At 35.5% G+C, this 57,671-nt stretch carries 55 protein-coding genes and 2 pseudogenes (1 of these 57 running past the window's edge); 34 read left to right on the top strand and 23 right to left on the bottom strand.

Annotated elements, in window-relative coordinates:
• The 12 genes from DK857_RS12260 to DK857_RS12205 all read left to right on the top strand — a co-directional run.
• Positions 1-1,291, top strand: the 3' portion of a protein-coding gene (locus DK857_RS12260; RefSeq protein ID WP_109402309.1) for a sucrose-6-phosphate hydrolase. It extends 116 nt beyond the left edge of the window; only the last 1,291 of its 1,407 coding nucleotides appear in the window; its start codon lies off the left edge, out of view; its stop codon occupies positions 1,289-1,291.
• 55 nt (positions 1,292-1,346) lie between these two features.
• Positions 1,347-2,357, top strand: coding sequence for a LacI family DNA-binding transcriptional regulator (locus DK857_RS12255; protein WP_109402308.1), 1,011 nt, complete (start codon positions 1,347-1,349; stop codon positions 2,355-2,357).
• Between the two features lie 82 nt (positions 2,358-2,439).
• Positions 2,440-3,294, top strand: a complete 855-nt coding sequence (locus DK857_RS12250) for an AraC family transcriptional regulator (protein ID WP_109402307.1) — start codon at positions 2,440-2,442, stop codon at positions 3,292-3,294.
• Between the two features lie 130 nt (positions 3,295-3,424).
• A complete protein-coding gene (locus DK857_RS12245; RefSeq protein WP_226892290.1) occupies positions 3,425-4,138 on the top strand; it encodes an AzlC family ABC transporter permease in 714 nt (237 codons plus the stop codon).
• Positions 4,135-4,449, top strand: a complete 315-nt coding sequence (locus tag DK857_RS12240) for an AzlD domain-containing protein (protein ID WP_109402306.1) — start codon at positions 4,135-4,137, stop codon at positions 4,447-4,449. The genes DK857_RS12245 and DK857_RS12240 overlap by 4 nt, the downstream gene beginning before the upstream one ends.
• Positions 4,450-4,768: 319 nt before the next feature.
• Positions 4,769-6,013, top strand: a complete 1,245-nt coding sequence (locus tag DK857_RS12235) for a PfkB family carbohydrate kinase (protein WP_098942785.1) — start codon at positions 4,769-4,771, stop codon at positions 6,011-6,013.
• Positions 6,013-6,957: a tripartite tricarboxylate transporter substrate binding protein gene (locus DK857_RS12230; RefSeq protein ID WP_109402305.1), complete on the top strand. Its 945-nt coding sequence runs from the start codon at positions 6,013-6,015 to the stop codon at positions 6,955-6,957. The genes DK857_RS12235 and DK857_RS12230 overlap by 1 nt, the downstream gene beginning before the upstream one ends.
• Positions 6,958-6,988: 31 nt before the next feature.
• Complete coding sequence (locus DK857_RS12225) at positions 6,989-7,426, top strand: tripartite tricarboxylate transporter TctB family protein (RefSeq protein WP_109402304.1); 438 nt, start codon at positions 6,989-6,991, stop codon at positions 7,424-7,426.
• A 15-nt stretch (positions 7,427-7,441) separates the two neighbouring features.
• Complete coding sequence (locus DK857_RS12220) at positions 7,442-8,932, top strand: tripartite tricarboxylate transporter permease (RefSeq protein ID WP_109402303.1); 1,491 nt, start codon at positions 7,442-7,444, stop codon at positions 8,930-8,932.
• A gap of 148 nt (positions 8,933-9,080) precedes the next feature.
• The gene (locus tag DK857_RS12215) at positions 9,081-10,076 is read left to right on the top strand and encodes a dihydroxyacetone kinase subunit DhaK (protein WP_109402302.1); all 996 of its coding nucleotides are present in this window, start codon (positions 9,081-9,083) and stop codon (positions 10,074-10,076) included.
• A 2-nt stretch (positions 10,077-10,078) separates the two neighbouring features.
• Positions 10,079-10,684: a dihydroxyacetone kinase subunit L gene (locus DK857_RS12210; protein WP_227003164.1), complete on the top strand. Its 606-nt coding sequence runs from the start codon at positions 10,079-10,081 to the stop codon at positions 10,682-10,684.
• 18 nt (positions 10,685-10,702) lie between these two features.
• Entirely contained in the window at positions 10,703-11,614 is a 912-nt protein-coding gene (locus DK857_RS12205; RefSeq protein WP_109402301.1) for a dihydrodipicolinate synthase family protein, read from the top strand.
• A gap of 123 nt (positions 11,615-11,737) precedes the next feature.
• Here DK857_RS12205 and DK857_RS12200 read toward each other — a convergent pair whose 3' ends face one another.
• The 4 genes from DK857_RS12200 to DK857_RS12185 all read right to left on the bottom strand — a co-directional run bounded on the left by DK857_RS12200 (position 11,738) and on the right by DK857_RS12185 (position 15,498).
• Positions 11,738-12,706 carry a threo-3-hydroxy-L-aspartate ammonia-lyase gene (locus tag DK857_RS12200; protein WP_109402300.1) on the bottom strand — a complete coding sequence of 323 codons (969 nt, stop codon included), beginning with the start codon at positions 12,704-12,706 and terminating at the stop codon, positions 11,738-11,740.
• Positions 12,699-13,100 (bottom strand): RidA family protein, encoded by a 402-nt coding sequence (locus tag DK857_RS12195; RefSeq protein ID WP_109402299.1) that lies wholly within the window; start codon positions 13,098-13,100, stop codon positions 12,699-12,701. The genes DK857_RS12200 and DK857_RS12195 overlap by 8 nt, the downstream gene beginning before the upstream one ends.
• Positions 13,101-13,176: 76 nt before the next feature.
• On the bottom strand, positions 13,177-13,944 hold the full coding sequence (locus tag DK857_RS12190; protein ID WP_109402298.1) for a hypothetical protein: 768 nt from the start codon (positions 13,942-13,944) through the stop codon (positions 13,177-13,179).
• Positions 13,945-14,082: 138 nt separating this feature from the next.
• Positions 14,083-15,498 (bottom strand): MFS transporter, encoded by a 1,416-nt coding sequence (locus DK857_RS12185; protein ID WP_109402297.1) that lies wholly within the window; start codon positions 15,496-15,498, stop codon positions 14,083-14,085.
• A 92-nt stretch (positions 15,499-15,590) separates the two neighbouring features.
• On the opposite strand from DK857_RS12185, the gene DK857_RS12180 reads away from it, so the two are divergent.
• Positions 15,591-16,241 carry a helix-turn-helix transcriptional regulator gene (locus tag DK857_RS12180; protein ID WP_109402296.1) on the top strand — a complete coding sequence of 217 codons (651 nt, stop codon included), beginning with the start codon at positions 15,591-15,593 and terminating at the stop codon, positions 16,239-16,241.
• Between the two features lie 86 nt (positions 16,242-16,327).
• Here DK857_RS12180 and glgP read toward each other — a convergent pair whose 3' ends face one another.
• The 6 genes from glgP to DK857_RS12150 form a co-directional block, all read right to left on the bottom strand.
• A complete protein-coding gene (gene glgP / locus DK857_RS12175) occupies positions 16,328-18,778 on the bottom strand; it encodes a glycogen/starch/alpha-glucan family phosphorylase (protein WP_109402295.1) in 2,451 nt (816 codons plus the stop codon).
• A 45-nt stretch (positions 18,779-18,823) separates the two neighbouring features.
• Positions 18,824-20,257 carry a glycogen synthase GlgA gene (glgA, locus tag DK857_RS12170; protein ID WP_109402294.1) on the bottom strand — a complete coding sequence of 478 codons (1,434 nt, stop codon included), beginning with the start codon at positions 20,255-20,257 and terminating at the stop codon, positions 18,824-18,826.
• Positions 20,254-21,603 (bottom strand): glucose-1-phosphate adenylyltransferase, encoded by a 1,350-nt coding sequence (gene glgC, locus DK857_RS12165; protein ID WP_109402293.1) that lies wholly within the window; start codon positions 21,601-21,603, stop codon positions 20,254-20,256. Before glgC ends, glgA begins: the two co-directional genes overlap by 4 nt.
• 21 nt (positions 21,604-21,624) lie before the next feature.
• Positions 21,625-23,694, bottom strand: a complete 2,070-nt coding sequence (gene glgX, locus DK857_RS12160; protein WP_109402292.1) for a glycogen debranching protein GlgX — start codon at positions 23,692-23,694, stop codon at positions 21,625-21,627.
• Position 23,695: 1 nt separating this feature from the next.
• A complete protein-coding gene (gene glgB, locus DK857_RS12155) occupies positions 23,696-25,879 on the bottom strand; it encodes a 1,4-alpha-glucan branching protein GlgB (protein WP_109402291.1) in 2,184 nt (727 codons plus the stop codon).
• Between the two features lie 365 nt (positions 25,880-26,244).
• Positions 26,245-27,126 (bottom strand): LysR substrate-binding domain-containing protein, encoded by an 882-nt coding sequence (locus tag DK857_RS12150; RefSeq protein WP_109402290.1) that lies wholly within the window; start codon positions 27,124-27,126, stop codon positions 26,245-26,247.
• Positions 27,127-27,270: 144 nt separating this feature from the next.
• On the opposite strand from DK857_RS12150, the gene DK857_RS12145 reads away from it, so the two are divergent.
• On the top strand, positions 27,271-27,996 hold the full coding sequence (locus DK857_RS12145; RefSeq protein WP_167394841.1) for a sulfite exporter TauE/SafE family protein: 726 nt from the start codon (positions 27,271-27,273) through the stop codon (positions 27,994-27,996).
• A 29-nt stretch (positions 27,997-28,025) separates the two neighbouring features.
• Here the strand turns inward: DK857_RS12145 and DK857_RS12140 are convergent, their stop codons facing one another.
• Entirely contained in the window at positions 28,026-28,643 is a 618-nt protein-coding gene (locus DK857_RS12140) for a TetR/AcrR family transcriptional regulator (protein WP_109402288.1), read from the bottom strand.
• An 85-nt stretch (positions 28,644-28,728) separates the two neighbouring features.
• On the opposite strand from DK857_RS12140, the gene DK857_RS12135 reads away from it, so the two are divergent.
• Both DK857_RS12135 and DK857_RS12130 read left to right on the top strand, forming a co-directional pair.
• Entirely contained in the window at positions 28,729-29,487 is a 759-nt protein-coding gene (locus DK857_RS12135) for a DJ-1/PfpI family protein (protein WP_109402287.1), read from the top strand.
• An 81-nt stretch (positions 29,488-29,568) separates the two neighbouring features.
• Positions 29,569-30,168 (top strand): sugar O-acetyltransferase, encoded by a 600-nt coding sequence (locus DK857_RS12130; protein WP_109402286.1) that lies wholly within the window; start codon positions 29,569-29,571, stop codon positions 30,166-30,168.
• 52 nt (positions 30,169-30,220) lie between these two features.
• Here the strand turns inward: DK857_RS12130 and DK857_RS12125 are convergent, their stop codons facing one another.
• Together DK857_RS12125 and DK857_RS12120 are read right to left on the bottom strand one after the other, a co-directional pair.
• Positions 30,221-30,988 (bottom strand): GNAT family N-acetyltransferase, encoded by a 768-nt coding sequence (locus DK857_RS12125; protein WP_075674316.1) that lies wholly within the window; start codon positions 30,986-30,988, stop codon positions 30,221-30,223.
• Between the two features lie 9 nt (positions 30,989-30,997).
• On the bottom strand, positions 30,998-31,465 hold the full coding sequence (locus DK857_RS12120; RefSeq protein WP_109402285.1) for an FAD-binding oxidoreductase/lyase: 468 nt from the start codon (positions 31,463-31,465) through the stop codon (positions 30,998-31,000).
• A 504-nt stretch (positions 31,466-31,969) separates the two neighbouring features.
• Here DK857_RS12120 and leuE point away from each other — a divergent pair.
• Positions 31,970-32,617, top strand: a complete 648-nt coding sequence (gene leuE, locus DK857_RS12115; protein WP_109393784.1) for a leucine efflux protein LeuE — start codon at positions 31,970-31,972, stop codon at positions 32,615-32,617.
• A gap of 76 nt (positions 32,618-32,693) precedes the next feature.
• On the opposite strand, the gene DK857_RS12110 is transcribed toward leuE, so the two are convergent.
• Positions 32,694-32,930: a hypothetical protein gene (locus DK857_RS12110; protein ID WP_193528600.1), complete on the bottom strand. Its 237-nt coding sequence runs from the start codon at positions 32,928-32,930 to the stop codon at positions 32,694-32,696.
• A gap of 392 nt (positions 32,931-33,322) precedes the next feature.
• Between DK857_RS12110 and DK857_RS12105 the strand changes: the two genes are divergently transcribed.
• The 3 genes from DK857_RS12105 (at position 33,323) to yqfB (ending at position 35,239) form a co-directional block, all read left to right on the top strand.
• Positions 33,323-33,931, top strand: a complete 609-nt coding sequence (locus tag DK857_RS12105; RefSeq protein WP_109393783.1) for a DNA-3-methyladenine glycosylase family protein — start codon at positions 33,323-33,325, stop codon at positions 33,929-33,931.
• A 77-nt stretch (positions 33,932-34,008) separates the two neighbouring features.
• Positions 34,009-34,857, top strand: coding sequence for a bifunctional DNA-binding transcriptional regulator/O6-methylguanine-DNA methyltransferase Ada (ada, locus tag DK857_RS12100; protein ID WP_109402284.1), 849 nt, complete (start codon positions 34,009-34,011; stop codon positions 34,855-34,857).
• 61 nt (positions 34,858-34,918) lie between these two features.
• Positions 34,919-35,239: a N(4)-acetylcytidine aminohydrolase gene (gene yqfB / locus DK857_RS12095; RefSeq protein WP_109393781.1), complete on the top strand. Its 321-nt coding sequence runs from the start codon at positions 34,919-34,921 to the stop codon at positions 35,237-35,239.
• A 58-nt stretch (positions 35,240-35,297) separates the two neighbouring features.
• Here the strand turns inward: yqfB and DK857_RS12090 are convergent, their stop codons facing one another.
• The 3 genes from DK857_RS12090 to DK857_RS12080 form a co-directional block, all read right to left on the bottom strand.
• Positions 35,298-37,046 carry an ABC-F family ATP-binding cassette domain-containing protein gene (locus DK857_RS12090; protein ID WP_109402283.1) on the bottom strand — a complete coding sequence of 583 codons (1,749 nt, stop codon included), beginning with the start codon at positions 37,044-37,046 and terminating at the stop codon, positions 35,298-35,300.
• 372 nt (positions 37,047-37,418) lie between these two features.
• Positions 37,419-38,594 carry an MFS transporter gene (locus DK857_RS12085; RefSeq protein ID WP_109402282.1) on the bottom strand — a complete coding sequence of 392 codons (1,176 nt, stop codon included), beginning with the start codon at positions 38,592-38,594 and terminating at the stop codon, positions 37,419-37,421.
• A gap of 134 nt (positions 38,595-38,728) precedes the next feature.
• On the bottom strand, positions 38,729-39,157 hold the full coding sequence (locus DK857_RS12080) for a MerR family transcriptional regulator (RefSeq protein ID WP_109402281.1): 429 nt from the start codon (positions 39,155-39,157) through the stop codon (positions 38,729-38,731).
• Between the two features lie 202 nt (positions 39,158-39,359).
• Between DK857_RS12080 and ddlA the strand changes: the two genes are divergently transcribed.
• Both ddlA and DK857_RS12070 read left to right on the top strand, forming a co-directional pair.
• Entirely contained in the window at positions 39,360-40,460 is a 1,101-nt protein-coding gene (gene ddlA / locus DK857_RS12075; RefSeq protein ID WP_109402280.1) for a D-alanine--D-alanine ligase, read from the top strand.
• Between the two features lie 25 nt (positions 40,461-40,485).
• Positions 40,486-40,872 carry a VOC family protein gene (locus tag DK857_RS12070; RefSeq protein ID WP_109402279.1) on the top strand — a complete coding sequence of 129 codons (387 nt, stop codon included), beginning with the start codon at positions 40,486-40,488 and terminating at the stop codon, positions 40,870-40,872.
• 55 nt (positions 40,873-40,927) lie between these two features.
• Here the strand turns inward: DK857_RS12070 and DK857_RS12065 are convergent, their stop codons facing one another.
• Positions 40,928-41,803, bottom strand: a complete 876-nt coding sequence (locus DK857_RS12065; RefSeq protein WP_196714543.1) for a DMT family transporter — start codon at positions 41,801-41,803, stop codon at positions 40,928-40,930.
• Between the two features lie 181 nt (positions 41,804-41,984).
• Here DK857_RS12065 and DK857_RS12060 point away from each other — a divergent pair, with 181 nt between their 5' ends.
• Positions 41,985-43,319 (top strand): aminotransferase-like domain-containing protein, encoded by a 1,335-nt coding sequence (locus DK857_RS12060; RefSeq protein ID WP_109393774.1) that lies wholly within the window; start codon positions 41,985-41,987, stop codon positions 43,317-43,319.
• 67 nt (positions 43,320-43,386) lie between these two features.
• On the opposite strand, the gene DK857_RS12055 is transcribed toward DK857_RS12060, so the two are convergent.
• Entirely contained in the window at positions 43,387-44,475 is a 1,089-nt protein-coding gene (locus tag DK857_RS12055; protein ID WP_157957607.1) for an alpha/beta hydrolase family protein, read from the bottom strand.
• Positions 44,476-45,021: 546 nt separating this feature from the next.
• Here DK857_RS12055 and DK857_RS12050 point away from each other — a divergent pair.
• From DK857_RS12050 to DK857_RS12035, 4 genes are all read left to right on the top strand, one after another.
• Positions 45,022-45,399: a lysozyme inhibitor LprI family protein gene (locus tag DK857_RS12050; RefSeq protein ID WP_227003163.1), complete on the top strand. Its 378-nt coding sequence runs from the start codon at positions 45,022-45,024 to the stop codon at positions 45,397-45,399.
• Positions 45,400-45,605: 206 nt separating this feature from the next.
• Positions 45,606-46,139, top strand: a complete 534-nt coding sequence (locus DK857_RS12045) for a carbapenem self-resistance protein CarG family protein (RefSeq protein ID WP_109393771.1) — start codon at positions 45,606-45,608, stop codon at positions 46,137-46,139.
• A gap of 217 nt (positions 46,140-46,356) precedes the next feature.
• Positions 46,357-47,157, top strand: coding sequence for a MetQ/NlpA family lipoprotein (locus DK857_RS12040; protein ID WP_109393770.1), 801 nt, complete (start codon positions 46,357-46,359; stop codon positions 47,155-47,157).
• 281 nt (positions 47,158-47,438) lie between these two features.
• A complete protein-coding gene (locus tag DK857_RS12035; protein WP_109402276.1) occupies positions 47,439-48,722 on the top strand; it encodes a cystathionine gamma-synthase family protein in 1,284 nt (427 codons plus the stop codon).
• Positions 48,723-48,788: 66 nt separating this feature from the next.
• Here DK857_RS12035 and DK857_RS12030 read toward each other — a convergent pair whose 3' ends face one another.
• Positions 48,789-49,346 carry a GNAT family N-acetyltransferase gene (locus DK857_RS12030; protein ID WP_109402275.1) on the bottom strand — a complete coding sequence of 186 codons (558 nt, stop codon included), beginning with the start codon at positions 49,344-49,346 and terminating at the stop codon, positions 48,789-48,791.
• Positions 49,347-49,567: 221 nt separating this feature from the next.
• Here DK857_RS12030 and DK857_RS12025 point away from each other — a divergent pair, with 221 nt between their 5' ends.
• Complete coding sequence (locus DK857_RS12025) at positions 49,568-50,413, top strand: helix-turn-helix domain-containing protein (RefSeq protein ID WP_109393767.1); 846 nt, start codon at positions 49,568-49,570, stop codon at positions 50,411-50,413.
• A 132-nt stretch (positions 50,414-50,545) separates the two neighbouring features.
• On the top strand, positions 50,546-51,082 hold the full coding sequence (locus DK857_RS12020; RefSeq protein WP_109393766.1) for a metallophosphoesterase: 537 nt from the start codon (positions 50,546-50,548) through the stop codon (positions 51,080-51,082).
• Positions 51,083-51,179: 97 nt separating this feature from the next.
• Here DK857_RS12020 and ydeE read toward each other — a convergent pair.
• Positions 51,180-52,368, bottom strand: a pseudogene (gene ydeE, locus DK857_RS12015) (efflux MFS transporter YdeE).
• A 302-nt stretch (positions 52,369-52,670) separates the two neighbouring features.
• On the opposite strand from ydeE, the pseudogene DK857_RS12010 reads away from it, so the two are divergent.
• Both DK857_RS12010 and DK857_RS12005 read left to right on the top strand, forming a co-directional pair.
• Positions 52,671-53,216: pseudogene (locus tag DK857_RS12010) on the top strand (carboxyl transferase domain-containing protein); the annotation flags it as partial.
• On the top strand, positions 53,179-53,367 hold the full coding sequence (locus DK857_RS12005) for a type 2 periplasmic-binding domain-containing protein (protein WP_227003170.1): 189 nt from the start codon (positions 53,179-53,181) through the stop codon (positions 53,365-53,367). The pseudogene DK857_RS12010 and the gene DK857_RS12005, both read left to right, overlap by 38 nt.
• Positions 53,368-53,370: 3 nt before the next feature.
• Here the strand turns inward: DK857_RS12005 and DK857_RS12000 are convergent, their stop codons facing one another.
• Complete coding sequence (locus tag DK857_RS12000; RefSeq protein ID WP_109393763.1) at positions 53,371-54,873, bottom strand: MFS transporter; 1,503 nt, start codon at positions 54,871-54,873, stop codon at positions 53,371-53,373.
• 152 nt (positions 54,874-55,025) lie between these two features.
• Between DK857_RS12000 and DK857_RS11995 the strand changes: the two genes are divergently transcribed.
• Positions 55,026-55,622, top strand: coding sequence for a TetR/AcrR family transcriptional regulator (locus tag DK857_RS11995; protein ID WP_109402274.1), 597 nt, complete (start codon positions 55,026-55,028; stop codon positions 55,620-55,622).
• Between the two features lie 344 nt (positions 55,623-55,966).
• Here DK857_RS11995 and DK857_RS11990 read toward each other — a convergent pair whose 3' ends face one another.
• The gene (locus DK857_RS11990; protein WP_227003167.1) at positions 55,967-56,293 is read right to left on the bottom strand and encodes an iron chelate uptake ABC transporter family permease subunit; all 327 of its coding nucleotides are present in this window, start codon (positions 56,291-56,293) and stop codon (positions 55,967-55,969) included.
• 335 nt (positions 56,294-56,628) lie between these two features.
• Between DK857_RS11990 and DK857_RS11980 the strand changes: the two genes are divergently transcribed.
• Both DK857_RS11980 and DK857_RS11975 read left to right on the top strand, forming a co-directional pair.
• Positions 56,629-56,865: a hypothetical protein gene (locus tag DK857_RS11980; RefSeq protein WP_109402272.1), complete on the top strand. Its 237-nt coding sequence runs from the start codon at positions 56,629-56,631 to the stop codon at positions 56,863-56,865.
• 133 nt (positions 56,866-56,998) lie between these two features.
• On the top strand, positions 56,999-57,295 hold the full coding sequence (locus DK857_RS11975; protein WP_109402271.1) for a hypothetical protein: 297 nt from the start codon (positions 56,999-57,001) through the stop codon (positions 57,293-57,295).
• Positions 57,296-57,671 lie beyond the last annotated feature (376 nt).

Raw genomic sequence — 57,671 nt, 5'->3', positions numbered from 1 at the left:
AAATGATCCCAATGGGTTTTGTTTTGATGGCGAATATTATCATCTATTTTATCAATGGAACCCTTTGTCTTGTGAGCACAAACATAAATGTTGGGGTCATTGGCGCTCAAATGATTTGATTACTTGGCAGCATCAACCTATTGCTTTATTGCCTGATGAATTTTACGACAAAGATGGCTGTTATTCCGGTAGTGCCGTGATCCACCAAGGGCAATTAACCCTTTGTTATACTGGTAATGTCAAATTTGAGGATGGCTCTCGTACGGCATGGCAATGTTTAGCTATTGAAAATAAGCAGGGAGGGTTTGATAAGTTAGGGCCTGTATTAGGGCTTCCTGAAGGTTATAGTGGTCATGTCCGTGATCCGAAGATATGGCAATATAATGATGTCTGGTACATGGTATTAGGCGCACAAAATTTAGATAAACAAGGAAAAGTTTTACTCTATCGTGCATCTCACTTATATCAATGGCAATTAGTCGGCGAGTTAGCGGGAAGTTATTTAGGCGGGTTAGCTGATGCGGGTTATATGTGGGAATGCCCAGATCTCTTTGAATTAGATGATCATTTTATTTTATTAACATGTCCCCAAGGTATAAAAAAAGAGCAACAGCGATTTTTAAATTCGCATTCTAGTGCCTATTTAATAGGAGATTTTGATTATTCAACATTGCAATTTCAGCATGGTGATTTAATCGAACTAGATGCAGGTTTTGAGTTTTACGCACCTCAAACAACATTAGCGAATGGTAGACGTTTATTATTTGGTTGGATGGGAGTTCCTGATGGTGAAGAGATGTATCAACCGACCATTGCTAATGGTTGGATACACCAAATGACTTGCCCTCGCGAATTACATATAAAAGAAGGGAAGCTTTATCAACAACCCGTAAAGGAGTTACAGCAACTCAGACAAAAGCCAGCATATTGGCAGGGTATTGCTGATGATGCGCCAGATATTAGCGGATTTTTATTTGAACTTGAAGTAGAACTATTCGGCTCTCTTACTATTCATTTTTCTGATACTCTTGTTTTACTTATTGAGAATAATCAAGCCGTACTAAAACGCCGTAGTGTTAAAAACGGGGAATGGCAATCACGTTTCTGGTCTGGTGAGATAAAAGATCTTCAAATATTATGTGATAGCTCAAGTGTAGAGATTTTCTTTAATGGTGGTGCTGGCGTAATGAGTAGTCGTTTTTTTCCTTCAGAAAAACGGACTATTTGTTTTTTGGGAAAAGACACCATAAATCTTACAACTTGGCAATTAAAGAATATATTACTTAGCTAAATAAGATTATATACACAGTTTAAATTTAGCGAACGTGACATTAAGTAGAATAACAGTGAAAAAACAAAAACGTATCACGATCACCGACATTGCAAAATTAGCCGGTGTTTCAAAAACAACGGCAAGCTTGGTGTTAAATGGCCGAGGTAAAGAGATGCGCGTTTCGGATGATACCATCGCGCGTATTACGACTATTGCTGAACAATATCAGTATAAGCCTAATATTCATGCTCGCTCTTTACGTGATAATCGTAGTTATGCGTTGGGATTAGTTATTCCTGATATTACTAACTATGGTTTTGCTTCCATGGCTTATGAGCTAGAAATATTATGCAGAGATGCGGGTATCCAGTTACTTATTTCCTGTACTGATGAAAACGCGGCTCAAGAAACGCTAGCAATAGAACATCTGTTATCACGACAAATTGACGGTTTAATTGTGGCTTCTTGTTTACAAAGTGATTTTGAATATCAACGTTTAAGTAAACAAATACCTGTTGTGTTATTTGACCGATATTTTGAAGGAACAACATTGCCTTTTGTTGTCACCGATTCAATAACGGCAACACAACAGCTTATTGCAGAAATTGCTTCGACAAAAGGTATTGATGAATTTTATTTTCTAGGTGGGCAGTCAACACTTTCACCGACTAAGGATCGTCTTTTAGGTTTTACGCAAGGGCTTTCACAAGCACAAATCAATCTAAAATCAGAATGGGTTATTCATGGACATTATCACCCAAGTTCGGGTTATGAAATGTTTGGCTCTTTGTGTGCATCGCTAGGGCGAGCGCCTAAGTTTGTTTTTACTTCTGCTTGTGGCTTATTAGATGGAGTGTTGCGCTATCTAAGTCAAAATAAACAGATGCAAAATGAAGTCTATTTGACAGGTTTTGATGATCACTATCTTTATGATTCATTATCAATACCCATAGATACAATTGCTCAAAATAACCCTGAGTTAGCTTCACACTGTTTCCGACTGATTATGGGATTAATTAACCAGACAAATTTAGGATCTCATCAAATTTTTGTTCCAGCAAAAATTCATCAACGACATGAGTAAGACTGAGCAATTTTATGCAATCATCAGTATAGTGTTTATGATACAAGCTGATGATTTTTACTGTTGATGGAGTCAATATTCAATGCGACAAGAGCAGGCTAAACTTATTCACCTTCCTGAGCTTAATAGCCTTGCTTATCTGCAAGCTGAATATTTATATCAAACTTTCTCTCGCCATACCCATGAAGGCTTCTGTATTGGTGTAATTGATGATGGCGCACAACAGTTTTATCGCACAGGAAGTGAACATATAGCCCCTAAAGGCGATATCATTATTGTTAATGCAGATGAAGTTCATACTGGCTCCTCTGCGGTTGAATCTGGTTGGGCGTATCAAGCTATTTATCCCACACCAGAATATCTGCAAACATTAACGCGTGATTTACAGCAAGAGCGTGGTTCAACGCCATGGTTTCCTGATGCCGTCATTCACGATCCGGGTTTAAGTCAGCAGCTTTTATTGCTTTTTTCATTATTAGAACAACCCAATAATTTTCTACTTAAAGAGTCTCTGTTACTTTCAACAATGGCAATGTTGATATTGCGTTATAGCAAAACACGAATTCAAGAAAAGCCGTTGAGTGCAATAGGTCAACGCTTGCAATGGGTAAGTGAATTAATGAATGACACACCTGAAAATGAATTTTCACTTAATACCTTAGCCGAGATGGTAAATTTAAGCCCTTGGCATTTTTTACGTCAATTTAAAAAAGAAATTGGCATGACTCCCCACGCTTGGCTTATTCAAGCGCGAATTCGCAAAGCAAGACAATTACTTTCTTTAGGTCATACGCTTTCTGATGTTACACAACTTTGTGGTTTTTCAGATCAAAGCCATTTTCATCGCCATTTTAAAAATGCCATTGGTGTCACGCCGGGTAATTATTTAAAAGGGCTTCGATTGTCATCCTCTTTAAAATCCCCTTTATTGTCATAAAAAATAAATGATAGTAAAAAAGTACAGCGTAATAAAAAAACAAAATAGCAATTTTATACAATCCCATTTATCTTTACTGACTGATAATCATTCTCCATAGAATGGATGTATTAGAAGTGAAGACGGGTAAATGGAAAAAATCAAAAATAATAATGAAGATAGGCAAGTAATGCGTGCTTTCGGCCTTGGTGCCTTGCATGTTTTGCCTTTATGCCTTGCGGTTATTCCTTGGGGAATATTAGCGGGATCAATGGCAGTTGATGCAGGGTTAACCTTTGCTCAAAGTGTCGGAATGTCTGCAATTATATTTGCAGGAGCAGCACAATTAGTCACACTAGGATTGGTAGTTTCTGGTGCGGGAATGCTGACCATTATTGTTTCTGTCTTTTTTATTACAGCACAACATCTTTTATACGGATTGACCTTACGTCCACATGTCGCCCATTTAAAATGGTATCAACGTATTACGATAGGATTTTTATTAACGGATGAGCTTTTTGCCGTTTCAGCACAACCAAAAGTAAAACTCACACCCGCTTATATGATAGGTGCGGGATTATGTTTTTATTTAGCGTGGGTGGCTGTCAGTATTGTTGGCATTATTATGGCAAGTCAAGTTTCTGATTTATCTCGTTATCATCTTGATTTTTCTATTGTTGCTACTTTATTAGCGATTGTTATTCCGTTAATAAAAACATTTAGTACGTTAGTCGGCGTTATTGTCTCTTTTTGTCTCTCGATTATTTTTAGTTGGTTGAATATAGAAGGTGGCGTAGTTATTGGTGGATTAACAGGCATGTTTATTGCTGTTTGTGTCGCTAGAGCAAGAGGAGAACAAAAATGACATGGTCGTTATTATTAATTTTGGCACTGGTCATTTTCATGTTGCGTTATTTCTTTCTTGAACCGGCGATCCCCGTCAAATTACCGTCAGTGATCAGACAAGCATTAGGATATTCTGCACCTTGTTTATTAACAGCAATCTGTGCGCCAATCGTGCTGTTAGAAAAAGGAGAATTTAAAGGTTTTTTAGATAATCCTTATCTTTGGGGAACCTTATTATGTGTAGGATTGGCGCTTAAAATACGTAATACCTTAGTGGTGGTTTTACTCACATTAGTGGGTTTTTATTTGCTTAATGCCTTGTTAAATTAAATATCAAGGTGATTTTATCTAACATAATATTTACATTTTAGAATTATCATTTCTGTAATAATATAAGTCGTTATTTTATCAGCCGTCTTTGAACGGCTGATTCTACCTCTCTTTTCTTAATCACCATTCTTTATTCGACTCGTTTCACCTCTCACTTTTAACGTATACCAATTGATATTGTGTTAAAGAAATGTGATCTAAATTGCTTCGGTTTGGTTTTGCTTTTGCTTTTGCTTTTGGTTTTTTGTTTTGAATACCATCGCAGAATCACTGACCTAATCTCCTTATTCTCGTTATCAATGATACGGAGGCACTTTATATGTTTTCAGAAGAACGGCGGCAGGAAATTTACACCATCATCAGGGAACAAAAGAAAGTTAAAGTGGCTCAGCTTGCGGAAAGATTCAGTGTCACATTAGAAACTATCCGCAGTGATTTGAAATACCTTGAAGGAGAAGGGTTGATCAAACGTTGTCATGGTGGCGCCATACTAGGGAAACAAGAAATTAAAAAAATAAGTAAATTTAGTGATAGTTTTGATATTTCATGTTTATTGCACGATTTATTAATCGTGAGAGAACGTAAAGATAGAAAGCCTGAAGGCAAAGTCTGTGTGCTTGGGTCGTTTGTGGTAGATATTATTGCCAATGTCGATTCTTTTCCAAAAGTTGGTGAGTTAATTAACTCTAAAAGTAATTCGATAGGCCCTGGTGGAAAAGGAACAAATCAAGCAATGGCTGCCAGTTTTTCTGATGCGAAAGTGCACTTAATAACGAAAGTGGGTGAAGATCATTTTAGTAAATACGCTTATAAATATTTACAAGAAAGTGGGATTGATTCTTTTACTATTTTTCAAACAGAAATAGAACCAACAGGTAGTTCAATTAGTTATTTAGCTGATAAAACACAAAATAATATTACAGCGACTTATTTAGGGGCGAACAATACGTTTTCAGATCAAGAAATTGATATTTCTTTGCCCTATGTAAGTGAAGCGGATGTGTTATTGCTCCAAGGTGAAATTAATATAGAAGCCAATATTAAAGCCGCACTGTTTGCAAAATCGGTTAATAAAACAGTTGTACTTAATGTTGCACCTTATAACGAAAACCTAAAGCAACTTTATTCAAATCTTGATTTTATTACCTTAAATGCGAATCAAGCATCACATTGGGCTGACATTGAAATAAACGATATTAATGACGCTAAACAGGCTATTGACGTTATTTCAGGTGATGAAAACAAGAAAGTCATTATCTATATGGATGAGCTTGGTGTGGTTTATTTTGATGGACGAGCCACATTTCATATACCCCCAATGCCATCGTTGCGAGTGGATACGATGGCAGCCACGGATGCTTTTAATGGCGCATTTGCTTCAAAAATAGCGGCGGGAGGCACAATGCATGAGAGTGTATTATTTGCCAGTGCTTTCCTCTCTGCATTTATAGAACAAAAAGGCGTAACAGCAATGCCTGTGCTTTCTCAAGTTCAGGCTCGCCTTAAATCAAGGCTCGAAGATATTCGACCACACATAATCTGCAATGAGAAAAGGTGCATATAATGAAAAAAACACTTCTGGCATTTACCCTATGCAGTTCCATTTTTACACTTCCGGCTTTTGCTCAATACCCTGAAAAGCCGATTACTATTGTTGTTCCTTGGGCTGCTGGAGGTAATACTGATACAGTTGCACGCCTAGCAGCTAAAGGGCTACAAGAAGAATTGGGCGTGACTGTTAATGTGGTAAATAAAACTGGCGGTAGTGGAGTTGTAGGTCACGATGCGATTAAAAATGCAAAGCCCGATGGTTACACGCTGGGGATTGCAACAGTTGAAATTACCATGATGCATCATCAGGGAATGACGAATTTAACTTATCAAGATTACACACCGATTACACGCCTTGCCGTTATTTATGGTGGATTACAAGTTGGAAAATCTTCGCCATTTAAAAATGCACAGGAAATTATTGATTACGCGAAAACAAATCCGGGCAAGTTAAAAGCATCGGGTAGCGGCTTAAATTCAATCTGGCATCTCAATACGATTGGTATGTTGCGTGCCGCAGGGTTACCTGATAACGCCATTCGCTTTATTCCATCACAAGGTGCAAGTGCTGCATTACAAGAGCTTGCTTCTGGTGGTGTTGATATTGTGACTTCTTCATTAGGTGAAGCGGACAGCATGGTAAAAGCTGGATTAGTGAAACATATGGCAGTTATGTCAAATGAGAAATCGGCTTTTTATCCTGATGTACCGTTATTCAAAGAAGCCACACCTTATAATTGGGATCTGCAAGCGTGGAATATGCTAGTTGCGCCAAAAGGGCTAGATAAAGAAGTACAAGATAAACTCACTGCGGCAATGAAAAAAGTGTATGCCTCTGGTGAATTAGCCGAGTTTGCAAATAAACAAGGTTTTGAAGTTATCGAATTATATGGCGATGATGCCACTCAATTTATGGCCAATGAAGATAAAAAGTTTGGTGAAATTATAAAGAAATAACTGAGGAAACGGCTGAACAACAGCCGTTTTTATGCCTATGCTAAATCGTCATATTATATCGCTAATATTTTGTTGCTTTGGTTTATTTCTTATTGTTTATAGTGCGTATTCATTAGGTGATTTTAGTGAATATGGTGCCGCATTTATGCCTTCCATTATTGGCGGTGGCATAATTATATTTTCATTAATCGATATATTTTCACGTGATCAAGAAAGTGATATTCCATTAGTTTCATGGCATGAAATCAAATTTGTTTTATTAATTATTGGCATTATTCTTTTTTATGTTTTTGCATCAGATTATCTAGGTTTTATTTTAACAGGTTTAATTATTACAGCACCGCTAATGATGAAGTATGCAATAACAAAACCTATATACAGTTTTATTATTTCAGCCAGTGTGGTGTTAGGTGTGTATTACTTATTTACCGCTGTACTGTTAGTACCGCTACCTCAGCTATTTTCATAAATAGAGAACAACAGTATGGATATATTAATTAGCGCCCTTGCTTATATTGATTACACAACAATACTTGTCATTATTGGTGCTTGTTTATTTGGCTTATTTGTTGGTGCAATTCCTGGGTTAACATCAACAATGGCCATCGCATTAATGGTGCCATTTACTTTTTTCCTCGATCCCATACCTGCATTAGCCTTAATGATTTCTGTCGGAGCCTCTTCTATATTTGCAGGCGATATTCCTGGTGCCTTATTAAATATTCCGGGTACGCCAGCATCGGCAGCCTATACCAATGATGCGCACTCTTTAGTTAAAGAGGGCAAAACAAACCGCGTACTGGGCATGTCATTAACAAGCTCTGTCATTGGTGGCGTTATCGGTACGATTATATTAGCGTCCACAGCACCAATTTTAGCTGAGTTTGCTTTAAAATTTAGCTCTTATGAATATATGTGGCTCTCTTTAATTGGGCTTAGCTGCGCAACCATAGTTTCAGGTTCACATATTCGAAAAAGCCTATTAGCGCTGTTCTTTGGTATCGCACTAGCCACTATTGGTTACGATGAGTTTACCGGACAAGCTCGCTTTACTTTTGGTGAAGTCTCTTTAATGCAAGGAGTAAGCTTTATTCCAGCAATGATAGGATTATTTGCAATTTCGGGTGCAATTAAATATTACGTTGAACGTTGGAAAAAAAAGCAAATTACGCTAAACGAAGCGAATGCCGAAAATAACTCTTACAATATTTTTAAAGGGGTTGGTGGCGTTGTTCGCCAACGTAAAGGCGGTATTTTCCGTAGCGGAATAATAGGAACATTAATTGGTGCTTTACCGGGTGCTGGCGCCGATATTGCGGCATGGATCTCGTATGCTGTTTCAAAGAAGCTCTCTAAAAAACCAGAGAAATATGGTCATGGCTCTGAGGAAGGTATTGTTGATGCTTCAGCGAGCAATAATGCAAGCTTAGCAGGAAGTTGGATACCTTCTTTAGTCTTTGGTATTCCGGGCGATTCTGCGGCTGCAATTATTATTGGTGTATTGTATATGAAAGATATGCAACCAGGGCCAACACTGTTTTTATTCAATCCTGATAAGTTATATGCCGTTTTTATTATTTTCTTTATCGCTAACCTAATTTTATTACCGATTGCTTTTATTGTTGTCAATTTATTGAAAAAGATTGTTGCTATTGATAATGCGATTATCTATCCAGCAATTATCTTATTTAGTCTTGTCGGCTCTTATGCAATCACAAATACGATGTCTTCTATTGTTGTTATGTTGGTAATGGGCGTTATCGGCTATTTCCTTCAAGAACGAAAATTCCCAATATCACCGATTATTTTGGGCATGATCTTAGGGCCAATGTTAGAAAAGAATTTACTCTCATCATTAATGAAATCTGATGGTGACTTAATTAATTTCGTTAACAGACCTATTTCGATGGTATTAGCAAGTGTATTTCTACTCATTGTAGTAATGCAAATTAGAGGTGCATTTAAAGCTAAATAAAATAACCTATTTAATACTCATATTTATTATTAAACATTTAATCATAGAGAGATACTTTTTTAAGTATCAGGGAAAACTCACCTTAAATAAAGTCAGTTTATTTAAGGTGTCAGAAATCAGCAGATAAATAAAAATATCGGGTGATCACATGAAAAAAATATTAAATAAGCCAGAAAATTATGTCAATGAAACATTAGCAGGTTTATGCCTTGCTCATAGTGATATTTATCGCCAACCACAGTCAAGATTGATTACTCGTTCGAAAAAAACAGATAAGCCCAAAGTGGGGATTGTAACTGGCGGTGGTTCAGGTCACTTACCTGTATTTACCGGATATGTCGGTGAAGGGTTACTCGATGCTGCCGCTGTAGGTGATGTTTTTGCTTCGCCTTCAGCAGATTTAATGGCCGATGCCATTCGTGAAGCCAACAATGGCTTAGGTGTATTGCTACTTTATGGTAATTACGGTGGCGATATTATGAATTTTGATATGGCGACTGAAACGGTTGATTTTGAAGATGATATTCGTTGTACAACTGTTTTAGCCGCTGATGATGTGGCTTCAGCAAAACCAGAAGAAGCGCACAAACGCCGTGGTGTTGCTGGGATGATCTATGGTTTTAAAATGGCAGGAGCAAAAGCAGAAGAAGGTGCAACGCTTGATGAAGTTACGCGTATTGCTCAAAAAACCATGGAAAACACCCGAACTATTGGCTGTGCGTTGACATCTTGTACCTTACCCGCAGTAGGCCATCCTACTTTTGAAATTGGTGAAGATGAAATGGAAATGGGGATGGGCATTCACGGTGAGCCAGGAATTTGGCGTGATAAATTACGTAGTGCAGATGATATTGCACAAGAGATGTTTGAACGTCTACAAACGGAATTATCATTAAAAGCAGGGGATAAAGTCTCTGTATTAGTTAACTCTTTAGGCGCAACGCCATTAGAAGAGCTTTATATTCTGTACAATAAAATTGCACAACTGATCAATAAAACAGGTGCAACCATTGTGCACCCATTGGTCGGCCGTTATGCCACATCTATGGAAATGACAGGTGCAAGCTTAACATTGTGCAAGTTAGATGAGGAGCTAGAAGCCTTGATGAATGCACCGGCTCATTGTGCATTCTGGAGGGTATAACGATGAATATTACACTTGAAATGCTCAAACAAGCGGTTGTGCGTATCGCCATCGCTTGTGAGCAATCTCAACCAATGCTTTGTGAAGCAGATAGCCGCCTAGGTGATGGGGATTTGGGGATCACCATGCAAAAAGGCTGGCGACAAATTGCCGACGATTCACAAGATTGGCCTGATGATCTCAGCAAAGCATTTTTTCAATGCAGTAAATCATTACAAAAAGCCTGTGCTTCTTCTTTTGGTACATTGCAAGCAACGGCTTTTATGGCAATGGCAAAATATTGCAAAGAAAACCAGCTTCAAGAAATATCGCCTTCCGACATTTCACCGCTATTAACCGTTGCCTATCAAAGCATGATGGCGAGAGGAAAAGGGGAATTAGGGCAAAAATCTGTACTCGATATTCTTTACCATTTATCTGAAGCGTTAAAACCCATTTTAGCTATCGATAATCTAAAAGCAGTAGCCTTACAAAGCGTCGATAGTACGCTTAATGAATACCGCCAAAAACCTAATTTATTAGGTCGAGCTCGTATGTTCCCAGAAAAATCTATTGGTTTAGATGATCCGGGTATGTTGGCAATTAAAGTTATTGTTGAAGCAATCTGATTTAATAAAGGTCTTTATATGAAAAAATTATTTGGCGTTACAGTGGCAATGGTTACTCCGTTTGATTTGAACGATCAAGTGGATATTAAAGCGTTATCTGCATTAACTGAAATGTTAGTAACCAAGGGCGTTGATTGCCTTTATCCTTGTGGTACAACAGGCGAAATGTTGCGTTTATCCGCGTTAGAACGTAAAAATGTTGCGAAAACCGTTGTCGATACAGCGAATAAACGTTTACCTGTCTTTATTCATGTTGGTGCAATGACATTAAATGAAACCATTGAATTAGCCAAACATGCCGTTGAAGTTGGTGCTGATGGTATTGGTGTGGTGACACCACAATTTTTTGGTGCAACGGACAGAGAATTAGAAAACTATTTTGTAACAGTAGCAAACAGCGTACCAGATAATTTCCCTGTTTATCTGTATAACATACCACAATGTGCCGCAAATAATATCAAACCTGAATTAGTGGCAAAAGTACAACAACAGTGTAAAAATGTAATTGGTATTAAATACAGTTTTGCTGATAACAATACAACATTAAGTTATCTTGCGGTTGCAGAAGGTTTTTCAGTTCTTCACGGCTACGACAAATTATTCTTAGGGTTATTAGATGCAGGTTGTGATGGTACAGTTTCAGGTTGTGCTTGTGTGTTCCCTGAGCCATTTGTGAATATGTATAAAGCCTATATTGCAGGTAACTATCAAGAAGCGAAACATTGGCAACAATTTTGTGTGAAATTTAGTGATGCACTTAAGTCTGGTGCGAATATGGCAATATTTAAATCAGCATTAACTATGCGTGGTTTAGATGGTGGTCATATGCGTTTGCCACAACTGGATTTATTGTCTGATGAAAATCAACAACTAAAAGAAAATCTAACTCAATTATGTAAAGAAGCAGGTATCACTTTTTCACTTAATTAAACAGTGATCAAATAAACGCCCCCGTTATTTTAATTGATTGGGGTTGTATGTTGATCCTTTCAAGCAGTATAGGCTTTTCTATACTGCTTTTTTAATATTAGGACATACATAAGGGGCAATGGTTTATTGTGCTAAAAAGTGACCATATTGCGCGATATCGACATTACCGCCACTGATAATAATACCGATTTTTTTACCTTTAAATTTATCACCAAATTGACGCGCTGCGGCTAAACTTAAACAACCCGTTGGCTCTACAATTATTTTCATTCGCTGGGCGTAAAACTGCATAGCCGAAATTAACTCTTCATCTGTTGCAGTTAAAATATCGTCCACATTATTACGAATAATCTCAAAAGTATAATTGCCTAGATGCTGAGTTTGCGCGCCATCTGCAATTGTTTTCGGGGTATCAATATGAATGATTTCGCCTTTGCGTAATGATTGTTGTCCGTCATTTCCAGCTAAAGGCTCAACACCGTATATTTTACATTGCGGTGAGAGGGCTTTGGTTGATAATAAAGAGCCAGAAAGTAATCCACCACCACCTAATGGAACAAATAGCATATCTAATTCACCCACTTCATCGAATAGCTCTTTGGCAGCAGTACCTTGCCCCGCAATAATATGAGGGTGATCGTAAGGTGGAATTAATGTTAAGCCTTCTTTTTGTGCTAATTGTTGCCCAATTTCTTCGCGATCTTCTGTATAACGATTATAAGTGATCACACGACCACCATAGCCTTTTGTTGCTTCCATTTTTGCCTTTGGTGCATCTTCAGGCATGATAATTGTTGCAGGAATACCTAATAGCTTTGCCGATAAGGCAATTGCCTGAGCATGATTACCTGATGAAAAAGTCACAACACCATTTTTACATTGTTGATCATTAAATTGAGATAACGCATTCATCGCACCACGGAATTTAAATGCTCCCATTCGTTGAAAGTTTTCACACTTAAAATAAAACTGTGCTCCTGTTAGCTCATTAATCGTGCGAGAGGTTAAAACAGGTGTTTTATTAAGATAAGGCAGAATGCGTTGATGGGCTTCTGCAACATCTTTATAGGTAGGAATAGACAACTTATTCATAAGATTGCTCCTTGATCACCACGGCTTCAATTTCAATTTTGCTTCCAAAATGTAATTCTTTTACGCCAGCGACTAATCTTGCGGGTCTATGTTCGCCAATCCATTTTGCATATAACTCATTAACAACGGGCCATTCATTAATATCAGTCACATAGACTTTTACTTGAGCAATATCGGTTTTCTTTGCATTTATTCCGAGAAGACAAGCATTTAAATTTTCAAGTACTTGTGTGATTTGAGCTTCAACCGGCTTGTTTGCCAATGGATTACCTTGTTTATCTAAGGGTAATAACCCAGAAATAAACGACATATTGTTTGCAGTCACAACATGAGAGTAATGCCCACCAGGGGATGAGAGGGCATCAATATTTTGTAGTGTAAGATGTGAGGTCATTGCGGTTTCTTATTTCACTTAAGTTAGATAAAATGTATATCTATTTATACGCAATGTCTAAAACTAGATCAATAGTTTAATTTTTACAGAAAGCGAGTGTAAATACAGGATAAAAAGAAAAACCACCTAATTCACTTTTAGGAACACCGAATTTTCGTTGCGCTATTTCTTTAATTGCTTCTTTTATTTCAGAAAAATTAACTTTATTTTCATTTCCTGATAAAAAATTGTAGATATTTCCAGCCAATAAACAATAGACTTCATATTTTAAATATGAGTTATCAGAAATTCCCAAATCATCTATTGCTTTTACTACTTCAGGAATATCTTGTAATTGCTGGATCAGTGTACTTTGAGCAACGTTACTATCTAGTTCTAGATTAAATTCATGAGATATTAAAGAAAATAAACATTGCTTAGTCTCTTTATCCACAATAATCTTTTCATTACGATATAAATTGTCAATTGTCCGATTAATTATTGAAGAAGGGAGAACTTTCTTTTCATTTATCCACCAATCTAAAATATTGTCATCTACTTTTTTATAGGCTTTATTTAATAAATTTGTTGATTTTTCTGGATTTTTTATATCGACCCTGTAAGAGGATATTTCTTCTGGTGTATATAGATCTCGTATTTTTGATATTAATTTTTTACTGAGATCCGCAATGTCTACAGTGATCTCTTTTCTTTTATTATTATCACATATGGAGATATCTAAATAGGTGTTTTTAATATTTTTTATATTATTTAAAAAATTCCCATAATTATTTAATGGTTCTTTGTTAAAAACAACATTAGAATTATTATTTAAAATTGCAGGTTTTGAAAAAATATTTGTCATAAAAACTCCTTTTATCGTTAAAAGGTATTTTGACAGAATAAAAAATAGGATCTTTCATAAATAAAACCAATGTTTTAATAAAAAAGAGGCGAAAATATATCACCTCTTTTGTGTTTTATATGACATTAAAAATAAGGATTAATAAGAACAACGCGTTATTTTCCATGCCGTATAAATCGCCATTAATGGTGCTAATGCTAAAAATAAGAACAAGGCAGAAGCAGAAGAAGAGAGGCCTTCAGGTGTGTCACTATTAAAACCATTCAAGTTAACTATCATACCTGCAAATGCAGAGCCTAACGCGGTTGCAAATAGTTGTACAGTTGTGATAGAGGCACCTGCAATATCTTTATCTTGCGTGGAAGCCGCTTGTAATATACGTGTTAATAGGTGAGGCCAACCAAAACCAATGCCATAACCCACTAAGAACAAAGCAAATAAAATAATAAAAAGACTAACCACGTTTTCCGATTGCAGTAATGGGTTTGGAATAACAAAAGCCAACACAAGCAAACCGATAAAAACAATAATAGGGCCGCTTAAAATACTAAAACGCATTTTAGTACCTTGCCAACTTGCGCTAATTACTTCAGCAACTGTCCAGCCTAATGCCATTAATGCACTCATATAACCTGAAGCTAAAGGCGTTTGCATATGTAAGCTTTGTAGATAATAAGGGACAAAGATCTCACAAGTCATACCAATGGCTAATAACGAAATAGTTAAATACAAAAGGGCATGTAAAGAGAGACCTTTAAACGTATTAGTGGGTAGCAACCGAACAGTAAGGCGTTTCTCACAAAATATAAGCACACCAATTAAACCAAACACAACCACGATACTCAGTAAATTAATGGTAAGTGAGGAAGAAAGACTACCAGATGAAATAAGCAAAACGGCGGTCGTTAAAATTATTAACTGAAGATAAGGCAAGCTTTGTGATGTTGATTTTGGAGCGTCATTGTCATTCTTGGGTAAGATAAACCACAGATAAATTCCATAAAAAAGCATGATAGGTAGCATAATACCAAAGGCATAACGCCAAGCATCTAATTGAGCAAAAATACCGCCAATAGCAGGGCCAATTAATGTAGCAACACCCCACATACCTGAAATTAATGCCATTGCTCTTGGCCATAATGCTTGATCGTAAACGATATTTACCATGGCGTAAGAAAGGGCAAATAAAAGCCCACCACCAAGGCCCTGAACAAATCGACCAATTAGCATCACTTCCATTTTAGGTGCAACTGCACACAACAAACTACCAATAAAAAATAATACTGTACTGGCTAAATAGGCACCTTTAGCGCCCAACAAATTGAGCAAACGAGCAGATAATACTGAGCCAATAATTGAAGCTGCTACAAATAGCGTGGTATTCCATGCATATAATCCCATTCCACCAATATCAGTTACAACAGAAGGCAAAATAGTGGTTGCCATTAAAATATTAATCGCGTGGATCACGACACCAAAAGAGAGGGCAAAGGAAATTGCACCATTCCGCCCTGAAAAGAGATCACGCCATTGGCTATTATTATTTGGGTGCATTAAAAAAATATCCTTCTTTTATTGCTATTACGACATAGCTTCGTTAAATTACCAAGGTAAAACTTGGATAAATAAATACTGAGACGCTTAATATGTCAAGAAAAAACTTGGAATATAATTATCCTGCTCAACGTACTGTTGGCGATAAAATTCTATTTTTAATTAAAAAACATGGGCCTATGCAAGCAAATGAGATTGGGCAACGTCTTGGTACAAGTGGTGAAGCCGCAAGACAACAATTTGTAAAACTTGCTAATGCAGGACTTGTTGAAGCGATAACTGAACCAAAAGGTGTTGGAAGACCTATTCAATATTGGCATTTAACCGAATTAGGACAGAAACAATTTCCTGATACACATGCTGAATTAACCGCTCAGATTTTACTGACTATTCGTGAAGAATTGGGTGAAAGTGCTATCGAAAAAATTATTTTAGCACGAAAGAAACAGAGTTATCAGCGCTACACACAAGCAATAAAAGATTCAGATGAACTCACAGACCGTTTAGATATTTTAGCCACACTGCGTAGCCAAGAGGGCTATATGGCACACTGGGAGCAAGTAAAAGATAACGAGTATCTTTTTATTGAAGATCATTGCCCAATTTGTGCAGCAGCTAAAGTGTGCCAAGGTTTTTGTAATACAGAGAAAGAGCTATTTTCTGAAACACTAGGGGTAGAACTACAACGTGTTGAATATATCTTAGAAGGCGCAAGACGTTGTGCCTACCGTATTAAAATCTAATTTTATTAAACCGCTTAACCAATAAAAGCAAAAACCGCGCAATAAAGCGCGGTTACTGTTCTGTCCTTAGAAATTTAGCTTAATTTTTACAATGTAATCGCAGAAGCTTTCCAAATTCGTTGCATATATTCTGTCACCGCACGATCCGCAGAAAAATAGCCCATTTGGCAGATATTTAACGCAGATTTTTTCAACCAAGCATCTTCATCTTGATAAAGCACATCAACATTATCTTGCGTATCGATATAGCTACGATAATCGGCTAATACCTGATAATGATCACCAAATTCAATTAAGCTATCGAAAATTGATTTGTATTTATCAGGGCAAGTTGGATTAAAGAACCCATTAGCGATTTGATTAAGCGCAGTGTGTAATTCGATATCTTCATCGTAATAACGACGAGGGGAATAACGTTGCCTTAACTCTGCCACTTCTTGTGCATTGTGACCAAAGATAAACATATTATCAAAACCAACATGCTCACCAATTTCAATATTAGCACCATCAAGCGTACCGATGGTTAATGCACCATTTAGGGCAAATTTCATATTCCCTGTACCAGAAGCTTCTGTTCCTGCTAATGATATTTGCTCTGATAAATCTGCTGCGGGGATAATATGTTGCGCTAAACTTACGCCGTAGTTAGGAATAAAGATCACTTTTAGTTTATCTTTAATACGCTCGTCATTATTAATCTTATTGGCAATATCGTTGATAAGATTGATAATTTTCTTCGCATTATAATAAGCTGATGCAGCCTTACCTCCAAAAATAAATACGCGAGGTACCCAGTTTTTCTCGGGATTTTCTAAAATGCGATTATAGCGAGTGATAATGCCTAACACATTGAGAAGTTGGCGTTTATATTCATGAATACGCTTGATTTGTACATCAAACAGCGCATTAGGGTTAATATCAATATTTAAATCTTCCTTAATGATCTGCGCAAGATTTTGTTTATTGATACGTTTTGAATCTTTTAATTGGCGCAAGAAATTTTTATCTTTCACCAATGGCATTAATTCACCCAACTGCTCTAAATTGGTTCGCCAATTAGTACCAATATGGCTATCAATTGCTTGAGAGAGAGATGGATTTGCTAATGCCAGCCAACGACGTGGTGTGATCCCATTGGTAATATTGCAGAATTTCTTAGGATAGATCATCGCAAAATCAGCAAATAAAGATTGCACCATTAATTGGCTATGAAGCTCAGAAACACCATTAACCTGATGACTAATAATAACCGCTAACCATGCCATACGAACATTACGGCCATTTTCTTCATCAATAATAGAAACACGACGTAATAAGTCGTTATCGTTAGGGAATTGCTCTCTAACTTGTTTCAAAAATTTATCATTGATTTGGAAAATGATTTGTAAATGACGAGGAAGCGAACGACCAAGCATATCAACAGGCCAAGTCTCTAATGCTTCACCCATTAATGTATGGTTGGTGTATGAGAATATATGAATAGTTTGTTCCCATGCTTCATCCCAACTAAATCCATGATTATCAATTAGCTGACGCATTAGTTCAGGAATAGCAAGAACAGGGTGAGTGTCATTAAGATGAATTGCAATAAAATCTTTTAGATTATCAAAGCGTTGATGCAGATGATAATGACGTTGCAAAATATCTTGAACAGAAGCACTTACTAAGAAATATTCTTGTTGTAAACGCAATATTTTACCTGATGTTGTTGAATCATCAGGATAAAGAATACGAGAAATATTTTCAGAGCGATCTTTAGCCTCTGTTGCCTCTAAATATTCACCTTTATTAAATTTACCTAAGTTAAACGCCACATTTGATTTAGCTGACCATAAACGAATGGTATCTGTCGCTTGTGTGTTATAACCCGGAACAATAGAGTCATAAGGTTGTGCCATTACGTTGAAAGTATTAACCCAATAATTTTTCTCACCTTCTTGCTGTAAACGTCCGCCAAAATCCACTTCAAATTGCAGATCATGACGAGGGAATTCCCAAGGGTTACCTTTTTCAAGCCAGTTATCCGCAACTTCATGTTGTTCGCCATTCTGAATTTGTTGGCGGAACATTCCGTATTCATAACGAATACCATAACCCGTAACGGGATAACCTAATGTGGCACAAGAATCAAGGAAACAAGCAGCCAAACGACCTAAACCACCATTACCTAAACCAGGATCGGGCTCAAGTTCGATTTGTTTTTCAAGATCAAGACCTAACTCTTTTAAAGCCTCTTTAACTTCGTGATAAACACCTAAAGAGAGCATGGCATTGGTTAAAAAACGCCCCATAAGAAATTCCATCGAAATGTAATAAACCTGTTTTACTTTCGGTGAAAGCTCTGCTTTGGTTGATTTTAACCAGCGTTCAACTAAACGGTCTCTAATGGCATAAGAGGTTGCATTTAACCAATCTGTTGGTGTTGCATATTTTGGCGACGTACCAACAATAAACATTAGTTTATAAACAATAGAACGTTTTAATGATTCAATATCCTTATCAGGTGATAAATAATCAAACTCACATAAATTTTTCATTATAAATCTCTTTTTGTTATCCACTGGCTCGAATAGACCTCATGTCTATAAATGTTGATACAGTGTCGCATACGTTTTTGCAGCGGTTTCCCAACTAAAAATAGTTTGATTCATGCCATCAGTTTGAGCTTGTTGCCACTGTTTAGGCATACTCCATAAGGTAAAAGCACGATTAATAGCCTGACGCAAAGAGTCAGGTGTCGCTTCATAGAAAACAAAACCTGTAGCTTGGTGATGCGCTAAATTTTCTAATGAACAATCATTAACCGTATCGGCTAATCCGCCCGTGTGTCTCACTAAAGGTAGGGCTCCATATTTCAAGCCATATAACTGAGTTAATCCACAAGGTTCAAAACGACTAGGCACCATAATCACATCAGCACCGGCGACAACTTGGTGTGAAAAACTTTCGTCATAACCAATATGAACCGCTACATTTTGAGGATACTGTTGTTGTGCGTGTAAAAATGCCGCTTCAAGGTGACTATCGCCAGTACCTAATAAAACAAACTGACCACCTTGTTCAACGATATTAGGAAGCGTTTCAATAACTAAATCGAGCCCTTTTTGCGAAGTTAAACGACTGACAGCCGCAAAAAGAGGAGCATTATTTTTGACAGGTAAACCACATTTTTTCTGTAATGCAGTTTTGTTTTCTAAACGCTTATTCAGGTTTTTAACATCATAACGACGTGTAATTAAGCTATCTTTTGCAGGATCCCAAACCGCCTCATCAACGCCATTTAAGATGCCACTTAATCGCTGTTCATAAGCACGTTGACGCAATAAACCCTCTAAACCGTAGCCAAATTCTTGAGTGGTTATCTCTTTGGCATAAGTTGGGCTGACTGTCGTAATGTGGTTAGCATAAAAAAGACCTGCTTTTAGGAATGAAATTTGTCCGTAATATTCCAGTCCATTAATTGAAAAACTGTAATCAGGTAATTCAAGTTGATGCAGATGATAAGGTGAGAATTCACCTTTATAAGCCAGATTATGAACAGTAAAAACAGATTTTGCTGAATAATGTTTAAATGCTAAATAGGCACAAGCAAGTCCTGCATGCCAATCATGGGCGTGAACAATATCAGCTCGCCATAAAGGATCTAATCCCGCTGATAATTCGCTTGCCACCCAACCTAATAAAGCAAAACGAAAGACATTATCACCATAAGGATGTTGATGTTGATCGTGATAAGGACTACCAGTACGTTGATAAAGATGAGGTGCATCAATAAGATAAATATCAACACCTTGGTATTGGCCATAAAGCAGAGAAATATTACCTGCAAAGGTATCGATATTAGTCACTAATTTGAGATCGGGGATATTATCTTTGATAGCAGGAAACGCGGGTATAACAACCCGTGCATCTAAGCCTATTTTTTTCTGAGCTAAAGGCAAAGAGCCCATAACATCAGCTAATCCCCCTGTTTTTAGCAGAGGGAATAGTTCAGAACAACAGTGAAGGACATTCACGAAAATGCCTCCTCATTTTGAGGTTTTTTTTCTGCAGTTGTTTCAGTTGGATTTTCTTTTTCATTAAGTGCGAGTTGCTCAAGCATTTCTCTTGTTACAAGCACAATACCTTCTTCAGTACGGTGGAAACGTGCCGCATCTTCTTCGGCATTCATCCCAATAACAGTACCTTCTGGAATAGTACAGCTACGCTCAATAATGCAGCGTTTTAAGTAGCAATGATGGCTCACAGTCACATCAGGTAAAATCACGGAATCTTCGATATGGCAGAAAGATTCAACGCGAACTAATGGGAATAGGATAGATGAATAGAGTGTTGATCCATTGATAATACAACCGTCAGCAATCAAGGAGTTCATCATTTGTCCATGTTCACCATGATTATCTTGGACAAATTTAGCTGGCGGTAACGGAGTCATAAAGGTACGGATTGGCCAATCTTTCGCATACATATCAAGCTCTGGTGTTACAGAGGCTAAGTCGAGGTTAGCAGACCAATATGCTTCAATAGTTCCTACATCGCGCCAGTATGGTGGTACTGAAGGATCTGAACTGACACAAGAGAGTTCAAATGGGTGAGCAAGAACATCGCCACGTTCAGTAATTTTAGGAATGATATCTTGGCCAAAGTCATGGTGTGAATTTGGATCACGGCTATCTTCTTCTAATAAATCAAAGAGGTAATCTCTATCAACCACATAAATACCCATACTTGCTAATGAATGTTCAGGATCATCAGGAATACAAGGTGGGTTTGATGGTTTTTCTAAGAAATTGAGTACTCGACGATTTTCATCGATATCCATAATACCAAATTGGAATGCATCTTCTTTAGGAACACGAATACAAGCCACTGTGAATTTTGATTTGTTTTCAACGTGATCAAGTAATAAACGGGCGTAGTTCATTTTATAAATATGATCGCCAGCTAAAATAACGACATATTTTGCTTTGTAGCTACGAAGAATATCGAGGTTTTGATAGATAGCATCAGCGGTACCCATATACCAATGTTCGGTATTACAACGTTGCTGAGCCGGTAATAAATCAACAAACTCATTCATATCTTCGTTGAAGAATGACCAACCACGCTGAATATGTTGAACTAAAGAGTGTGACTGATATTGGGTAATTACACCAATACGACGGATCCCTGAGTTAAGACAGTTTGATAGCGTAAAGTCGATAATTCGAAATTTCCCACCAAAGAAAACCGCCGGTTTAGCACGTTTTGAAGTCAATGCTTTTAAGCGTGTACCACGACCTCCCGCTAAAACGAGTGCAATTGCCTCTTTAGGAAGTTGTTGTGCCAACATTAATTTTTGGCCTTGTTCTGTTGTCATCATAGTTATAGCACTCCAATCAAATTACTTAACTTGGGAGGAAATAATGGGTAATTTTTCAGTAGAAGACTGAGTATAAAAAACGCTATTTCGCCAAAGGGTGATACTGTTAGGTTGTACTTCACAATGCTGAGATTGTGTTGGGTGACAATCAGGCCAGCTAGCCGTATCAAGCAAGCAAGACCAAGACCCTTCAGGTAAAGAAAAAATGGCGCTGTTTCTTAATGGGTTAAACATTAAGATCCATTGTTGCGCTAAAAGAAGTTGTAATGGTGAGGGGGGAAGTTGTTGCCAATCTTCATGACTCATAGGTTGAGCATTCTGATTGAACCAAATGACATTTTGGTTATCTTCTTCCCACCAGTTAAGCGAACTTAAAGGTGTAATTTGGTGACGTAATTCAATAAGGTGGCGGATGTAATCAGTTAAGTTGTAAGGCTGTTGAAACCATTTGATCCAACTGACTTTATTATCCTGACAATAAGCGTTGTTATTACCATATTGCGTATTACCCACTTCATCACCGGCGAGTAAATGAGGTGTTCCTCTAGAAAGCAGTAGCGTTGCCAGCATGTTCCTTATTGCAAGCAATCTGTATTGATTTATTTTTTCGTCAACTATCAAACCTTCTTCACCAAAATTCACACTGTAATTGGTGTTGTGTCCATCTAGGTTTGACTCTCCATTTTCCTCGTTATGTTTATTCTGATAACTCACTAAATCCCGTAGTGTAAAGCCGTCGTGGCTAGTTATCATATTGACGCTAGAATAGGGGGGTCTGCCATTTTTGTGATACAGCTTTGCTGAGCCTGTAATATTGTCTGCAAATGTCGCAATAGAGACATCACGCCATAACCAAAAACGACGAATAACATCACGATAACTATCATTCCATTCTGTAAATGGAACAGGAAAATTACCGACTTGATAACCATCAGAGCCTAAGTCCCAAGGCTCTGCAATAAGTTTAATGCGTGACAATAGCGGATCTTGTCGAATAGCCGTCAATAGAGGTGATTGAGTATCAAAATAGGGAACCCGGCCAAGACTTGTCGCCAAATCAAAACGAAAACCATCAATATGAAATTCTGTCACCCAATAACGCAGGCAATCCATAACCCACTGCACCGTTTCTGGGCGACTTAAGTTGAGTGTATTACCACAACCCGTCCAATTTTGAGCTTTGTTTTCGTCGTTTAGCCAATAATAGCTTTGGTTATCAATACCACGTTGCGAAACAATATAGCCTTCGAATTGATCACTTAATTCCGCAGTATGGTTAAATACCACATCTAAAATTACTTCAATATTGGCTTTATGTAGGCATCTTACGGCTTCTCGAAATTCATCAATAATATTGCGACCTGAATTAGAATAATACTGAGTAGATAAAGCGAAAGGTGCTAATACGTTATAACCCCAATAGTTTTTTAAACCGATTTTATGAAGATGTGGCTCTGTTAAATGATATTGAACAGGCAATAACTCTAATGCTGTAATACCCAATTTTTTCAGATGTGCAATAAAAGTAGGGTGCCCTAATGCTGCATAAGTGCCCTGCAATTTCTCAGGTATTTCAGGATGCAGTTTTGTTAGTCCTTTTACATGTCCTTCGTAAATAATGGTTTCTGACCACGGTGTATTTAAACGCTGATAAGTGCCTTTTTCTTTATAAGAATGGCAAAAACAGCCGCTATCATCTGTGATAACTGCTTTAGGTGTAATCGCACTATCATCATGCTCTAATGCATTAAAAACAGGAGAGGTGTAAGGTAATGTATTATCAACAATACCCGTCATCTGTTTTGCATAAGGATCTAATAATAGTTGCTGAGGTTGATAGAACAATCCTTGCTCTGGGTCCCATTTACCTTCTACACGATAACCATAATGTAAACCGGGCCCGGCACCGGGCAAATACCCATGCCAAATTGAGCCAGTTTTACCCGGTAATGGGTAGCGGATCTCTTTGCCTGCTTTATCAAATAGGCAAAGAATGACTTTAGTGGCATTTTCACTAAAGAGTGTAAAATTTACTCCATAGCCATCATAATGACTGCCCATAGGAAAAGGGCGACCATAGTCTAAAGACATATTAATCCTTCAATCTTAAATACAGCGTCGCAAGTGGGGGTAATGACAATGACAAAGAGTGAGGCTTGCCATTAAATGCACTTGCGGTTGTCTCTATTTCACCTAAATTTCCTACATTACTGCCGTTATAAAATTCAGAATCACTGTTGAGAATTTCTTGATAAGCACCGGCTTTATTTACACCGACAACGTAGTTGTGATGAACAACTGGAGTGAAGTTACTGATAACAATAATTTCATTGCCTTGTGCGTCTTTACGGCAAAAAGCAAAGACGGAGTTATCGTGATCATCAACGGTAAGCCACTCAAAGCCTTCACGTTCAAAATCACATTCATAAAGCGGAGCATTAGCTTGATAGGAAAGATTCAAATCTCGGACAAAGTGTTGAACACCTTGGTGCGGACTATTAGGCTCTTCAAGAAGATGCCAATCTAAGCTACTGTCGTGGTTCCATTCACGCCACTGTGCAAACTCACATCCCATAAATAGTAGTTTTTTGCCGGGATAAGCCCACATAAAGCCAAGATATGCACGTAAGTTGGCAAATTTTTGCCAATCATCGCCCACCATGCGACCAATTAACGAACCTTTACCATGCACAAATTCATCGTGAGAGAGAGGCAGAACAAAGTTTTCGTTATAGGCATAGAGCATGCCAAAGGTCATTTGGTTGTGATGATATTTACGATAGATAGGATCACGTTGCATATAAGCTAACGTGTCATGCATCCAACCCATATTCCATTTGTAATTAAAACCTAAACCACCATCATCAGGCGGTAATGTCACACCTGGAAAATCGGTAGACTCTTCTGCAATTGTGATAGTACCAGGGCAAGTTGTACCCAGTAATTTATTGGTATAACGAATAAAATCAATGGCTTCTAAATTCTCACGTCCACCATGCTTATTTGGGATCCATTCGCCTTCTTTTCGGCTGTAATCACGATAAAGCATTGAAGCAACAGCATCGAAACGGAAACCATCAAGCGCAAAATGCTCATGCCAATACAATAAATTACCAGAAAGGTAATTCAGTACTTCATTGCGCCCATAGTTATAAATCAAAGTATTCCAATCAGGATGAAAGCCTTCACGTCTATCTGCATATTCATAGAGTGATGTGCCATCAAAATTACGTAAACCGTAATCATCCTCAGGGAAATGACCAGGAACCCAATCTAATATGACTTTAATTTCTGCTTGATGCGCCGCTTCAATAAAGTCACGGAAATCCATAGGAGAGCCAAAGCGACGAGTTGGTGAATATAACCCTAACGGTTGATATCCCCATGAGCCATCAAAAGGATGCTCATTAATAGGGAGCAACTCAATATGAGTAAAGCCCATCTCTTTAACATATGGAATTAACTGTTCAGCTAATTCGCGGTAACTTAACCAGCTTTGATCGTCAGTATGTCTACGCCATGAACCTAGATGAACTTCATAAATAGACATAGGTGCATTGCGTTGATTCGCTTGCTGACGCGATAGTGGCATCGGTTTGATTGGGGGTAATGTATTGATAATTGACGCAGTTTCAGGGCGTATTTGTGTTTCAAAAGCATAAGGATCAGCTTTTAATCGACGTTCACCATTCGCATCAAGAATAGAATATTTATAGCAATCACCAAGATGAGCCTGTGGAAGGAAAAGCTCCCATATTCCACTTTCACGGCGTAATCGCATTGGAAAACGTCTTTCATCCCAGAATGAAAAATCGCCTACAACGCTTACACTTTTTGCGTTGGGTGCCCATACAGCAAAAGTAATACCATCAATATCCCCCAGTTTTGTAGGGTGCGCTCCTAAACATTGGTAAGGGCGGGAGTGATGGCCTTGTGCTAAAAACCAAATATCCATTTCTTGCAATAAAATGCCAAATTGATAGGGATCATCAACGACACCTTGTACATTTTCCCACGTTACATTTAAACAGTAACTAAAACGACGTTTACGTCGAGGAATAGCGCCACAGAAAAAACCACTAGGATGCTTACGCTCTAGTGTTGCTACATTTCGACCGTTTTTTCTATCAATGACACTGACTGCAACTGCATCTGGTAAAAAAGCACGAACCTCTAAACCTGCCGACGTTTCATGCATACCAAGAAGTGCAAAAGGATCAGACTCATACCCATTAATTAGTTTTTCTATTGCTTTTTTTGTCACAGCTACAGACATCTTATCGTCCTTCGTTGTCAGCAAATAAATTAATAAATTTTATATATAAATATCAGCATAGAACGTTAATTTAAGTTAAACAATAAGTGTTTATAACAGATTATTTAAAATCAAAATAATTTTTATAAGTTAATGTACTTATTTTTTAATTTTAATTAATTGAATTTAAATGGGTTTACTGGATAACACAGGGGGAGATCGCGAATTATTAAAACAGCACGATTAGTGTTTTTACTTGTTCACAAAAAGAAGGCTAACATTAGATATTTTTAATTAAATAACTAACAATTAGTTTTAAAAAGTGTAATTAATAAGATTAGAATCGCTATTTTTATGAAAAATAATCACTTATTTCATTAGTAAAATTAACTTTTCTGTTGGGTAAGCCATTGTTCAAAATCAAGATGTGTTTTGGTTTTTTGTACACCTATTGGCGTTAAAGCGTAATAACTCATCGGTGCAATTTGAATATTTGGAAATAAAACTTTTAAAATACCATTATTTATTTCATTCGATAAAATTGAAATAGGGCCAATACCAAGTCCTAATCCTTCAATAATAGCTTGCAGAGAAATATGAAAGTGATCAAAGCGATAATGACGCGAGAACGATCGCTGCGTATTGAGATGAGTTGCGTTTAACCATTGTTGCCAATGTCCGGGACGAGTAAGTGTATCGATAACAGGGCAGCCAAAAACATCTTCAGGCTCAGTGACACTGTAATGGTTTAAGAATTTTTCAGAAGCAATTAAACAATGTTTATCCTCTAAAAAAACAACAGATGAATACTCTTGTTGCTGAGGTTGAGGACGAATTATCAGATCATCATGACTAATCAAATGAAATCGCTCGCTATTTGCAGAGGCAATTTGGATATTTGCATTAGGATATTGAAGATAAAAATCCTCCATTCGGGGAATAAGCCATTTTAAACAAAGTGTTGTCGGAACACTGATATTTAAAATATCGTTTTTTCCGCCATTGCCATACCGAAAACCAATATCATTTAATTTATCAAAAACTTCACTTAATTCTTGCGCCAATGTCAATGCATAAGGGGTGGGTACTCGACGTAAACCTTGTTTATTAAATAAAGTGACGCCAAACCATTTTTCTATAACTTGGATATGACGACTAATTGCACCATGAGTGACACACAATGTTTGTGCGGCTTCTGTATAACTTTGACTATGGCAAGCAACTAAGAAAGCACGTAATGAAGGCAATGGAGGAAGATTTCTCATCATAATTTTCTCATTATAGTTTATGCATCATAAATAAATCGGGCTTTCTGATTAAAACTCACAATACCGTGACATTTTATCACAGGTAAAAATAAAGAAGGTAGGTATGATACAGCGTCTTTAACTTATTGAACTTAAAGGATGATAATGAGTTTTATCGCGGTTATTTTACTGGCAATATTTTCTGGTGTGATCAGTGGTGTTGTAGGTACGGGCTCTTCTATTTTATTAATCCCAGCGTTGACCTATGTTTTTGGTGCTAAAGAAGCTGTACCTATTATGGCGTTAGCTTCAGTGATGGGAAATTTATCGCGTATTTATTTATGGCGTCACAGCATTCGCTTTAAACCACTATTTTATTACCTATTACCGGGTATTCCTGCCGTGGTTCTTGGCGCTAACACATTATGGAGAATGCCGGAAAAATGGCTAAATATTGGTATGGGAATGTTCTTCATATTGATGATCCCTGTGATCCATTTATTACGCAAACATCAAATTAAAATGAAAACCTACCAAGTTATTATTGCTGGCGCGGTTATTGGCTATTTAACGGGGGTTGTATTTTCTACAGGACCATTAACTATTCCTATATTTTCTGCATATGGTCTGACATTAGGACCATTACTTGCGACGGAAGCTGCAGCTTCATTTGTTATTTATCTCACTAAAGCCTTAACTTTTAGCCAACTAGGTGCGGTTAATAGCTTTATCTTAATTAGTGGTGCATTAGTGGGAAGTGGTTTAACTGTAGGAAATTATCTAGGTAAAAAATTGGTATTAAAACTGACACTAAAACTTTTTCAATGGCTGTTAGATGCTATGCTGATTTTTGCTGGTGGCTCACTGCTTTTTAATGGCATTTATTCTTAATGAAAATGGCTGTATTAACAGCCTTTACTTTAGTTATTATCTGATAAAAAAGGTATTAATAAAGTTTGTGAAATATCAGCAAATGGCATCAATTCATTAACGGTGGCTCCCGCTCTTGCTCTCAAAGAAATTGAATGTAAAAGGGCAACTACACCCAATGCAATGGTGTGAACATCCGTTCCTTCTTTTAATTCACCTGCTTCTAACGCTTCTTGTAAGGCATCTTCAACTTGCTGAGTTTGCGCGTTAATGACTTGATTTAACATCATTCTTATTGCTGGATCTCCAACTTCAGTCACCGCTGTTGAAAGCACCATACAGCCTGTTAATCCTTCATTATCCGTATAAAAATGGATAGCTGAAGTCAGATAGCGTTTTATTCTTTCTGTCACTTTATCTTGAGCTGATTGTTTCTCAAGTTCATGCCGATAACGCGTGGAAGCAATATGATTAAAGCGCTCAATCGCTTTTTCATACAATGCCGCTTTATTGCCAAATGCAGCATAAAGACTCGGCTTATTCATTTGCGTTTCAATGACTAAGTCATCCATAGATGTTGCTGTAAATCCTTTACGCCAAAATAATGCCATTATTTTTTCAAGTGCAGCATCACTATCATAACGGCGAGGGCGACCTTTCTTTTGCATTTTGTACCATTTAGTAAGAAATATATTTACTCAGTATAAAACAAATGTCATTATTTTACTAATCAGTACAAAATAGGAAAATCAAATGAGTCATAATGAAATGCTGTATGGAAAGAATATGCCTTCAATCATTAAGCTTGTTGAAGAAGGGCGTGAGCAACAAGTCAAACCTCTTAGAGTTGGTATCTTTGTTTGTCCTGGCTTTATGCCTATGGATATTAATGGTGCTCAATCAGTATTTACTATTGCAAGTGCAGAAATTTATTTTATTTGGAAAAAGAAAGAGTTAGTTGAAGGCTATATTGGCTGGCCGACAATGCCAACTATGACTTTTGAGGAGTGCCCAGACGATCTTGATGTATTAGTGGTTGGAATGGTGCCACCAGAGATTGTTGAGGATGAACAGACATTGGCATTCTTTGCCAAAATGGGTAATAAAACTCGTTATGTCATTGGTACATGTTATGGCTCTTTAGTTTTGGGTGCTGCTGGATTATTAAAAGGTAAGAGAGCAACCAGTAATTCCAATGTCGTTCCGATGTTACCGGATATGGGGGCCATCGCAGTAGAGGGAAGTGAGGTTGTTGTTGATGGCAATATTTATACCTCAGGGCCAGCAACTGGTTCATTCGACGCTTCATTATTAGTATTAGAACAACTGTTAGGTACCCCTTTTGCTCAATTAGTTGAATTAGCAATTGAGTATGATCCTCGTCCTCCTTTTGGTACAGGTTCACCTACTTTAGCAGGGCCAGAAATGACCGCTATTTCACAAAGCTTAACCGCTAATTTAAATGCTCAATTTCATCAAGCCGCACTTAATGGACTTAAAAAACACCGCTAATTTAAGTTAATTAACGTTAGAATAAGGAAATAAATATTGATGTTTACCTAAACTGTTTTATTTCAATTTCGGAGTATTACAATGACAGAATACGAAAAAATGGTATCAGGCAATCTTTATCATGCCAGTAAAGATGATAGTTTAGAACCTCTTAGAGTAAAAGCGCGTGAAATTATTTATGATTTTAATATGACGCGTCCTTCTGACGTTGAAAAGAGAAAGGCATATTTAAAACAGCTGTTAGGAAAAACAGGCAACAATTTTACTATTGAGCCACCATTTCATTGTGACTATGGCCAATTAATTGAAATTGGTGAAGCGTTTTACGCTAATTTTAATTTAACGATATTAGATTGTGCATCTGTGAAAATTGGACACAATGTGATGTGTGCGCCCAATGTCAGCATTTTAACTGCAACTCATCCGATTGATCCTGAAATACGCAGTAGTGAACTTGAATATGCATTATCTATTACTATCGGCAATTCGGTATGGTTAGGCGCAGGATGTATTATTTTACCAGGTGTAACTATTGGGGATAACTGCGTTATTGGTGCGGGTAGTGTAGTAACAAAATCTATTCCCGCTAATTGTGTTGCCGTTGGCAATCCTTGTCGTGTGATAAGACTAATTAGTGATAAGGATAAACAAGACGCTGAAAAAAGGCTTGGCCTTTATTAATATTTAAAAAATAGGCTCAAGAAACACGATGAGCCTATTCATACAATTGCTTTTATTCTTTAATAAAGCTGAGATAGTTAAAGAGCGATTTAAAGCCAAATTTACGGTATAGCGCTAAACCATCTGCTGATGCATCTAAGAAGCAACGTTCAACGCCTTGTTCGCGGCAAAACTCTAAAACATGCTTAATTAAATGTGTCGCATAGCCATTACCTTGATAGGCAATATCTGTCCCAATATCATCAAAACGCGCTAATTTATCATGTATTGTTAACGTTAATGAAGAAACTGGCTGACCATCAACTAATAACGCGTAATGGAAGATAGCTGCGCCATTATCTAATGCTTTCTGGTGATAACGAATATACTCATTAACAATCGTATCATCACTATCATCTCCCACTGGGAACGCCGTTTTTAATGGATGAGCCCACTGTTCAAGGTTGTAATTGGTTAAAATAATATCGCAAGGATTATTTTTATAAGAAGGGAATACTGCTTCAGATAATGTTAAATACATTGCGGTTGTCATACCATCACCGGTATAACCTGCATTTTTTATTATCTCTTCAAATTCAGGTAATAATGACTCAGGCAATACTAAAATATGATTTTTTTTCTGCGAAGTAAAAAGGGTACTGGCTTGCTGGAATGAGCCTTCTGTTGCGCCTTGGCGCAAATAAATAAAGTTAAAAATGGCAGCATCCATTGGTGTCATAAAGCAGTGAGTATGATCACCAATACGAATATTATTTTCACAAATTTCTGACCAAAAGGCTTTTTCTACTATTTTAAACTCTTTATACAGTTGTGCATCCATAATGGTTCTCTAGCTGAATCGTGATACGCGATAAGGCGTTAATAGAGGTTCCGCTTTTTTGTAAATAAGTTCTTGTGCAACTAATTCACATAATAAAGGTGACAATGTCACGGCAGCATGCATAGTAACAAGATATAATCCCTGATAAGGAGATATTTCTCCAATAATTGGCATTTCATCTTTAGGCATAGGTCTTTCACCAACTGCAACCTGTTTTATTGTTAGTTTACCTGTTTGTGTAAAATTATCATAAAAAGTCGCTTGTGCATGACATGCAATACGCTCAGGGTGATGTTCATCACTATTATCAATGTAATCTTCAGCTGCAATAATCTCATTTTGAACAAAGTGGCGTAACTCCATTTCTTGTGTGGAGATGATGCAAGGTAAAAAAGGGCGTTCTGCATCTGTCGTTAGTTTGAGTAAAATACTTGGCGATGAGTATAAAGGTAAATCAATACCTTTTTCAGATAACAACGCTAAAGCACCAACACCTATAGAATAATGGTTTTGGTAAATATAATCTTTTTTATCCTCTCGCTTTTCGTGCTAATCAACTTACTAAATATGAATAAAAACACTTATTTTTCATAAAATTAATGAGTGAGACAGTTTTAATTTTAAAAGTAACATATCGTTCAAGATCACAAAAAGAACAATGAACCATAACATAAAACAAACAACAGGCAATTACATCTAAATTTAAAACATAATGCAGTTTATAATTCCATGAAAACTATATTTTTATAGATGTTAAGTTCGTATAAATTTTAATTTCAGCATCATACTATAACGCTCATTTAAACTGGTTTTTTAACCTGAAATTAAATTCAAAAAAGACTTATAAACTGCTTTTTGCGCGCAAAAGTAGAGTAACTCACTTATCTTTGGTGTATATAAAGATTATTGTTTTACAATAAAATTATTATGGATATGATAGTTCACATATTCAGCATGTTATTTTTTAAAAAAAGGCGTCGTATGTTAGAAAGTATCGGTATTTCAAATATTTGGACATACCTTTTAGGCGTTATTTTTATTACTTTAGTACCAGGTCCAAACTCGATTTTCGTCCTTACTTCCAGTGCGAAGCATGGCGTAAAAGGGGGGTATAAAGCCGCTCTTGGTGTTTTTACGGGTGATGCATTATTAATCTTTTTGGCATTTTTGGGGGTTGCTTCATTAGTCAAGACTTCACCCGTCTTCTTTATTGTCATTAAATATGCTGGTGCTCTTTACTTAACCTATTTAGGGTTGAAAACGTTATATGCAACGTTTCAAAAGAAAAAAGAGACACCGGAGCAAGTAGCTGAAGTAACGGTAAAAGCAAAAGATGGCCTTTATGTTAAGGCGTTATTTTTGAGTATGCTAAACCCAAAAATGATCATTTTTTATGTTTCTTTCTTCATTCAGTTTATCGATCCTAAATATGAAAATGCGGGTGTTCCATTCTTTGTATTAGGTGCGATTTTAGAGACATGCAGTATGCTTTATTTATCAGTTCTTATTTTTGGCGGTGTTGCTATTACTAACAAAGTAAAACATAACAAACGATTAGCATCATTATCAAATAGTTGTATAGGTGCTGTGTTCTTACTTTTTGGAGCCAAACTTGCTTTAACAGCATAAAAATATAGTTTTAGTTAAAAAGGTCACTAATAGTGACCTTTTTTGATCTCTCTAATTTACTAGAGAAAATATTTTATTATTTAATAATCACTTCTAATATTGAATTATATGTTTCTGTTTTAATAAATTTATTGATTTTTAAATCTGCTTTATCTAATAATTTAATAAACTCTTCTTCAGTACGCTCCCCTGATTCAGGAAACGCACTCACACAAAGAAGACCCATATATTTTGCAACGTCGGGAATATTTTTCTTAAAAACAATAGGTTCAATAATAAGTACTTTTGAATCTTTATTCGTCAGCAATCTCATTAATATTTTTAGGACCATCTTTTAATAAATCAGTAATTTTTAATTTAGCAACAACTCTTAACGCACCAGGTACGGTAAAACTCATTGATTTTTTCATTAAATCTAAATCTGCTGATTTGTTTTTTTAAATTCAAAGTATTATTTCTCATATTGAACCTTATAATTAAATGTAATTAACAATTAACCTAAGGAATCATTAAAACAAATAAATTATAGATGATTAATTTATTTTTATTATTTTTTTATTTAAAATAATTATTTTTAATAGACCCTATTTAATTGTTACTTTTTTATTAGAACTACATAAAGAAAAAAGCAAGAAATGGAGTGCATAACATCTCTATTTTCACGTTATACTAATTCTAATGTTTCCAGTTTATCTGAGTGAATTTATGTACTTCCAGTATGGTGAAAAAGAGATAAAGACCTTAAAGCAACGTGATAAACGTTTAGCTGCACTCATTGAAAGAATGGGTAACATTAAGCGTCCTCTTACTCCTGATTTATTTACAGCATTAGTTAAAAATATTATAGAGCAACAAATTTCGGTTTCTGCTGCTATAACCGTTAATCAGCGGTTGCTCAAATTATGTGATGGTATTTACACGCCTGAACGCATTGCAAAACTATCGGAGCAAGAGATACAACAGTGTGGCATGACAATGCGTAAAGCCGGTTATATTATCGGTATTGCTGAAGCCGTCATTTCAGGAAAATTAAATTTAAATAAAATCCCTGACATGACAGATAAAGAGGTTATTGATACTTTAATTCAATTAAAAGGTATTGGGGTTTGGACTGCCGAAATGTTATTAATTTCCTCACTTAATCGCCCAGATATTTTAAGTTGGGGAGATTTAGCTATTCAACGTGGGATCATGCGTCTTTATCGTCATAAAACATTAGATAAAACACGCTTCGAACGTTACCGAAAACGTTATTCACCTTATGGTTCTACCGCGTCTCTTTATCTATGGGCATTATCTAAAGAGATAGCGTAATTAAGCAATAAACGGAGTTTTTTGTTCATTATGTTTTTCAATAATAGCCATAATCCCGCATTCAAAGGACTACCATAATGGAAAATAAACATAATCAACTTATTGAGCAAGCTTGCCGTTTTATTGAAAAAAACAACGGTGATGTGTCGCTTACCTGCATTGCAGAGCATGTTATGGCAAGCCCGTACCATTTTCATCGCTTATTTAAATCAACGATGGGGATCACGCCAAAAGATTATGCTAATGCTTATCGCCAAAAATTAATAAAAAAAGCATTAGTACAAGATGGAAGTATTACAGATGCGATTTATCAATCAGGCTTCAATGCCAATAGCCGTTTCTATGAGAATGCAACAGCAATATTAGGAATGACGCCAACAAATTGGCGTACAGGTGGTAAGAATATTGCTATCTTTTTTGCTATTGCTCAGTGCTCTTTGGGCAGTATTCTGGTGGCGCAAAGTGAAAAGGGGATTTGCGCCATTATGTTAGGAGATGATGCCGCGCTGTTATTAGAAGACTTGCAAAAACAATTCCCTCTGGCTGAATTAATTGGCGCAAATGAAGAATTTGAGCAAGTTATAGCACAAGTCATCGGTTTTATTGAATTACCTAAACAACCCTTATCTTTACCTCTTGATATCCAAGGTACTGTATTTCAACAAAAAGTTTGGCGAGCATTATTAGATATTCCTTTTGGTAGCACAATAACTTACCAAGAAGTAGCAGACAAAATTGGAGCACCTAAGGCATATCGCGCAGTCGCTAATGCCTGTGCAGCTAATAAACTTGCAGTTGCTATTCCATGCCATCGTGTTATTCGACAAAATGGTGAATTATCAGGTTATCGTTGGGGGATTGAGCGTAAGGCTAAGTTGCTTCAGACGGAGGCATTAAATAATTCACCAACGGACAAAAAAGAATAAAAAGTAGTTATTGCATGATAAGATAATCAGCAAATTATTAATAAATTTATGAGTCAATATTATGTCGGCAGTACCAACAGAAATTACTTTTTTTGAACGTTTAATTCCTTCCATTCTTGAAGAAAAAAAAGTGATTACTATCCGAGATGAAAGTGAAAGTGATTACAAACCGGGAAGCATTGTTGAATTATTTGCTAATGAACATCGTACTCATTATGGAAAATTGAAAATCATTGCGGTATCGCCATTACGTTATGATGATATCAATGAGTATCATGCACAACAAGAAGGTATGACACTTCCAGTTCTGAAAGCGCTTATCAAAGATATTTATCCGACAACACAATCTTTATATCTGATTGAATATCAGTTGGTAAAATAAGAACAGATAAAAAAGGATCACATTGTGATCCTTTTGCTTAAACAAAATCTTATCTATCTTAAATTAACTTAAGTAATTGCTTTAGTCGGTTAATTTCTAATTTCCATTGCACCTGCAAAGCAGGTTTTTGGTGATTAGTTTTACGCGCTAAATCAGCCTCTAATTTCTCTTCTAGCTCAATTAACTTAAAGAGTTTTTCATCATCATCATGATGTGAAATCAATGGAGCTGATGGGATATCCTGCAAATTATTAAGTTTATCCATTAGCAAAGTTTCAGGCATTTCTTCTTCTGAAATAAGCTGATAAATGGCTTCAATATTATGATGTTCTGTTAAAACACCGTTATGAATATACCAAAAACGATTACAGCTATTTTCAATCAACTCCCTATCATGGCTAACTAGTAGAACACCACCAGGAAATTGACTAATTTGCTCAGCTAATGCCTTTTTACCTTCCATATCAATATGGTTTGTGGGTTCATCCAACATTAATAAAGAATAGTTTGCTAAACTCAAACCAACGAATAATAAACGCGCTCGTTCACCACCGCTTAAAGTACTCACTTTCTGCCCATGACGCGTATAAACAAAGCCAGCACTAATAAGTGCCATTTTTCTCTGTTCATCCGTTAATGGTGCAAACGGTTTTAATGCATCAGAAAGGGTATCATTATCAATTAATTGCGCAATTTTTTGATCGTAATAACCCAATTCAACTCGGGGGTGTAGCTTTATTTCATTTTGTTCACTTATTTCAGCTAAACTTAGTGACCAAATCATCTTTAATAATGATGATTTGCCTGTTCCATTGGCACCAATTATTGCTACTCGATCACCACTTTTTATACGCTGATTTTCAACAGTGTATAAAATAGGTGCATTTTCAGCAGGAATAACAGCGAGTTGATTTAATTCACAGAGCCTATCAGCCCGTAATGCCGTACCGGAAAACTGCAATACCCATTGATTTCCAGCCGTCACTTCAGTTTGTTCATCTTTTAAACGAACAATATGTTTTTCCATCTGTTTGGCTTTACGAGATAAATTTTCGTTATCATAAACGTGCCCCCATATTGCGAGTTGCTTCGCACTTTGGGCTATTCTATCTATCTCTTTTTGTTGCGCATCATGACGATGCTGTGCACTGATATCTTGCTCTTCTTGTGCAACTCGAGCTTGAGAGCAGGGTAACCGAAAGATAGATAGCGATTTATCACGAATGATCCATGTACAATTCGTCACGTTGTCTAATAACGTATTATCATGTGAAACCAGAATGAAGCTACCACGCCACTGTTTTAAAAATGTTTCCAACCATAAAATAGTGGGTAAATCGAGATGGTTACTTGGTTCATCAAGCAATAATAAATCAGGCTCAATAATTAACGCTCTCGCTAATAATAAACGAGTGTGTTGACCACCACTTAGTTGCGAAACGAGTAGATCTTTTTCGTGAAGTTTAAATCCCATTTCACTTAGCAATAATTCAGCTCGCCAACCTTCAGATAATCTGTATTCTTCTGATAATTTATGAAGTACAGCATCCATTAAAGTCATTGACTGTAATTCAGCGGGTAAGTGCTGTTCTATATATGCCATAACCGTTTGATTAGCGACAGAAATAGCACCTGAACTTGGTGATAATTGATATGAAAGTAATTTTAATAAAGTACTTTTCCCACAACCGTTATAACCAATTAGACCAATCTTCTCACCTTTAATCAGTGCTAAAGAAATATCGTTTAATAATAAACCGTGATTATTATGGAAAGACAGATTTTGTGTAGATAATAATGTGCTCATAGCTTACTCATTTTTTAGGCATAATGATGCCTTGGGTAATATCAAGCGATAACCCTGTAAGCTGAGGAGAGGTAATAGTTAACGTCGCTCAGGCAGGTTAACGCAGTAAAATACTGTGAGAGCCTGAGCTGTGGCGATTACCAAAGAAGTGTGAGTATTCAATAAGATCACACAAAAGCATAATTAGCCTCCTTCTCTAAGTTTAAAAGTTAATCGGTAATGTAATTCTATCAAGATAAATTTCCGATATGCAATCCTGTAAGAAAAACAAAAGGTGTCATTTTGTGTGAAAGCCCGCCATTTAAGCGGACTTAAAATAATTATGAACAAATAGAGAATACATTTTATTTGTCATAAATCTATAAGACTTCTCTATTGTGCCGAAACAGGTAAATGCTTCCGCAGTTTAATTGCTGTCAACAACACTCCCGTTGCAACAGTAATACCAACAATATTAGTGAGTTGCCAACCTATTAAATAGAAAGCAACACCACCAGTAATACTTCCTAATGCTCCCAAAAAGAAAATCAAAAAGTCATTTGTACCTTGTACTTTTGCTCTCTCGTGAGATAGATATGTTTTAGATAGCAAATGTGTAGAACTAATTAAATTCAAATTCCATGAAATACCAATTAAAACAAAGCTAATAAGGTAATGATAAAAACTGTTACCTTGTAAGTTGATACTTAACGCAATAATTAATAATAATATTGCAGTGAAAAAGAATATTTTAATCCCAAATCGATGAATAAGTTGTCCAGTAATAAAAGAGGGTGCGAACATACCCAAAATATGGCATTGGAACACAAAAGCAATTGTGGCAAATTCAAAACCATTTTGCTTCATAGAAAGTGGAATGGCACCAACCATATACACAACAACTCCATAGCCTAATGCGCTAACAATAGTTACTAAAAACAATAATGGTTGGCTATATAATTGATGATAACTTCTTGGTTTTTCATCAAATTCAGTTTTTGTTTTTATGCTCTTTTTTAGTGGGATTTTTAACAATAATCCAAATGCTAAAATATAAATGACGCTCAGAGCTGAAAATGGCCCAATAAACGGATAATCTGTAAAAAGTTGTCGTGTTGCAACGGCTAAAGTTGGCCCAATAATAGCCGCAACAATACCGCCACTCATGACCAAGCCAATAGCTTTTGCATGCATATTAATGGGTGTTTCTTCAAGCACAGCAAAACGATATTGTTGTGCTGTACCAATAGCGATTCCCGTAAAATAAGTACCGAAAGAAAAAAGCACTAAATTCTGATAATAGATACCTACAATAGATAATAATGCTCCAATTAACCCTCCGATATTACCAATAATAAAACCAGCTTTACGTGAGTATTTCATCATAAAGTGAGCCATTGGAATGGTTGCTGAAATTATTCCAATATATTGGCTTAATAAGGGAACCGTTGAATAAATAGGATCTTTGGCTAATTGTTCACCGACAAGAACAGCAACAGAAAGTACTAATGCATTTCCCGTTGTGAAAAGAGCCAAAGAAAATGCCAGCCACCATACTGATTTAGGCATAGAGATCTCCACTGATGCGATAACTAGATTTAAGAGATACGCATCTTACAACTTGAAGTTAACTTCAAGTCAATAGAGGAATAAATATACTGCAACTGACTAATATTTAATAAAATGTGATAGGAAGGAAATGATTATTCTTTTTTACTCATTCTCTTTTTCAGGCTTAAGGCTAAGATCTTTTGAAAGCGACTGCACTGAAAATGATTCTCTTCGGGACATACTTGAATATGTTCTAACCCCTTTTTAAGACGTTTAAGTTCATTGATTTTATTATCAATCTCTTCAATCTTTAGGTGAACAATATTTCTATCTATTGTTGGTATTCTTTGGTTGATGCTAAGTTGGGCTATCTCATCTAAAGAAAAATGGGCTTGTTGTGCTAAAGAAATTAACGCTAAACGACTCAGAACATCACGATGATATACACGCTTAATTCCTTTGCGTCCTATCGAATTAATAAGTCCTTTTTTCTCATAATAACGGATTGCTGAAGAGGCAATACCCGTTGCTTTTACAACCTCAGTAATATCCATTTCAATCGGTTGTTTTACATCAACCATGGTGTCTACCTTATGCCAATAGAATTGTTATCGTTATTGAGTCGTTATATCTTGAAATAGTGACGTTTTAACACTCTAAATCATAGAATTTCATCATTTTATCGTAATTTTTCGCAGATAAGAACTATCTACCTACATTGGGGGTTTTTATCATGATATATTGCTACCTATTCGCTATAGCTGTCCTATAAAAGGTTAGAAAATGAGTAAATTAAGAGTCGCTATTATTTTTGGTGGTAAATCCACAGAACATCAAGTTTCATTACAGTCAGCAAAAAATATTATTAATGAATTAGATCGAACGAAATTCGACCTTTGCTTAATCGGTATTAATGAACAAGGTCAGTGGCATGAATATTCAGAAACTGACTATTTACTAAATAGCGATAATCCTAAAACCATTTCATTAAGTAAACCTTTAAGAGCAGTTGCTATTATTCCTGGTAGTGTAAAAGGCCAATTTATTTCACTTGAAGATGGTCAAGCATTACCTCAAATCGATGTTGTATTCCCAATTGTTCATGGTGCGTACGGGGAAGATGGTACACTCCAAGGCTTATTACATATGATTGATATGCCTTATGTAGGGCCAAATATCATGAGTTCGGCAGCTTGTATGGACAAAGATATTACTAAACGTCTGCTTGATGGTGCAGGATTAGCTATTGCTCCATTTATTACTATTATGGCGCATCAAGTTAATGACATTCCTTACAACGAAATGGTTCGTCAATTAGGACTTCCTTTATTTATTAAGCCAGCGAACTTAGGTTCTTCTGTAGGAATTAGCAAAGTTAATAATGAAGAAGAGTTTAACGCGGCATTAAAAATGGCCTTTGAATACGATCTTAAAGTGATTGTTGAAAGTGCAATTGTGGGTCGTGAAATAGAGTGCGCTGTTTTAGGTAATGAAGCTCCCGAAGTTAGCCCTTGTGGCGAAATCGTATTAAACGATGCTTTCTATGCTTATAACACAAAATATATTGATGAAGATGGTGCTAAAGTCGTTGTTCCGGCAATAATGGATGAAAATACGAGTTCGCATATTCGTCAAGTTGCTTTAAAAGCATACCGTGTTCTTAATTGCTTAGGTATGGCTCGTGTTGATGTGTTCTTAACACAAGATAATCGTGTTGTGATTAATGAAATAAATACACTACCTGGTTTTACTAATATCAGCATGTATCCAAAATTATGGCAAAGTGCAGGTTTAGGCTATCAATCATTAATTACTAAATTAATTGAGTTAGCACTAGATCACCATAGAAAGACGGCAGTTTTAAAAACAAAGTGTGAGCTTTAATTCATATATAAAAAGTGAGAGCCTGATGAAAATTACACACCTTGACCATCTGGTATTAACTGTTGCTGATATTCAGATAACCTGTGATTTTTATCACCATGTATTAGGCTTTAACGTTATTACGTTTAAAGAAGGGCGCAAAGCTCTCACTTTTGGTTCTCAAAAAATAAATCTTCATCAAGTGGGAAAAGAGTTTCTTCCCAAAGCGGCAAAACCAACCGCAGGTTCGGCTGATTTATGTTTTCTAACACAAACACCATTATTAGAGATTATTGAGCATTTAAATCAACAGGGTGTAAAAATAGAAGAAGGGCCCGTTCCTAGAACGGGTGCAACTGGCGCAATTATGTCGGTTTATTTTCGTGATCCTGATAATAACTTGCTCGAAGTTGCCAATTTAATTGAAGAGTAAAACACGCTAAATATGATTGTTTAGCGTGTTTTTAGTTTTAAATGTTTGGTTTTAATTAGGCATATTTTCTTGAACCAGCAACACAAAAAATAACGCCAACAGTTACTAACAACATCAATAAATTGACTGATTCATGAAGTAATATAGCAGCTAAACCTAATCCAAAGAAAGGTTGTAATAATTGAAGTTGTCCTACTGCTGCGATCCCACCTTGTGATAATCCTTTGTACCAAAATATAAAACCAATCAACATACTAAAAAGCGAAACATAACCTAAGCCCACCCATGCTGATACACTAATTGTCACAAGCTTTTCAGGCATAAGAATAAAGCTAAAAATAAGCATTGGAGGTAAAGATACAATCAATGCCCAACATATAACCTGCCAACCACCTAATGCTTTCGTTAAAGTCGCACCTTCAGCATAACCTAAACCACAAACAATCACTGATGCTATCATTAATAAATCAGCACTGATTGATGATGCTCCATCTTGAGAAATGGCATACCCCATCACCAATAAACTCCCAATAATAGAAAAAAGCCAGAAAATAGGGCGTGGCTTTTCACCACCACGTATTACTGCAAAAATTGCCGTAGATAACGGTAATAAAGCTAAAAAAACAAGAGAGTGTGCAGAAGTTATTTCTTGTAGTGCAATAGCCGTTAATAATGGAAAACCAACGACAACACCTAATGAAACAACTGTTAATGAAATCCACTGTTTAAACGTAGGTAATTTTTCTTTATATAACAGTAGCATTGCTAAAGATAATAATCCTGCAATTGTTGCTCTCGCTGCGGTTAAAAATAAAGGTTCAAAACCTAATACAGCCGCTTTTGTTGCAGGTAAAGATCCACTAAAAATCAACATACCAATAAATCCATTTACCCAGCCATTTGTCCGCTCTTTTTGATTAATTTGCTGCATACAATTTTCCATTTTTATTATGATAAATTTTAATAAAAAACAATTAATTACAATTTATGTAATAGCAACAGATATATAAAAATCTATTTATATAAAACTTGTATCTACGATGTAACTTGCTGAACTCCATCTTATGGAACACAATTATGACAATCAAATAATTGTCATGGATACAATTTCTATGGTTCAGCCCCGTTATAAATCTTTAGTTGATAAATTGGCGAACGAGATCCGTATAGGAAGATTACTACCAGGCACACGTTTGCCAACACATCGGCATTTAGCCGCAGAGCATAAAATGTCTCTTGCAACGGCAAGTCGTGTATACGCTGAGTTAGAAAGTATGGGGTTGATCATTGGTGAAACAGGAAGAGGAACTTTTGTAAGAGAATTGTCGCTTCCAATAAATCATGGAATAGAAAATCCTACAGCAGCAGATATGTTGGATCTTAATTTCAATTATCCCTCATTGCCTATTCAAGCTGAGCTATTACGTACTGAGCTAAAAAGATTGGCGACATCAGGTGAAATTGAATCATTACTTCGCTATCAGCCACATAGTGGAAAATTACACGATAAAACAGTGATTTCTCAATATCTTAAGAATAAAGAAATCACGGTTGAACCTGAAAATATTATTATTACTAACGGTGCACAACAAGGCATTGCAATTACATTATTAAGTGCTTTAAAACCGGGAGATGTTGTCGCGGTAGATGCATTAAGTTATCCCGGATTTAAATTAGCAGCACTCGCTCATCACTTGGAAATATTACCCATTCCCATAACACCATCAGGAACAGATTTAGGTAAGCTGGAAGAACTATGTAAAAAAAGGGCAATACGTGCACTTTATTGTATTCCTACACTACATAACCCAATGGGATGGGTACTAACATTAAAACAGCGACAACAATTAATTACTTTGGCGAGAAAATACCATTTCATGATAATTGAAGACGCGACTTATGCGTTTTTAGTTAAAAAAGCACCGCCTGCAATTGTTACCTTGGCGCCAGATATTACATTTTATATTTCAGGATTTTCTAAGAATATAGCTTCTGGATTAAGAGTTGGTTTTATTGTTGCTCCTACAAACACTATTTCATCGTTAGAGCGATCAATGAGAGTAACGACATGGAATACACCTGCTCTTATGACTTCCATTGTATGCCAATGGGTGAAAGAGGGAGTGGTTGATAAATTAGAATTATTATTACGTAAAGATGCACAGCAGCGACAAAAAATAGTGAGTGAAATATTTGAAGGACTTACTTATATTCATCATCCGACCTCCTATTTTTTATGGATCCCCTTACCTGAAGAAGTTAGAGCCGATAAAATTGTTGCTTCATTACATCAATTTCAAATATCTGTTGCTACTGCTGAGCCTTATGCCACAACAACCAATATTCCTCATGCAATTCGTATTGCATTAGCTTCGATTGATATTAATTTATTGCGTAATGCATTAAGAAAAATTAGAGAGATTATTGAGTATCAAGTTGATTTATAATTAAATTATTAAAATTCTTACACTTTAACGCCTAAAGAGCGGTTTTTATTTAGGTGTTATCTACATTTTATCTTAAACTTGTATTGCCACTTTCACATTTAAAATCAACATAATCAGAAAGTATTGTTGCATCTTCAGTGATCCACGCTGTTAAGTAATTTAAAGCATCAGAGGAATAGCTATCTCGTCCCTGATAAATAAAAAGCATCTGTTTCCACCAAGGCCATTGATTCTCTAATTGATAATTAAAAAACGGTGCTTTTAATAAGCCATGTGAGGCATTAGGGAATAGGGCAACTGTTTTATCTACATGATTTCCTAATAGGGTTTTATATAAACATGCATTTTTTGATGCATCGACATTCAGATCTAACTCACCAAACATAGCCAGTACTCGTCCATTCATATGAGGTAAATCTTTAGATGAATCGTTTAAATAGTTTTGAATAACAAAATAGAAGCGATCATCAGACATATCTCCCTGAGCTGAAATATCATTGCTACCATTAATGCCAAATACACGATCATTTTGTTGCAGTTGCTCTGAGACTCTTCGAGTAATTTCCTTATCATCAACATTGTCGGCTTTTAAACGGACTTGATGATAATAAGCACCTTGAGCTCGCCAGTTTACAGCCCCACCAATAATGACGGAAAAATCAGGTTTAGATTGCGTCGCGGCAATAGGGATAACCCATCCAGCCTGTGAAAATCCCAAATAACCAACTTTAATATCAGTATGGGTAAATTTCTTTTGAATAAGCTGTAAGGCTATTCGCGCTTCATCTGCTCTATCTTGCATAGATTGAAGCAACCAATTTCCTTGGCTTTCGCCCACACCAGCTTTATCCCATGTATACACACCAATACCTGCATCCAGCAAACTATTAATTAATGGTAAATATCCACTATTAGAAAAGCGATCTTGAGTGCCATCACCATGAACAAAAATAGCAACTGCTTTTATGTTGTTCTGATCCGGTAAAATTAATGTTCCAGATAAAGTATCCGTTTTAGAAGCAAAACTAATCGGTGTTATCACTGAAGCATGATCATCCAATTCAAAATCAGAATACTGACCACCACTAATGATAATCACAAAAATAAGAGTGATAAGCCCTGAATAAAGCCAAATTGATTTGAAACATTTTTTCATAGCTTGAAAAATCCACGATGGGTATAGACCCGTAAGTATTATAAATAAATCATTTATGACCATATTTATATAATATGCATTAATTAGACTGATTAGTCTAATTAATTGAATTAGTTTTATTAAAATCTCCTTAAATAAGAACTAGTAAGAGGAGTTTCTTATTAAAGTGAAATTTATTAGATATTTTTAATAAAAATGTTTCAGTACGAAAAAAATAATAGAAAATGACCACTATTTTACTTAATTTTTTATAAATGACATTTTTTGTTAAAGAAAAAGGATATTGAGTTATCATTTTTTTAAATTTGTATTAAATAAGTATTTTCTCTAAACAAAATATCAGTATAATTACTAAAGGTTAAACATTGAAATTTAAATTTGACTATCTAAAATAGAGCGATTTTGCGTTGTTTTCACGTAATTGTCATATAAGAAATATTGCTAAACTAATAAAGAACTTACTTTGTTTTTATCTTTTAAACTAATTAGTAAAGGAATTAAGTAAATATCTTTAGCGATATTTTTAATCAAAAAATGGACGGTATGATGAAAAAAATTATCCTATTCGGTGCAATATCTGGCGGTATACTATTTTGGTCTATACATTTACAAGCAGATAATTTCGATTGTCGGAATGCAGCGACTCAGACTGAAATTAACCAATGTGTATATCAAGATTTTCAGCAAAAAGATGAAGAACTTAACCATATTTATCAACAATATTATGCCAAATTAGAAGGTAGTCGAAAGGATCAACTTAAACAAGCCCAGTTGGTTTGGATTAATTTTAGAGACCTCTCTTGTCAATATGAAGCTGACTATTATCAAGGCGGTAGTTTAGCCCCTATGGTATATAGCAGTTGTTTAAAAGATAAAACAAATGAAAGAATTAGCGATCTTAAAAATTACATTGCTCTATATTAAATCGAAACATTAAATCTAAAAAATATAAATATTAAAGATATATTCTTTTTATAATAGTCAAATAAGTATAATGCTTAGCATGAAAATAATTTATAAATGATACAATTGTAAATTTTGTATTATTTTGAAACATAAAATGCCTTGACTAATCACTGCTACAAAGTAGTCTGATGCACAAGTAATAAGTAAAAAAAGAAGTGAATACAATGAATAAGATATTAAAACTTGGGCTAGGATTACTTTTCTTATCGCTACCATTTGCTTCAACATCAGCAGATATTAAACTTGAATATGGAGTAAATCTTATCGATTTTAATGGTGATGGTGTTCCTGATGTCGTTGTTAAGTCTAAACGGCCATTAAATGATTCAACATCTGTTGATATGGCAACTGTTTATATCAAAGGAAGCGATCAAAAAGTTTATATTGTTCCGTCCATATATGCTAATGCTTTGAGTCTTTACAACAATAAGATTAAAGGTACAGATATCACTATCTCTGATTTCAAATTCATTGAGAAAAAAGACCACGTTGTTTTGTTAAGTGCGGAAAAAGTAGGAAACAACTTACAAAAAACCACTCCAATCCGTTTCTCTAGCTATTCTATTTTAGAAAATAAAAAAGGTGATGAAATTCAGTTTAAATGGCAATTTAATAGCTATTGTGTAACTGAATTATCCTATCTTAGCGTAGAAGATGCGTATTCTGATAATTGCATAAACAAAATTATTAATGAATAAATCTACAATTAAATAGCAAACACATCATATTATGATGTGTTTCTTTTTTATTTTATAAAACAATGCATTGTGAAAATATAAACAATATTCCTTTCTTTATATGCATTGGGTACTTGTATCATTTCTTGTTCCTTGTTATTAATCTATTGTTAGGATATTTCTTAATCAAAATGATTTTTATGGCGCTGTTTTATCAAGATCTGTTTAAGAGGGAGATATGAAGGAAATTATTACAGGTTTACTTCTAGCCTCAATATCACTATTTACTGTATCTTGCTCACAAGAAGATACACATAGAGTAAAAGTGGCAATTAATACAGGGCCTGATCAAGTGATTTGGGATGAAGTTATTCGTTTAGCGAAATTAACTGAAGGATTAGATGTTGAGATTGTTGCTTTCAATGATTATGTTCAACCTAATAAGGCATTGAACGATAAAGAAGTTGATGCAAATGCGTTTCAATCCATTCCTTATCTTCAAGCTCAAATGAAAGAGCATGGCTACCAATTTCATATTGCCAGTAAAACGTATATCTTTCCTTTAGCCGCATACTCTAAAAAAATTAGCGATATAAATGAATTAAAGCCTGGTGATGTCGTTGCAATTTCAAGTGAAGTTAGCATGAAAGGGCGAGCACTTTTATTACTAGCAGAAAATCATCTCATTACTCTTAACGATAATGTTGGTTTCACAGCAACAGTGGACGATATTATCTATAACCCAAAAGAAATTACTTTTGTTGAAGTTGACACACCTAAGCTTACCGAAGCATTGAATGATCCAAGTGTCACAATGGCTATAATCAACAATAATTTTTCATCCCAAGTTGGGCTAATTGCGACTCGTGATGGATTGATCTTAGAAAATAAAAATTCACCTTATGCTAATGTTATTGTTACGCGTGAAGATAACAAAAATGATGAAAATATAAAAAAACTGGTTTCAGTTCTGCATTCAAGACAAATCGAGTTAAAATTCAAAGAAATGTATAAAGGTGATGCTGTAAGAGCTTGGTAACATCCTTTAACTTAAAGGTAAAAAGAGGTGTTCATTCTTTTTATCTTTAAGTTTTTCCTACTTTTTCCTTCTTTTTTAACTAGAATAATCAACTTTTATTTAGTTAAATCACCTTGATTAAACACCACTGAATGGATAGAACCTTTTATTTAAAGTTATCTTTATGTTAGAGCTCGTTATTTTTATATAACTATTGGTTTTTATTCTATATAAAACATTCTAACAACATGAATTTTTTTCAGTATGATAAAGATCCTTCATTAAACATAAGAAATAAAAAAATGACTGACTCTCAACTGAAAAAACAATATATCGGCGAACATAAATTATCACCAGAAACATTAATGATGAGCTATGGCTTTGATCCATTACTCTCTGAAGGATCAGTTAAACCACCTGTGTTTTTAATATCTACCTTTATTTTTAAAAGCGCTGAAGAGGGTAAAGCTTTTTTTGATACCGTAAGTGGTAGAAAACCTTTACCTGAAGGTGAAAAAGCAGGTTTGGTTTATTCTCGCTTTAATCAACCTAATAGTGAGATTGTTGAAGACAGGTTGGCCGTTTATGAAAATACACAATCTTGTGTATTATTTTCATCAGGAATGTCTGCAATTACCACAACATTAATGGCATTAACGCAACCTGATGATGTTATTTTACACTCACAGCCACTTTATGGCGGAACTGAGACATTAATTGCCAAAACACTGGCTAAATTTGGTATTCAAGCCACACCATTTACTGATGGACTTAACCATTCACTTATTCAAGAACAAGCTAATGTAGCCAGTCAAAAAGGGCGTGTCTCCGTTATTTTTGCAGAAACTCCTGCAAACCCAACTAATTCCTTAGTAGATATTGAAGCATTAAAAAATGTTGCTGATCAATTAGAAAAAACGCAAGGCTATCGTCCTATCATCGTTTGTGATAACACATTACTAGGCCCTGTATATCAGCATCCAATAGAACAAGGCGCTGATATTTCAGTTTACTCTTTAACTAAATATGTTGGTGGTCATTCAGATTTAGTTGCTGGTGCGGCTATGGGCTCTCGTGAACTGATTAATCAAATCAGATTACTAAGAGGCGCAATAGGAACACAACTTGATCCACATTCTTGCTGGATGCTAGGCCGTTCTTTAGAAACGTTACAAATTAGAATGGAAAAAGCCAATCAGAATGCGTTATTAGTTGCAGAATTTCTGCGTGGCCATGAAAAAGTAAAAGCAATTCATTATTTACCTTTTGCTGATAAAAATTCTGTTGAAGCTCAGGTTTTTGCCAAACAATGCACTGGTGCAGGATCAACGTTCTCTTTTGATATTGTGGGCGGAGAAAGTGAAGCGTTCCGTTTTCTTAATGCAATGAAAATTTTTAAACTTGCAGTAAGTCTAGGGGGAACAGAATCTCTAGCTTGTCATCCGGGTTCAACAACACATTCGGGTGTACCAATGACATTAAGACATAGCATTGGTATTCAAGACACTACAATTCGTTTATCGATTGGTATAGAAAATCCACAAGACTTAATTGCTGATTTATCGCAAGCATTAGCAAGTGCTTAATTAAATAGCTGTGTTAATATTAAAAAACACCAGATAATGTGAATTTCACAGTCTGGTGTTTTTGTTTTAATCGGTCTGTTTTTGGATCTCAACCCATTCATCTTTAGTTAAGCGACAAATATTTTCAACTTTCACTTCATCTAAAAATTCTGCGTATTGCTCTTCAATAACATGATGAAATTTAAATCCGCATTTCTCTTGTGCTTTTTGTGACTTCTCATTATCAGCGAAGTAACCACACCATAAATTATCCAATTTCAGTGTTTCAAAGCTATGCCGACTAATTTCTTTTACAGCTTCAGGTATTAAACCTTTGCCCCAAAATGGAACTCCAATCCAATAAGAGACTTCAGCATCATTATCTCCAATTGGAAAATTACTCTCATTTGCGGAAGATAATCCGACCAAGCCGACAGCTTGGTCATCATTAAGTAACGTAACGGCATAAACTTCGTCACGCATAAATATAGTGCGAATAATTTCGGCACTTTCTTCAACACTTTTATGTACTGGCCAACCTGCAATTGGGCCAACACGCTCATCTTTTGCATATTGATACAAACTTGACGCATCAGAAAGTTTCCAAGGGCGCAATACAAGTCTTTCCGTTTTTAATGTTTTCATTTCAATGACTTCTCTTAATTTTTAAATATTCTGCAATTTATCTTACGTCTTTAAGATGTGTGTATTCTAAAGAAAAGAAATAAAGAACCGAATGTCATAAAAGAGGCAAAATCGGTACTTTTGACAACTAAATAAAAGGAAATACTTGTTATTAAGTTCAATATCGTCAAATATAAAAACAGCAAATGGGCTAGATAAAATTAAAAGAGGGTAATTGATTTATGTTGAGTCAAGTGTTGTCACAACTTAATGAATCATCACAACATGTCATAATAGGTGAAAGTGATATGACGAATGAAATTGGTTATCCTCTACCACTATCTTATATTGTGGTTATGATTTGTTTAGAAGGCAGGGCAATAATCAATATAGGCTTTCAAAAGCAAGCAATCAAAGCGAATGATATTCTTATATTAGGCGATGATATGATGACAATTTTGAGTCAAAAATCAGCAAACTTTCGCTTATTTTATTGCTTTCTTGATAAATCTTTTGCCTCAGAAATTGCTTATTCTCTTTCTAATACTTTATTTGCTTTTCTCCATGAAAATCCTGTCTGCCATCCACCCAAAGAGCAATATGAAGCCTTAAACAGATGGACTCAACAACTAAAATATATAGATAACCATTATTCTGAACACAGAAAATTGATGTTAAAAAATCACTTACAAAATCTCTTTTTTGCTATTACTGAATTAATACCTGCTCATTTTTCTATTGCTAAAAAAGAATTCAGCCGTAAAGAAAAGCTTTGCTGGCAATTTTGGGAATTGATTGGAAAACACTGTTTAGAGCATAGAGAGGTGGCTTTTTATGCAAATAAGCTTAATATTACACCGTTTTATTTATCACAAATAACAAAGCAATTTTTTAATGATGCACCTAAGGCCTTGATTAACCGTCAAGTTACTCTTGAAATAAAAGCATTATTAATGCACACTTCGCTTTCGGTAAATGAGTTATCAATAAAACTTCATTTTGATGATCCCTCTTATTTATGCCGATACTTTAAAAGAGAAACAGGTAAATCTTTATCTAGTTACCGTAAACAACATCAACGACAATAAGACAGATGATATTGTGCTTATCGTTTAATTTTTAACTAAAGGAGGAAATTATTTTGAAAAAATATCACTATACAGACCGAGGGAAAATATTTTCTTAAGGTTGATAATTCTATTATTTATTAAGAAATTACTATGATTTATTTTACTTCTGATACACATTTTTGCCATTCAAATATCCTCAATCTTTGTGATCGTCCATTCAATAGTATTAGCCATATGAATGACACACTAATTCATAATTGGAATGCTTACGTCTCTGATAATGACGAAATCTATATTTTAGGTGATTTTCTTTATCGAGGTACAGGGCGAGATGCTAATCAAATCTTGCGCCGATTAAAAGGTAAAAAGTACCTTATCCGCGGAAACCACGACAAGTTTCTAGACGATTCGGAATTTGATGTATCTGCATTTGAATGGGTAAAAGATTATTTTGAGTTGGATTATAAAAAAAGAAAAATTGTTATGTTCCATTACCCTATATTGGAATGGGCTGGTTTTTTCCGTGATTCTATTCATTTATATGGTCATGTCCATAATTCACAAAAAGATCCCACTCAACGTAAACGTTTAGATGTTTTAGGAAAAAGTGCAATTAATGTCGGTGTCGATGTGAATGACTTTTTCCCCATTAGCATTGAAACCATACTAAGAAGAACATCTAAATAACCTTATTATTAGCAGTCGTGGTTTACTCGCAAACGAATTCCATAAAAAAGACATCCATCGGGATGTCTTTTGGGTTTATGCTAATTAACCGCCAAAATTACAGTGCAATAGCTCTTTTTTGACTTACATTCATTCCTTGGATCATACAAAACCAAGCAAGACCACAAATCGCCATTAAAATCACAAATAAAGAAATAGGAGGGAATGAAGTCAAAATAAAACCACTAGCTAATGGATTAAGTGCGGCACCTAACCAACCTAATGACTGAGCCGAAAAATAACTTGCTTTCATTCCTAACGGCGCAATGTTATCAATCATCATATACTCACCAGGTGCATAAATTAATTCACCCAAGGTAAATACACCGATAGCTAATGCCCAAAAGATTAAATTATTGCCTGCAAACATAAAACCAAGTAAGCCCATCATAAAAAATAGCGTACCAAGCGTCATTAATTTACGTAGCCTTTCGGCTGTAACATGTTTACCGACAATATATTGTAGAGAGACGACAATGGCGGCGTTTACAGGTAATACAACCGCAATAACAGACTCTGCCAATTTTGCATCGTAGACCACTAAAATATATTGCGAAATACATGACGCAAAAGAGCCAAACGTTAATGTACCGAAAAAAGTCGAGAGTACAAACCAACTTAATGCTCTGTCTTTTAGCATTATTTTCGGATCCCACTTCACGCTATTTTCTTCACCCGCATTTATAGCTTTAGAACGCTGAACAAATAATTGGATCATAAAAAGTGGAACACTAGCAGAAATAGCAGCAAGCCAAAAGGGCAGTTGAGTTCCATACATTAATAATAAGGTGCCAATCGGAGGGCCAACCGTCCACCCCATATTAATAAAGGTATAGTTTAGAGAGAATATTTTAGGTTTTGCTGAAACCGATAAAGTTTCAGAAAAATAGGCCTTTAACACAGTTGAAAATACTAAATAAGAGCAGTTAATTACTGAGAAAAAGATAACCACTAAAATAGTACTATGAACCATAGGTATTGCGGCAAAACCAAAGATAAACGTTATAATAGATAGTAGCATATAACGTTTTTTCTCAAATTTATCAGCAAGCATTCCAAAGCCAAGACTGAAAAAAAATACCTGTTGTTAATGCAATAGACATAGCAATACCAATATCATCGACAGGTAATTGATACTCCCGCGATAAATAGATCGCCATAAACGGTAATGTTGCACCTCTTCCTATTGTGAGAAGAAGTGATGAAAATAGTAATGCAGTTGTTGATCGTGTTTTTTTTGAGAACATATTATTTTTTTCTAATTATTTGTATTTTATAGAGTGTTTTATAGTTTATGTGTTTTTTACGGGTGAAAAAAGAACAAATGCGCACTGTGTATTAATACATGACTTACTAATTGCTGTATAGCTTTCAGTCAGCAAAAAAGCTCTTTTTGATCTTGTATTTTTTCTTGCTGATCTTGTAGTAATATTTAATTATCCCATTTTTGATAATAGTAATTATCAAATTCCTCTCTATCACCACAGTGTTATTTTTTCTAAACTGAGCTAATTACTGTTTTATTTACTGCACTAAATCTGAGGTCGTTATGTCTTTTATTCATCTTGAATTTGAAAAACCTATTGTGGAATTAGACGAAAAAATAGATGCCTTGCTCACCTTTAAGCAATCTCAAGATGAACCAACAGGTATTAATTTAGATGAAGAGATTGCACGCTTAAGGCAAAAAAGCCTTTCACTAACAAAATCTATTTTTACTGATTTAGGGGCTTGGGAAATAGTACAACTCGCTCGTCATCCCATGCGCCCATATACTCTTGACTATCTTAATGCGATTTTTACTGATTTTCAGGAGTTAGCGGGTGATAGAGCTTATGCCGATGATAAAGCAATTGTTGCGGGTTTAGCGTGTTTAGAAAAAATGCCAGTCATGGTGATTGGGCAACAAAAAGGCCGCGATACAAAAGAGAAAATTCTTCGCAATTTTGGTATGCCATCACCAGAAGGTTACAGAAAAGCATTACGTTTAATGAAAATGGCAGAGCGCTTTTATCTACCTGTTATTATTTTTATTGATTCTGCAGGCGCTTATCCTTGTGTCGGCGCTGAAGAGCGCGGACAAGCAGAAGCATTGCTGTCTTGAGATGATTGAAGCGGGAAAATTACGGGCTATTGAATTTCCTCAACAACCCGCAACAATTAATTTAATGGCAATATATGCAACTCGTAGCTCTCTTTCACGTAATATTGAGTCTTTTCTTGAGTTTCTCGCTCAGCGTTTATAAATATTAATCTGTGATTTCTTGAGTAAGTGCAGTATGTTTTGCTTTAACAGGAAAAAGCACAATAAATAGTGTCACAAAACATGAGATCCCTGCGGTTGCAATCGCATAAGCAAATCCCGAATTAAATGCCTCTGGTAACAAAGTGACAAATCCTTTGTCTAAATTATTTATCGTATTTTCAGTCACTAAACTGACAATATCGATATAATTTACAGATATTCCCAATACTTGGCTTTGAATAACCATATAATGGATTGCTTGTTGCACCATCAATGTACCTAATAAAGCAATTCCCATCGTCATACCGGTTTGCCTTAATGTATTCATGGTTGCCGACGCCATACCAGAGCGAGATGGTGGCACACTTTTCATCACTAAAGCACCTATTGCTGGCGTTGATAATCCCATTCCGGCACCTAATAAAAAGAGGTAGCTTCCTGTTATTCCATAGTAGCTATTAGTTGCTAATGTCGCTAATAAACAAGAAGAAATGGCGATAAATAAGAAACCATAAATCATCAATTTTCTGACTGAGAAATAAGAAGAGAGTCTCCCAAAAGACATAGAGAATAGCGCCATTGCAATAAACTCTGGTGCCATTCTCCAACCTGTTTCTAATGCACTCCAGCCTTGTGCTTTTTGCAAAAAGAAAGCGATAAAAAATACATTACTATATGTGGCAAAACCCAAGGTAAAAGAAGAAAGATTATATTGAAAGAACGTGCGATCTTTAAATAACGCCAGTGGTAATAATGGACGTTCAACACGTTTTTCTATTATTAAGAAAAGGGTAAGAAGTATAACACCTACAATCAGTGTTGATAGGGTTCTATAATGTGTCCACCCAACAGAGCCAGCTTCAATTAAGCCATAAGTCAGCAATCCTAATCCCAACATACTGGTTAATTGACCTAAAGGATCTAAAGCAACATTTTCAGGATCAGCACTCTCACTTAATCCATACCAACCTAATAAAACGGTAATAATACCAATAGGAATATTAATAAGAAATATACTCGCCCAACCACTAGTATGAACTAAAACCCCACCTAAAATAGGGCCAATGATAAGTGATAACGCACTAACGGAAGACCAAATTCCGATGATACGAACGCGTTCAATATCAATAGGAAAAGCATGAGTAATTAAAGACAATGCACCCGGAATAAGTGCAGCAGCGGCAATACCTTGAATAATACGCCCAAGGATTAGTATTTCATGTTGCTGTGCAATCGCACAAATTATTGAACCTAATGTAAAAATAATCACACCCCATAGCCACACTTTTTTTCGTCCAAAACGATCACTTAAAGGGCCAGATGACAAAATACAAGCTGATAGACAAAGCGCATAAGCATCAACAATCCATTGCAAGGTTGCCATATCAGCATGAATATCATTTTGAATAGTCGGTAGAGCCACATTGACGATACTAATATCAAGAGTTGCCATAAAAGTACCTAAACAAATGGCACAGATAAGTGACAGTCGTTTTAAATAAGTCATAAGCTTTATTGCCTAAATAATGAATAATACTGGCATAATAATACCCGACTGACTGTCGGTCAATACTTATTGATAATGAGTTTCATTTATCATTATTGTGAGTCACTTTAATATAGAGTACTCTTTACAAGCGACTTTGAGGGAGATAAGCAATGTCATTAGAAGAACAAACAACAGATAAACCGAGAACAAAACCCGCAGAGGTTCGTTTAGAAGAGTTAATGAATGCCGCAGAAACATTATTTCTTGATAAAGGTTTTGATGCCACAACCGTTAGCGATATCGTAAAAAAAGCAGGGGTAGCTAAAGGGACGTATTATCACTATTTTTCTGCTAAAACAGACGTTCTTGATGCGCTCAGAACACGCTATATGGATTGGTATTTAAATAAAATAGATAACGCAATGAATGCCTGCTCACAACAAGATCATCATGAAAAATTAAAACAATGGTGTGAAATCAGCGTTATTGCTTATGTTGAAAAACAAGAATTACACGATATGCTTTTTCATCAAGCCTTTCATCAAAGCAGTAATATTCATGAAAATAGAGCATTACAGCAAATTCAATCACTGTTAGTTTCAGGTACAGAAAATAAAACCTGGCACGTTACACAGCCGGGATTAACCAGTACATTGATTTATCATGGTATGCATGCCGCTGTTGATAATTTAGGTCATAGCGATGAATATACCGCAGAAACATTAGGTAATATGCTATATCAGCAATTTACACAATTACTAAAATAGCCAAAGCTTATCGTGACAACGTCACATTATTGCGTATCTAAAAGAGAAAAGGGTAATAGTTATTACTCTTTTTATTTAAATACGCTGAATTTCAGGCTCTAAGGCCATTTCTAAATAGGCATGACAACGCATTAATCATAAAAGCAATAAAAACAGTAAAAATTATGCGTAATTAATAACAATCAAAGCCTAAGAATATCAGTAAAAATTAGTGTAGATATCTTAGGCTTTTCAAATCAACGGCTACGATTTAACAACATTAAACATAGGAAATAACTACCACCTAAAATCGCCACTAAAGTTCCTGCTGCAATTTGTGCAGGATAAATAAATATTTGCCCAAGCTAATCAGCCCAAACCATTAAGGTTCCACCTATTAACCCCGAAACAATCAATTGTGATTTAATTTTTTTAGCACCAAGTAATATCGCCATATGAGGAGCAACTAAGCCAATAAAAGCGATAGGACCTACTGTTGAAGTCACTAAGGCACATAACAAGGACACAATGATTAATAAAATAATACTGGCACGCTCTATGTGTAATCCACGAGCTGAGGCAAAACCTCGACCAATTGATATTAAGGCAAGCCAGCGCGTTAATAAAAAAACGCTTCCCACAATCAATGTGACCGCAAATGCAAAATATCTTGCTGATTTATTGTTGGATATAATCCTAATGCTTTAAATAACATCGGTACTTCACGTTTATCAACTTAAGTTTTATATTAATTCCGAGGGAAAATAATGTGTGTATTTTTATATAAATTTTAATGGCATTAGAATAACTTATGCTTAAACAAACTAATATAAGAGATAGCAATGATAAGTATACCGATAGCTGGAGCTAATATAAGTGATAAAAGAATGAACAAACTTTCTAGTGATAAAAGTCCACAGGATATAATGTCATTAAGAAATAAAGTTACAGATTTTTTTAGACATGGTGAAATAAATAATGCATTAACATTATTTATTTTAATGCCAATTTTGAAAGTGATAGCATCATGTTCTCTATTGATAACGAAGTTAAGTTAAAGTTTAACTTAAGAGATATTATTTTTGATATTGTTAATAATAAAGAAACAATAGCTGAAAATAGACCTTTAGAAAAAAATAATGTATGGATTGATAGCATTATAGAAAATATAAACAAGAATAACATTATAAATAATAATGAAGACTTCATATCAATTATTGAAAAAATAAAGAGAGAGTGTCTATTTCATAGTAAAAAACAATAAAATAGAATTCTATTTAGTTGATGAATCTGGTAAGAAAAAAATATCAACGGAACATTATCTCAATAGTGATGTCTATCATAAGATATCTGAATTAGATAAAGATACACAAATTTGGCTATTAGAAATATCGTTAATGAATAAGGTTAATATTGATTTAGTTATTGATATTTTTGAGAATATTAAACTAAAATTATTTGGTAATCAATTTAGTCACAACATAGACTATAATAACTATATATTTAATTTAATATTAAAAGATTTAGATAATCTAAAACCAAAAGATTACTATTTAGATGAAGTGAAAAAATTTATTAATAATAAATTAGGAGATGTTAATTTAGTAGTTCAAAATAGAATGCCAAGTTTAATAGATAATTTATCTACTTTCAATCCGGATAAAAAAAGAAGCGTTAATATCCTCCATAGCTAAAATTGCAACGAGTAAGAATGCTAACAATAGAGTTTTATTGTGTGAGGAAATAGAAAAAAACTATAGAAATGATGGTATCTCTTTATTTTCGGATCAAAATAAAACATTCATCATCTTTAAACATAAAATTATCTATGAACTTATTCAAAATGGTGAAAAAATGAATAATTAAAAACTCAGAGTTAGATCAAAAATATAGGGTAGATATGTAGAAAATTCAGTAAAAAGGCTCGATAAATAATATCGAGCCTTTTTACTATTTATTATGGGCTTTAGCCAGTTTAAGTCGCGTCAGCGTCTTAAATATAAAACCACCCGCTATGCGGGTGGGTATTAAAGGTTATACCAAGAAAAACACCTTTCCGTTACGATATAG

Origin of the sequence: Proteus terrae, from assembly GCF_003144325.1 — a bacterium.
Lineage (GTDB): Bacteria > Pseudomonadota > Gammaproteobacteria > Enterobacterales > Enterobacteriaceae > Proteus > Proteus terrae.
Note: the sequence above shows the minus strand (reverse complement) of the source record. Positions and strands in the feature narration are given on the sequence as shown.

Bases quoted from the DNA above. Each gene is read 5' to 3' on its own strand.
- DK857_RS12045 (WP_109393771.1), top strand. From the start codon at position 45,606: ATGAATAAGATATTAAAACTTGGGCTAGGATTACTTTTCTTATCGCTA.
- DK857_RS12020 (WP_109393766.1), top strand. From the start codon at position 50,546: ATGATTTATTTTACTTCTGATACACATTTTTGCCATTCAAATATCCTC.
- DK857_RS12055 (WP_157957607.1), bottom strand. From the start codon at position 44,475: ATGAAAAAATGTTTCAAATCAATTTGGCTTTATTCAGGGCTTATCACT.
- DK857_RS12135 (WP_109402287.1), top strand. From the start codon at position 28,729: ATGAGTCATAATGAAATGCTGTATGGAAAGAATATGCCTTCAATCATT.
- DK857_RS12000 (WP_109393763.1), bottom strand. From the start codon at position 54,873: ATGACTTATTTAAAACGACTGTCACTTATCTGTGCCATTTGTTTAGGT.
- DK857_RS12235 (WP_098942785.1), top strand. From the start codon at position 4,769: ATGTTTTCAGAAGAACGGCGGCAGGAAATTTACACCATCATCAGGGAA.
- DK857_RS11980 (WP_109402272.1), top strand. From the start codon at position 56,629: ATGTTCTCTATTGATAACGAAGTTAAGTTAAAGTTTAACTTAAGAGAT.
- DK857_RS12225 (WP_109402304.1), top strand. From the start codon at position 6,989: ATGCCTATGCTAAATCGTCATATTATATCGCTAATATTTTGTTGCTTT.
- DK857_RS12085 (WP_109402282.1), bottom strand. From the start codon at position 38,594: ATGCCTAAATCAGTATGGTGGCTGGCATTTTCTTTGGCTCTTTTCACA.
- yqfB (WP_109393781.1), top strand. From the start codon at position 34,919: ATGTCGGCAGTACCAACAGAAATTACTTTTTTTGAACGTTTAATTCCT.
- DK857_RS12215 (WP_109402302.1), top strand. From the start codon at position 9,081: ATGAAAAAAATATTAAATAAGCCAGAAAATTATGTCAATGAAACATTA.
- DK857_RS12025 (WP_109393767.1), top strand. From the start codon at position 49,568: ATGTTGAGTCAAGTGTTGTCACAACTTAATGAATCATCACAACATGTC.
- DK857_RS12050 (WP_227003163.1), top strand. From the start codon at position 45,022: ATGAAAAAAATTATCCTATTCGGTGCAATATCTGGCGGTATACTATTT.
- DK857_RS12240 (WP_109402306.1), top strand. From the start codon at position 4,135: ATGACATGGTCGTTATTATTAATTTTGGCACTGGTCATTTTCATGTTG.
- glgP (WP_109402295.1), bottom strand. From the start codon at position 18,778: ATGAAAAATTTATGTGAGTTTGATTATTTATCACCTGATAAGGATATT.
- DK857_RS12040 (WP_109393770.1), top strand. From the start codon at position 46,357: ATGAAGGAAATTATTACAGGTTTACTTCTAGCCTCAATATCACTATTT.
- glgB (WP_109402291.1), bottom strand. From the start codon at position 25,879: ATGTCTGTAGCTGTGACAAAAAAAGCAATAGAAAAACTAATTAATGGG.
- DK857_RS12190 (WP_109402298.1), bottom strand. From the start codon at position 13,944: ATGACAAATATTTTTTCAAAACCTGCAATTTTAAATAATAATTCTAAT.
- DK857_RS11975 (WP_109402271.1), top strand. From the start codon at position 56,999: ATGAATAAGGTTAATATTGATTTAGTTATTGATATTTTTGAGAATATT.
- glgX (WP_109402292.1), bottom strand. From the start codon at position 23,694: ATGTCTTTAGACTATGGTCGCCCTTTTCCTATGGGCAGTCATTATGAT.
- DK857_RS12065 (WP_196714543.1), bottom strand. From the start codon at position 41,803: ATGCAGCAAATTAATCAAAAAGAGCGGACAAATGGCTGGGTAAATGGA.
- DK857_RS12090 (WP_109402283.1), bottom strand. From the start codon at position 37,046: ATGAGCACATTATTATCTACACAAAATCTGTCTTTCCATAATAATCAC.
- glgC (WP_109402293.1), bottom strand. From the start codon at position 21,603: ATGATGACAACAGAACAAGGCCAAAAATTAATGTTGGCACAACAACTT.
- DK857_RS12145 (WP_167394841.1), top strand. From the start codon at position 27,271: ATGAGTTTTATCGCGGTTATTTTACTGGCAATATTTTCTGGTGTGATC.
- DK857_RS12070 (WP_109402279.1), top strand. From the start codon at position 40,486: ATGAAAATTACACACCTTGACCATCTGGTATTAACTGTTGCTGATATT.
- DK857_RS12150 (WP_109402290.1), bottom strand. From the start codon at position 27,126: ATGATGAGAAATCTTCCTCCATTGCCTTCATTACGTGCTTTCTTAGTT.
- DK857_RS12130 (WP_109402286.1), top strand. From the start codon at position 29,569: ATGACAGAATACGAAAAAATGGTATCAGGCAATCTTTATCATGCCAGT.
- DK857_RS12140 (WP_109402288.1), bottom strand. From the start codon at position 28,643: ATGCAAAAGAAAGGTCGCCCTCGCCGTTATGATAGTGATGCTGCACTT.
- DK857_RS12185 (WP_109402297.1), bottom strand. From the start codon at position 15,498: ATGCACCCAAATAATAATAGCCAATGGCGTGATCTCTTTTCAGGGCGG.
- DK857_RS12125 (WP_075674316.1), bottom strand. From the start codon at position 30,988: ATGGATGCACAACTGTATAAAGAGTTTAAAATAGTAGAAAAAGCCTTT.
- DK857_RS12250 (WP_109402307.1), top strand. From the start codon at position 2,440: ATGCGACAAGAGCAGGCTAAACTTATTCACCTTCCTGAGCTTAATAGC.
- DK857_RS12035 (WP_109402276.1), top strand. From the start codon at position 47,439: ATGACTGACTCTCAACTGAAAAAACAATATATCGGCGAACATAAATTA.
- DK857_RS12180 (WP_109402296.1), top strand. From the start codon at position 15,591: ATGTCAAGAAAAAACTTGGAATATAATTATCCTGCTCAACGTACTGTT.
- DK857_RS12230 (WP_109402305.1), top strand. From the start codon at position 6,013: ATGAAAAAAACACTTCTGGCATTTACCCTATGCAGTTCCATTTTTACA.
- DK857_RS11995 (WP_109402274.1), top strand. From the start codon at position 55,026: ATGTCATTAGAAGAACAAACAACAGATAAACCGAGAACAAAACCCGCA.
- DK857_RS12210 (WP_227003164.1), top strand. From the start codon at position 10,079: ATGAATATTACACTTGAAATGCTCAAACAAGCGGTTGTGCGTATCGCC.
- DK857_RS12205 (WP_109402301.1), top strand. From the start codon at position 10,703: ATGAAAAAATTATTTGGCGTTACAGTGGCAATGGTTACTCCGTTTGAT.
- ada (WP_109402284.1), top strand. From the start codon at position 34,009: ATGGAAAATAAACATAATCAACTTATTGAGCAAGCTTGCCGTTTTATT.
- leuE (WP_109393784.1), top strand. From the start codon at position 31,970: ATGTTAGAAAGTATCGGTATTTCAAATATTTGGACATACCTTTTAGGC.
- DK857_RS12080 (WP_109402281.1), bottom strand. From the start codon at position 39,157: ATGGTTGATGTAAAACAACCGATTGAAATGGATATTACTGAGGTTGTA.
- DK857_RS12245 (WP_226892290.1), top strand. From the start codon at position 3,425: ATGGAAAAAATCAAAAATAATAATGAAGATAGGCAAGTAATGCGTGCT.
- DK857_RS12200 (WP_109402300.1), bottom strand. From the start codon at position 12,706: ATGAATAAGTTGTCTATTCCTACCTATAAAGATGTTGCAGAAGCCCAT.
- DK857_RS12110 (WP_193528600.1), bottom strand. From the start codon at position 32,930: ATGAGATTGCTGACGAATAAAGATTCAAAAGTACTTATTATTGAACCT.
- DK857_RS12030 (WP_109402275.1), bottom strand. From the start codon at position 49,346: ATGAAAACATTAAAAACGGAAAGACTTGTATTGCGCCCTTGGAAACTT.
- ddlA (WP_109402280.1), top strand. From the start codon at position 39,360: ATGAGTAAATTAAGAGTCGCTATTATTTTTGGTGGTAAATCCACAGAA.
- DK857_RS12105 (WP_109393783.1), top strand. From the start codon at position 33,323: ATGTACTTCCAGTATGGTGAAAAAGAGATAAAGACCTTAAAGCAACGT.
- DK857_RS12060 (WP_109393774.1), top strand. From the start codon at position 41,985: ATGGTTCAGCCCCGTTATAAATCTTTAGTTGATAAATTGGCGAACGAG.
- DK857_RS12195 (WP_109402299.1), bottom strand. From the start codon at position 13,100: ATGACCTCACATCTTACACTACAAAATATTGATGCCCTCTCATCCCCT.
- DK857_RS12220 (WP_109402303.1), top strand. From the start codon at position 7,442: ATGGATATATTAATTAGCGCCCTTGCTTATATTGATTACACAACAATA.